General features: G+C 67.3%; 55 protein-coding genes and 1 pseudogene (2 of these 56 cut by a window edge). 23 read left to right on the forward strand and 33 right to left on the reverse strand.

What is annotated here, in order from left to right:
- The 6 genes from HBE63_RS12655 to HBE63_RS12680 all read right to left on the reverse strand — a co-directional run.
- On the reverse strand, positions 1-1,201 hold the 5' portion of the coding sequence (locus tag HBE63_RS12655) for a hemolysin family protein (protein WP_166905054.1). The gene continues 2 nt to the left of window position 1, outside the view; the window shows 1,201 of its 1,203 coding nt (coding positions 1-1,201); its start codon is at positions 1,199-1,201; the stop codon is cut by the window's left edge — 1 of its three bases falls inside, at position 1.
- A gap of 14 nt (positions 1,202-1,215) precedes the next feature.
- The gene (locus HBE63_RS12660) at positions 1,216-2,583 is read right to left on the reverse strand and encodes a hemolysin family protein (protein WP_166905055.1); all 1,368 of its coding nucleotides are present in this window, start codon (positions 2,581-2,583) and stop codon (positions 1,216-1,218) included.
- Between the two features lie 238 nt (positions 2,584-2,821).
- Positions 2,822-4,258 carry a GuaB1 family IMP dehydrogenase-related protein gene (locus HBE63_RS12665; protein ID WP_166905056.1) on the reverse strand — a complete coding sequence of 479 codons (1,437 nt, stop codon included), beginning with the start codon at positions 4,256-4,258 and terminating at the stop codon, positions 2,822-2,824.
- A 25-nt stretch (positions 4,259-4,283) separates the two neighbouring features.
- The gene (gene gndA, locus HBE63_RS12670; protein WP_166905057.1) at positions 4,284-5,738 is read right to left on the reverse strand and encodes an NADP-dependent phosphogluconate dehydrogenase; all 1,455 of its coding nucleotides are present in this window, start codon (positions 5,736-5,738) and stop codon (positions 4,284-4,286) included.
- A gap of 51 nt (positions 5,739-5,789) precedes the next feature.
- Positions 5,790-6,761 (reverse strand): M56 family metallopeptidase, encoded by a 972-nt coding sequence (locus HBE63_RS12675; protein WP_166905058.1) that lies wholly within the window; start codon positions 6,759-6,761, stop codon positions 5,790-5,792.
- A 14-nt stretch (positions 6,762-6,775) separates the two neighbouring features.
- A complete protein-coding gene (locus tag HBE63_RS12680) occupies positions 6,776-7,192 on the reverse strand; it encodes a BlaI/MecI/CopY family transcriptional regulator (RefSeq protein ID WP_166905059.1) in 417 nt (138 codons plus the stop codon).
- A gap of 224 nt (positions 7,193-7,416) precedes the next feature.
- Between HBE63_RS12680 and HBE63_RS12685 the strand changes: the two genes are divergently transcribed.
- The 8 genes from HBE63_RS12685 (at position 7,417) to HBE63_RS12720 (ending at position 13,161) form a co-directional block, all read left to right on the forward strand.
- Positions 7,417-8,187, forward strand: coding sequence for an iron reductase (locus HBE63_RS12685; protein WP_166905060.1), 771 nt, complete (start codon positions 7,417-7,419; stop codon positions 8,185-8,187).
- A 156-nt stretch (positions 8,188-8,343) separates the two neighbouring features.
- A complete protein-coding gene (locus tag HBE63_RS12690) occupies positions 8,344-8,745 on the forward strand; it encodes a PaaI family thioesterase (RefSeq protein ID WP_166905061.1) in 402 nt (133 codons plus the stop codon).
- A gap of 60 nt (positions 8,746-8,805) precedes the next feature.
- Entirely contained in the window at positions 8,806-9,108 is a 303-nt protein-coding gene (locus tag HBE63_RS12695; protein ID WP_166905062.1) for an urease subunit gamma, read from the forward strand.
- Between the two features lie 8 nt (positions 9,109-9,116).
- Positions 9,117-9,431, forward strand: coding sequence for an urease subunit beta (locus tag HBE63_RS12700; RefSeq protein ID WP_166909717.1), 315 nt, complete (start codon positions 9,117-9,119; stop codon positions 9,429-9,431).
- Positions 9,428-11,149 (forward strand): urease subunit alpha, encoded by a 1,722-nt coding sequence (locus HBE63_RS12705; protein ID WP_166905063.1) that lies wholly within the window; start codon positions 9,428-9,430, stop codon positions 11,147-11,149. Before HBE63_RS12700 ends, HBE63_RS12705 begins: the two co-directional genes overlap by 4 nt.
- 14 nt (positions 11,150-11,163) lie before the next feature.
- Positions 11,164-11,799 (forward strand): urease accessory protein UreF, encoded by a 636-nt coding sequence (locus tag HBE63_RS12710; protein ID WP_166905064.1) that lies wholly within the window; start codon positions 11,164-11,166, stop codon positions 11,797-11,799.
- A 28-nt stretch (positions 11,800-11,827) separates the two neighbouring features.
- Positions 11,828-12,514: an urease accessory protein UreG gene (gene ureG / locus HBE63_RS12715; protein ID WP_166905065.1), complete on the forward strand. Its 687-nt coding sequence runs from the start codon at positions 11,828-11,830 to the stop codon at positions 12,512-12,514.
- Positions 12,514-13,161 carry an urease accessory protein UreD gene (locus HBE63_RS12720; RefSeq protein ID WP_166905066.1) on the forward strand — a complete coding sequence of 216 codons (648 nt, stop codon included), beginning with the start codon at positions 12,514-12,516 and terminating at the stop codon, positions 13,159-13,161. The genes ureG and HBE63_RS12720 overlap by 1 nt, the downstream gene beginning before the upstream one ends.
- Here the strand turns inward: HBE63_RS12720 and HBE63_RS12725 are convergent.
- From HBE63_RS12725 to HBE63_RS12735, 3 genes are all read right to left on the reverse strand, one after another.
- On the reverse strand, positions 13,158-14,531 hold the full coding sequence (locus HBE63_RS12725; protein WP_166905067.1) for an NAD(P)/FAD-dependent oxidoreductase: 1,374 nt from the start codon (positions 14,529-14,531) through the stop codon (positions 13,158-13,160). The genes HBE63_RS12720 and HBE63_RS12725 overlap by 4 nt on opposite strands.
- Before the next feature lie 98 nt (positions 14,532-14,629).
- The gene (locus tag HBE63_RS12730; RefSeq protein ID WP_166905068.1) at positions 14,630-15,559 is read right to left on the reverse strand and encodes an LLM class F420-dependent oxidoreductase; all 930 of its coding nucleotides are present in this window, start codon (positions 15,557-15,559) and stop codon (positions 14,630-14,632) included.
- 18 nt (positions 15,560-15,577) lie between these two features.
- Entirely contained in the window at positions 15,578-16,252 is a 675-nt protein-coding gene (locus HBE63_RS12735) for an SDR family oxidoreductase (protein WP_166905069.1), read from the reverse strand.
- 178 nt (positions 16,253-16,430) lie between these two features.
- Here HBE63_RS12735 and HBE63_RS12740 point away from each other — a divergent pair, with 178 nt between their 5' ends.
- From HBE63_RS12740 to HBE63_RS12760, 5 genes are all read left to right on the forward strand, one after another.
- Positions 16,431-17,225 (forward strand): ABC transporter permease, encoded by a 795-nt coding sequence (locus HBE63_RS12740; protein ID WP_166905070.1) that lies wholly within the window; start codon positions 16,431-16,433, stop codon positions 17,223-17,225.
- Positions 17,222-18,310, forward strand: a complete 1,089-nt coding sequence (locus HBE63_RS12745; RefSeq protein ID WP_166905071.1) for a sulfate/molybdate ABC transporter ATP-binding protein — start codon at positions 17,222-17,224, stop codon at positions 18,308-18,310. The genes HBE63_RS12740 and HBE63_RS12745 overlap by 4 nt, the downstream gene beginning before the upstream one ends.
- Before the next feature lie 240 nt (positions 18,311-18,550).
- On the forward strand, positions 18,551-19,582 hold the full coding sequence (locus HBE63_RS12750) for an APA family fibronectin-binding glycoprotein (RefSeq protein WP_166905072.1): 1,032 nt from the start codon (positions 18,551-18,553) through the stop codon (positions 19,580-19,582).
- Positions 19,583-19,730: 148 nt separating this feature from the next.
- Positions 19,731-20,033 (forward strand): GlsB/YeaQ/YmgE family stress response membrane protein, encoded by a 303-nt coding sequence (locus HBE63_RS12755; RefSeq protein WP_166905073.1) that lies wholly within the window; start codon positions 19,731-19,733, stop codon positions 20,031-20,033.
- A gap of 13 nt (positions 20,034-20,046) precedes the next feature.
- A complete protein-coding gene (locus HBE63_RS12760) occupies positions 20,047-21,063 on the forward strand; it encodes a zinc-binding alcohol dehydrogenase family protein (protein ID WP_208301356.1) in 1,017 nt (338 codons plus the stop codon).
- A gap of 8 nt (positions 21,064-21,071) precedes the next feature.
- Here the strand turns inward: HBE63_RS12760 and HBE63_RS12765 are convergent, their stop codons facing one another.
- Positions 21,072-21,545 (reverse strand): hypothetical protein, encoded by a 474-nt coding sequence (locus tag HBE63_RS12765; protein ID WP_166905074.1) that lies wholly within the window; start codon positions 21,543-21,545, stop codon positions 21,072-21,074.
- A gap of 119 nt (positions 21,546-21,664) precedes the next feature.
- Between HBE63_RS12765 and HBE63_RS12770 the strand changes: the two genes are divergently transcribed.
- Positions 21,665-22,249: a CGNR zinc finger domain-containing protein gene (locus HBE63_RS12770; RefSeq protein WP_166905075.1), complete on the forward strand. Its 585-nt coding sequence runs from the start codon at positions 21,665-21,667 to the stop codon at positions 22,247-22,249.
- Positions 22,250-22,316: 67 nt separating this feature from the next.
- On the opposite strand, the gene HBE63_RS12775 is transcribed toward HBE63_RS12770, so the two are convergent.
- Complete coding sequence (locus tag HBE63_RS12775; RefSeq protein ID WP_166905076.1) at positions 22,317-23,081, reverse strand: CPBP family intramembrane glutamic endopeptidase; 765 nt, start codon at positions 23,079-23,081, stop codon at positions 22,317-22,319.
- A gap of 52 nt (positions 23,082-23,133) precedes the next feature.
- Positions 23,134-25,503 (reverse strand): phosphoketolase, encoded by a 2,370-nt coding sequence (locus HBE63_RS12780; protein WP_166905077.1) that lies wholly within the window; start codon positions 25,501-25,503, stop codon positions 23,134-23,136.
- Between the two features lie 113 nt (positions 25,504-25,616).
- Between HBE63_RS12780 and HBE63_RS12785 the strand changes: the two genes are divergently transcribed.
- Positions 25,617-27,104 (forward strand): acetyl-CoA acetyltransferase, encoded by a 1,488-nt coding sequence (locus HBE63_RS12785; RefSeq protein ID WP_166905078.1) that lies wholly within the window; start codon positions 25,617-25,619, stop codon positions 27,102-27,104.
- Here HBE63_RS12785 and HBE63_RS12790 read toward each other — a convergent pair.
- The 13 genes and pseudogenes from HBE63_RS12790 to lon all read right to left on the reverse strand — a co-directional run bounded on the left by HBE63_RS12790 (position 27,074) and on the right by lon (position 40,211).
- On the reverse strand, positions 27,074-30,238 hold the full coding sequence (locus HBE63_RS12790) for a helicase HerA domain-containing protein (protein ID WP_166905079.1): 3,165 nt from the start codon (positions 30,236-30,238) through the stop codon (positions 27,074-27,076). The two genes, HBE63_RS12785 and HBE63_RS12790, sit on opposite strands and share 31 nt — an antisense overlap.
- Positions 30,238-30,861, reverse strand: a complete 624-nt coding sequence (locus tag HBE63_RS12795) for a hypothetical protein (protein WP_166905080.1) — start codon at positions 30,859-30,861, stop codon at positions 30,238-30,240. Before HBE63_RS12795 ends, HBE63_RS12790 begins: the two co-directional genes overlap by 1 nt.
- A 152-nt stretch (positions 30,862-31,013) precedes the next feature.
- Positions 31,014-32,252 (reverse strand): NAD(P)/FAD-dependent oxidoreductase, encoded by a 1,239-nt coding sequence (locus HBE63_RS12800; RefSeq protein WP_166905081.1) that lies wholly within the window; start codon positions 32,250-32,252, stop codon positions 31,014-31,016.
- Between the two features lie 11 nt (positions 32,253-32,263).
- The gene (locus HBE63_RS12805) at positions 32,264-32,998 is read right to left on the reverse strand and encodes a DUF72 domain-containing protein (protein ID WP_166905082.1); all 735 of its coding nucleotides are present in this window, start codon (positions 32,996-32,998) and stop codon (positions 32,264-32,266) included.
- A 9-nt stretch (positions 32,999-33,007) separates the two neighbouring features.
- A complete protein-coding gene (locus HBE63_RS12810) occupies positions 33,008-33,580 on the reverse strand; it encodes a hypothetical protein (RefSeq protein ID WP_166905083.1) in 573 nt (190 codons plus the stop codon).
- A gap of 94 nt (positions 33,581-33,674) precedes the next feature.
- A complete protein-coding gene (locus HBE63_RS12815; RefSeq protein WP_166905084.1) occupies positions 33,675-33,926 on the reverse strand; it encodes a hypothetical protein in 252 nt (83 codons plus the stop codon).
- Positions 33,926-34,792 carry an oxygenase MpaB family protein gene (locus tag HBE63_RS12820; protein ID WP_208301357.1) on the reverse strand — a complete coding sequence of 289 codons (867 nt, stop codon included), beginning with the start codon at positions 34,790-34,792 and terminating at the stop codon, positions 33,926-33,928. The genes HBE63_RS12815 and HBE63_RS12820 overlap by 1 nt, the downstream gene beginning before the upstream one ends.
- Positions 34,793-34,806: 14 nt before the next feature.
- Positions 34,807-35,031 carry a hypothetical protein gene (locus HBE63_RS12825; RefSeq protein WP_166905085.1) on the reverse strand — a complete coding sequence of 75 codons (225 nt, stop codon included), beginning with the start codon at positions 35,029-35,031 and terminating at the stop codon, positions 34,807-34,809.
- 69 nt (positions 35,032-35,100) lie between these two features.
- Positions 35,101-35,433, reverse strand: a complete 333-nt coding sequence (locus HBE63_RS12830; protein WP_166905086.1) for a TfoX/Sxy family protein — start codon at positions 35,431-35,433, stop codon at positions 35,101-35,103.
- Position 35,434: 1 nt separating this feature from the next.
- Positions 35,435-35,824 carry a nitroreductase/quinone reductase family protein gene (locus HBE63_RS12835; protein ID WP_166905087.1) on the reverse strand — a complete coding sequence of 130 codons (390 nt, stop codon included), beginning with the start codon at positions 35,822-35,824 and terminating at the stop codon, positions 35,435-35,437.
- Positions 35,825-35,843: 19 nt separating this feature from the next.
- Complete coding sequence (cycA, locus tag HBE63_RS12840) at positions 35,844-37,274, reverse strand: D-serine/D-alanine/glycine transporter (protein ID WP_166905088.1); 1,431 nt, start codon at positions 37,272-37,274, stop codon at positions 35,844-35,846.
- 62 nt (positions 37,275-37,336) lie between these two features.
- Positions 37,337-37,678: pseudogene (locus HBE63_RS12845) on the reverse strand (glycerol acyltransferase); the annotation flags it as partial.
- 205 nt (positions 37,679-37,883) lie between these two features.
- A complete protein-coding gene (gene lon, locus HBE63_RS12850) occupies positions 37,884-40,211 on the reverse strand; it encodes an endopeptidase La (protein ID WP_166905089.1) in 2,328 nt (775 codons plus the stop codon).
- 243 nt (positions 40,212-40,454) lie between these two features.
- Here lon and HBE63_RS12855 point away from each other — a divergent pair, with 243 nt between their 5' ends.
- Positions 40,455-41,381 carry an NADP-dependent oxidoreductase gene (locus tag HBE63_RS12855; protein ID WP_166905090.1) on the forward strand — a complete coding sequence of 309 codons (927 nt, stop codon included), beginning with the start codon at positions 40,455-40,457 and terminating at the stop codon, positions 41,379-41,381.
- A gap of 32 nt (positions 41,382-41,413) precedes the next feature.
- On the forward strand, positions 41,414-41,614 hold the full coding sequence (locus HBE63_RS12860; RefSeq protein ID WP_166905091.1) for a hypothetical protein: 201 nt from the start codon (positions 41,414-41,416) through the stop codon (positions 41,612-41,614).
- On the opposite strand, the gene HBE63_RS12865 is transcribed toward HBE63_RS12860, so the two are convergent.
- Positions 41,601-43,148 carry a molybdopterin-dependent oxidoreductase gene (locus HBE63_RS12865; RefSeq protein ID WP_243858624.1) on the reverse strand — a complete coding sequence of 516 codons (1,548 nt, stop codon included), beginning with the start codon at positions 43,146-43,148 and terminating at the stop codon, positions 41,601-41,603. The two genes, HBE63_RS12860 and HBE63_RS12865, sit on opposite strands and share 14 nt — an antisense overlap.
- Before the next feature lie 77 nt (positions 43,149-43,225).
- Complete coding sequence (locus tag HBE63_RS12870; RefSeq protein ID WP_166905092.1) at positions 43,226-44,221, reverse strand: esterase family protein; 996 nt, start codon at positions 44,219-44,221, stop codon at positions 43,226-43,228.
- Between the two features lie 127 nt (positions 44,222-44,348).
- Here HBE63_RS12870 and HBE63_RS12875 point away from each other — a divergent pair, with 127 nt between their 5' ends.
- Positions 44,349-44,696, forward strand: a complete 348-nt coding sequence (locus HBE63_RS12875) for a DUF1810 family protein (RefSeq protein WP_166905093.1) — start codon at positions 44,349-44,351, stop codon at positions 44,694-44,696.
- Here the strand turns inward: HBE63_RS12875 and HBE63_RS12880 are convergent.
- From HBE63_RS12880 to HBE63_RS12890, 3 genes are read right to left on the reverse strand one after another with little or no spacing between them, the layout of a single operon-like run.
- Positions 44,680-45,987, reverse strand: a complete 1,308-nt coding sequence (locus HBE63_RS12880; RefSeq protein ID WP_166905094.1) for an alpha-amylase family glycosyl hydrolase — start codon at positions 45,985-45,987, stop codon at positions 44,680-44,682. The genes HBE63_RS12875 and HBE63_RS12880 overlap by 17 nt on opposite strands.
- Positions 45,980-46,459, reverse strand: a complete 480-nt coding sequence (locus HBE63_RS12885) for a nucleoside deaminase (RefSeq protein WP_166905095.1) — start codon at positions 46,457-46,459, stop codon at positions 45,980-45,982. Before HBE63_RS12885 ends, HBE63_RS12880 begins: the two co-directional genes overlap by 8 nt.
- A 36-nt stretch (positions 46,460-46,495) precedes the next feature.
- Positions 46,496-48,082 (reverse strand): hypothetical protein, encoded by a 1,587-nt coding sequence (locus HBE63_RS12890; protein WP_243858719.1) that lies wholly within the window; start codon positions 48,080-48,082, stop codon positions 46,496-46,498.
- A gap of 161 nt (positions 48,083-48,243) precedes the next feature.
- Between HBE63_RS12890 and HBE63_RS12895 the strand changes: the two genes are divergently transcribed.
- Positions 48,244-48,873, forward strand: a complete 630-nt coding sequence (locus tag HBE63_RS12895) for a PaaI family thioesterase (RefSeq protein ID WP_166905097.1) — start codon at positions 48,244-48,246, stop codon at positions 48,871-48,873.
- On the opposite strand, the gene HBE63_RS12900 is transcribed toward HBE63_RS12895, so the two are convergent.
- Positions 48,870-50,891 carry an FUSC family protein gene (locus HBE63_RS12900; protein WP_166905098.1) on the reverse strand — a complete coding sequence of 674 codons (2,022 nt, stop codon included), beginning with the start codon at positions 50,889-50,891 and terminating at the stop codon, positions 48,870-48,872. The two genes, HBE63_RS12895 and HBE63_RS12900, sit on opposite strands and share 4 nt — an antisense overlap.
- Before the next feature lie 85 nt (positions 50,892-50,976).
- Here HBE63_RS12900 and HBE63_RS12905 point away from each other — a divergent pair, with 85 nt between their 5' ends.
- Both HBE63_RS12905 and HBE63_RS12910 read left to right on the forward strand, forming a co-directional pair.
- A complete protein-coding gene (locus tag HBE63_RS12905) occupies positions 50,977-51,720 on the forward strand; it encodes an EthD domain-containing protein (RefSeq protein WP_166905099.1) in 744 nt (247 codons plus the stop codon).
- A gap of 37 nt (positions 51,721-51,757) precedes the next feature.
- Complete coding sequence (locus HBE63_RS12910; RefSeq protein ID WP_166905100.1) at positions 51,758-52,513, forward strand: enoyl-CoA hydratase/isomerase family protein; 756 nt, start codon at positions 51,758-51,760, stop codon at positions 52,511-52,513.
- Here HBE63_RS12910 and HBE63_RS12915 read toward each other — a convergent pair.
- Both HBE63_RS12915 and HBE63_RS12920 read right to left on the reverse strand, forming a co-directional pair.
- On the reverse strand, positions 52,510-52,725 hold the full coding sequence (locus HBE63_RS12915; protein ID WP_166905101.1) for a bacterioferritin-associated ferredoxin: 216 nt from the start codon (positions 52,723-52,725) through the stop codon (positions 52,510-52,512). The two genes, HBE63_RS12910 and HBE63_RS12915, sit on opposite strands and share 4 nt — an antisense overlap.
- Entirely contained in the window at positions 52,725-53,360 is a 636-nt protein-coding gene (locus HBE63_RS12920; RefSeq protein WP_166905102.1) for a fatty-acid--CoA ligase, read from the reverse strand. Before HBE63_RS12920 ends, HBE63_RS12915 begins: the two co-directional genes overlap by 1 nt.
- Positions 53,361-53,602: 242 nt before the next feature.
- Between HBE63_RS12920 and bfr the strand changes: the two genes are divergently transcribed.
- Entirely contained in the window at positions 53,603-54,082 is a 480-nt protein-coding gene (gene bfr, locus HBE63_RS12925) for a bacterioferritin (protein WP_166905103.1), read from the forward strand.
- Positions 54,083-54,228: 146 nt separating this feature from the next.
- Positions 54,229-56,215 carry the 5' portion of an MDR family MFS transporter gene (locus tag HBE63_RS12930; protein WP_166905104.1) on the forward strand. It continues 71 nt past the right edge of the window, so only the first 1,987 of its 2,058 coding nucleotides appear in the window; it begins with the start codon at positions 54,229-54,231; its stop codon lies off the right edge, out of view.

A 56,215-nucleotide genomic window follows, 5' to 3' on the forward strand; every position in this document is an offset into this window, starting at 1 on the left:
AGATGCGGTGCGTGCCGTCGCGTACCGTTCCGACCAGGTCCTCGACCAGGTCCTCCAGGGCGACCATCGCGGTGACGGTCCCCGACACCTCTCCGTCATGCCCGTCCGCACCGTCAGTGCGCTCCTGCTCCTCGCCGTGCCCATCCTCATCGTGCCCACGCTCTTCGCGCGAGCGCTCATCGTGCCCACGCTCTTCGCGCAAGCGCTCATCGTGCCCACGCTCTTCGCGCAAGCGCTCATCGACCACCAGCGCGAGGTGACTGTTGCTGCGTCGCATCCGGGACAGCGCGTCGGGCAACGGCAACGAGGCCGGCACCCGCGGCAGCGGCCGCACCATCGACACATCCAGCACCGCATCGGGGTCGCCGATCTTCGGCAGCACATCCTTGATGTGCAGGTATCCGATCACCGTCCCCGACGTATCGGTGACCGGGAAGCGCGAGTAGCCGGTCTCGGTGAGAGCCTGCTCGACCGCGCCCACAGTCGGCCCGCTGCCTTCGGCCGCAACGGGTATCGCGTGAATTTCGTTCAACGGCATCGCGACGTCGTTGACCGTGCGGCTGCGGTTTTGCAGGGCCCGCGTCAATCGACCGTGCTCCTCGGTGTCGAGCAGGCCTTCGGACACCGATTCGGCGATCATCTCCGACAGCTCGACGGTCGACACGGCCGAGGCCAGCTCGTCAACCGGTTCGACGCGGAAAGCGCGCAGGGTGGTGTTGGCGCACCAGTTGTAGAAGGCGATGAACGGCCGGGCTGCGCGGATGTACACCAGGTACGGCGGGACCAACAGCATCGCCGCTGTCTCGGGCCCCGCGATGGCGATGTTCTTCGGCACCATCTCGCCGAGCAGCACGTGCAGGGTCACCACGACGGCCAGGGCGATGAAGAACGAGACCGTGTGCAGAACGGCGTCGGACACGCCGATCAGCGCGAATGGTTTCTCCAGCAGATGGGCGACGGCGGGTTCGCCGACCCGGCCCAGCAGGATCGAGCAGATGGTGATGCCCAGCTGAGAGCCGGCCAGCATCAGCGACAGGTGTTCGCCGGCCCGGATGACGGTCACAGCGCTGCGCTTGCCCTGCTCGGCGAGCGCCTGTAGCCGGTCCCGGCGGGCCGAGATCAGCGCGAACTCCGCCGCCACGAAGAACGCGTTGGCGGCCAGCAGCAGCACAGTCAGCAGTACGCCGAGGATGTCACCCATGGCTGCTCTCCTCGTCACCCATGGCTGTTCTCCTCGTCGCCGAGGCTGATCAGCTCGAGCAGATCGATCCGGCGACCGTCCATCCGCACCACCGTGGCCAGCCATCGAGTGGGATTGTCCGGATCGCCGTCCGGGTCGAACGCGGTGAGCTCCACGGCTTCGCCGGTCTCCGGTATGTGGCCGAGCTCCTGCAGGACCAGCCCGCCGATGGTCTCGTATTCGCCCTCGGGAGCACGGAATCCGGTGCCGGTCGCCACCTCGTCGATGCGCAGGAGCCCGGATACCTGCCAGCCGGCCCCGGCCGGCACCACGTCGGGGGTGGCATCGTCATGCTCGTCACGTACGTCGCCGACGATCTCCTCGATCAGATCCTCGACCGTCACCATGCCCGCGGTGCCGCCGTACTCGTCGACCACGAGTGCGGTCTGCAACCCGTTGGCCCGAATCTGGGTCATCACGGCATCGCCGTCGAGGGTGGACGGCACGGTGGCCACCGGCAGCGCCAGCGCGGCCAGCCGGGTCCGGTCCCGGTCCTCGCGCGGTACCGAGAACACCTGCTTGATGTGGACGACGCCGATCGTCTCGTCGAGGTCGCCCTCGACGATGGGGAAGCGCGAATACCCGGTGCGGATCGCGGCGGACATCAGGTCGGTCACCGAATCGCCGGCGTCGAGTACCTCGATCTTGGAGCGCGGAGTCATCAGTTCCTCGGCGGTGCGCTCACCGAACTGCAGTGAGCGGTGCACCAGCAACGCGGTGGTGGGATCGAGCGACCCGCTGCGGGCCGAATTCCGAACCAGCGACGCCAACTCCTGGGCCGAGCGTGCCGAACGCAGTTCCTCGGCGGGCTCGACGCCGAGGCGGCGGACGATCCAGTTGGCGGTGCCGTTGGTCAGCCGGATGACCGGGGTGAACAGCAGCGAGAACAGCAGCTGGAACGGTGCCGCAGCGCGTGCCGTCGGGACCGGGCGGGCCACGGCCAGGTTCTTGGGCACGAGCTCGCCGAACACCATCGACAACGACGTCGCGATGAGGATCGCCAGGAACAGGGACAGGCCGCCGGCGAATCTGGCGGGCAGGCCGATGGCATCCAGGCCGGGGCGGATCAGTTCCCCGACCACGGGTTCGGCGAGGTAACCGGTGGCCAGCGTGGTGATCGAGATGCCTACCTGGGCGCCGGAGAGCTGGAACGACAGCGTGCGGTGCGCACGGCGGACCAGTTGGTCGCGGCGGTCGCCGGTGCGGGCATTGGCCTCGACCGTGCTGCGCTCCAGTGCGGTCAGCGAGAACTCGGCGGCCACGAACACCGCGGTGCCGAGGGTGAGTAGGACGATCGCCAGGATCGACAGCAACGAGAAAACCACGTCGGTTGAGCTGCCCATCAGATCGTCACCAGGAGTTCGCCGGGCCCGGGGCCCGGCCGACTAGGAGAGGGGTCGTCAGCTTCGGCGCTCAGAAGTGACTGGTGTTCCACCCGGGAGGCCGGTTCAGAACCGGAGGCCTCGGTGGGTGCCTGCGGCACGTGAACCCTTTCGTTCGATCTGACCGAGTGGACGCGAGGGCATATGCCATCGTCCGCTCGGTGTACTCAGAACCCCAATAGTATCGCGACCCGGCGGATTACCAGCCCGTCGGGAGCGGATGACCCTCGGCGAATCCGGCGGCCGATTGCACGCCCAGCACTACCTTCTCGTGCAGTTCAGTGATGTTGGTGGCCCCGACATAGGTGCAGGTGCTGCGCACCCCCGAGGTGATGTGGTCGAGCAGGTCCTCGACTCCACCGCGTCCCGGGTCCAGGTTCATCCGCGAGGACGAAATGCCCTCCTCGAACAGGGCCTTGCGGGCGCGGTCGAACGGGCTGTCCCCGGCGGTGCGGGCGGCCACCGCACGTTTGGAGGCCATGCCGTAGCTCTCCTTGTACGGCCGTTCCTGCCGGTCGTGCAGCAGGTCGCCGGGGGATTCATAGGTTCCGGCGAACCAGGAGCCGATCATCACGTTGGCGGCGCCGGCGGCCAGCGCCAGTGCCACGTCCCGCGGGTGCCGGACGCCGCCGTCCGCCCACACGTGGGCACCGAGTTCCTTTGCCGCAGCCGAACATTCGACGACTGCGGAGAACTGCGGACGCCCCACACCGGTCATCATCCGGGTGGTGCACATCGCGCCGGGGCCCACCCCGACCTTGACGATCGAGGCGCCGGCCTCGATGAGGTCGCGGGTGCCCTCGGCGGAGACCACGTTGCCCGCCGCCAGCGGCAGGCCGAGGTCCAGCGATGCCACCGACTTGATGGCGTCGAGCATCTTGAGTTGATGACCGTGCGCGGTGTCGATGACCAGCAGGTCCGCCCCGGCCTCCGCCAGTGCACGGGCCTTGGCGCCGACATCACCGTTGATCCCGACGGCCGCGGCGACGCGCAGTCGTCCGGCGGCGTCGACGGCCGGGGTGTAGATGCCGGCCCGCACCGCTGCGGTACGGGTCAGAACCCCGGCCAGGGAGCCGTCCGCCGCCGTGAGCACCGCGAGATCGTGCGGTGCGTGCTCGAGGAGGTCGAACACCTGTCGCGGGTCGGTGCCCACCGGTGCGGTGACGAAGTCCGTCACCGCGACATCACGGATCCGGGCGAACCGGTCCACACCGGCGCAGCTGGCCTCGGTGACCAGACCGATCGGGCGTCCCTCGAACACCACCACCGCCGCGCCGTGGGCACGCTTGTGCAGCAGCGCCGCGGCGTCGGACACCGAGTCCTCGGGGCCCAGCGTCACCGGCGTGTCCACCACGAGGTCGCGGCTCTTGACGAACTGAACGGTGTCGGCCACCACGGTGCTCGGCAGGTCCTGCGGCAGCACCACGATGCCGCCACGACGCGCGATGGTCTCGGCCATGCGCCGGCCCGCCACCGCCGTCATGTTCGCCACCACCACCGGGATGGTGGTGCCGGATCCGTCGTTGGTGGACAGATCGACGTCGAACCGCGATGCCACATCCGACCGGCCGGGGACGACGAAGACGTCGTTGTAGGTCAGGTCGTACGGCGGGATGTGCCCGTTCAAGAATCTCACTGCAACCTCACGCCACTGACCCTACTCAGGCAGGGACTTCGCTGCGGTCGCCGCTCCAGAGGGTGTGGAACTTCTGGCCGGGCTCGGCGTCGGTACGCCCGTAGGTGTGCGCGCCGAAGAAATCGCGCAGGCCCTGGGTCAGTGCCGCGGGCAGCCGCTCGGTGCGCAACGCGTCGTAGTACGACAGTGCCGACGCGAAGCCGGGGACCGGGATGCCCAGCGCGGTGGCGGTGACGACCACGCGACGCCAGCTGTCGATCGCCGCCTCGATGGCGTCGCGGAAGTACGGGTCGACGATGAGGGTCGGGAGGTCGGCGTTGTTGTCGAAGGCCTCTTTGATCCGGTTGAGGAACTTGGCCCGGATGATGCAGCCGCCCCGCCAGATGGTGGCCATGTCGCCGGGGGTGATGCCCCAGTTGTATTCGGCGCTGCCCGCCTGGATCTGGTTGAAGCCCTGGGCGTAGGCGATGATCTTCGAGGCGTACAGGGCCTGACGGATGTCCTCGGTGAACTGTGCTGCATCCGTGGGCTTTTCGCCGAGATCGCCGGAGGCCAGGCCGGTGGTGGCCTTGCGCTGGGGCACCGAACCGGACAGTGCGCGGGCGAACACGGCTTCGGCGATACCGGTCACCGGCACGCCGAGGTCCAGAGCGGACTTGACCGTCCAGCGTCCGGTGCCCTTCTGCTCGGCCTCGTCCACGATCACGTCGACCAGGGGCTTGCCCGTCTTGGCGTCCACCTGCTTGAGCACCTCTGCGGTGATCTCGACCAGGTAGCTGTCCAGGTCGCCGTTGTTCCACTCGGTGAACACGTCGGCGATCTGTGCCGCATCCAGGCCGAGGCCGTCGCGCAGTAACTGGTAGGCCTCGCCGATCAGCTGCATGTCGGAGTACTCGATGCCGTTGTGCACCATCTTCACGAAGTGTCCGGCGCCGTCCGGGCCGATGTGGGTGCAGCACGGCACGCCGTCGACGTGGGCCGAGATCTCTTCCAGCAGCGGGCCGAGAGACTTGTAGGACTCGGCGGGGCCACCGGGCATGATCGATGGGCCGTTGAGCGCGCCTTCCTCGCCGCCGGAGATGCCCGCGCCGACGAAGTGCAGGCCGCGTTCGCGGATCGCCTTCTCGCGGCGGATGGTGTCGGTGTAGAGGGCGTTGCCGCCGTCGATGATGATGTCGCCGGGCTCCATGGCGTCGGCCAGCTCGTTGATGACGGCATCGGTCGGATCGCCAGCCTTGACCATGATGATCACCCGGCGCGGTTTCTCCAGGGCGTCAAGGAATTCCGCGATCGTCTCGCTGCGCACGAACTTGCCCTCGGACCCGTGCTCGGCCAGCAGCGCATCGGTTTTGGCGATCGACCGGTTGTGCAGTGCGACGGTGTAGCCGTGGTGGGCGAAGTTACGAGCGAGGTTGGATCCCATCACGGCCAGGCCGGTGACTCCGATCTGCGCCGTGCCGGAAGTGCCGGTCTTGCTCATGCAGCAGCCTTTCGTTGTTTTGTTATGTCAGAACGCCTGTTGGACAGGGGTCTATCCCAGTCCGGCGAACAGGCGGTGAAGCTCGGTGAGCCAGGGGACGGCAACGGCGACGGTAGGCACCACCAGCACGGCCGCGGCGGCCAGATAGGCAGTGACCGCCATGGCCACGCTGTTGGGCCTGCCGCCGAGGCGTCGCACGCGGATCACGGTGGTCGGCCCACCCGCGGCCAGTGCGCCCGAGGGGGTGCGGCCACTCGCGCAGGCGACCAGCGCCCTGGCCAGGGGAGTGGGGCCTGCCGTCCGGACCGCGGCGTCGTCGGCCAGCAGTTCGATCAGCAGCCGGACCGCATCCAGCGCGTTGGCGCTGCGGACGAACCGCGGAAAGGCGGCATGGACGGCGGTGAACATCTCCAGGACCAGGTCATGGCGGGCGCGCAGGTGGGCCCTTTCATGGGTGAGGATTGCGGTGATCTCGTTGTCGGACAACGTGGTCAACGTTCCCTCGCTCACCACCACACGGCTGCGGACCCCGGGAAGGCAGTAGGCCAGGGGCTGCGCGACGTCGAGGATGCGCAGCCCGTCACCGGCGAGCGGGCGGTGCGCTGTACAGAGATGCGCCGGCACCGCGTCGCGGGACTTGCTGAGCAGGTCGACCATCATGCGGTGATGGGCGCGCCTGCGCCGGGTGGCTACCGCCACCTGGATCACGGCCAGACAGAGCCGCCCCCCGATGAACAGGGTGAGGGTGAAGACCACGACGAGCAGCAGCCACAGTGGCCAACCGAGGGCCTCGATCTCGCTGGTGATGGTCGCGGTCGGCCGCCCGTCGGGCCCCGGAACGAACAGCCGGCTCGCGATGGCGATACCGGCCGAGAAAGCCGAGAGCACGGCGGCCAGGGCGATTGACTGCCACAGCACGATTGCGGCACGCGGGGCGCGCAGGGGCCACACCGCACGTGCCAGCACTGCCGGTACCGGCCCGACCAGGGCCAGCGCGACGAGGGTGAAGGCCAGCGCGGACACGCCGTAAGTGTCTCTCAGTCAGTGCCCGAATTGCCAGCCGGTGGGGGCAGCTGGTGCTTGCTCTCCAGTTCGGCCAGGGCCCGGCGCAAGGCCTGAGCCTCGTCGGCGCCGACCCTTTCGACGAAATGGACCAGTGCGGCCTGGCGGCTGCCGGAGTCCGCGGCCTGGTCGAGGGCGTCGACCATCAAGCCGGCGACCAGCTCGTCGCGACCATTTGTGGGCGCGTAGCGGTGCGCGCGGTCATCGCGGTGCTGCACGACCAGGTTCTTCTTCGCCAGTCGCTGGAGCACCGTCATGATCGTGGTGTAGGCCAAGTCGCGGCGGGCGGCCAGCGCCTCATGGACTTGGCGCACTGTTTGGGGTTCGGGTGCGGACCACAAGTGGTCCATCACCTCGCGCTCAAGCTCCCCGAGACGCGTCATTTTGGCCATGTTCCGTTCACTCTCCTGAGCAGTAAAGCCAGCGTACTACGGGTTTACTACCGCGCGTCGTATGTATCCGGCGTGGATCTCCGGCCTGTCTTCTGCATCGGTTTAGGGCAAGGTCAGCGCCCTTTATCGGGCATCTTGTGAATCCAGTCACAGGGGGTAGCTCTCGTGCTTCACGTGACTATAGTAAGGCTAACCTAAGTCAAACTGGAGCCTTCGGAGGTGACATGACGGTCTTGATCGAAGATCCGCTGATCGCGGGTATGGCTATCGAGCGGACGCTGCCGCTGCACGAGTCGAGTCGGCGTCTACGTGAGCTGTACGCGGAGTGTCCGCGGGTCTACGGCGTGGCCGTGGTGGGCGACCTGTCGCGCCGGCGGTGGTGGCCTCTGACCGAGGCGCTGTCCGCCGATCGGTTGCAGGGGATGTTCGACGCCGCGATGGCCGAGACGGGCAATCGGGCCGCGGTGGCCCAGCAGCTGGCCGCCACGTTCACCCATGTGGTCATCGGTCGGGTGGTGCCGCTCCTGGTACTCGAAGGACGCGCCTGGGACACCGGTCTGGAGAACCTGTGGGTCCACGTCGACTCCGAGGGTGCGATCGACTGGGTCGGTGTCGTGGACCCGACCCTGCGCGGCCTGCCGGGGGATCCGTGCTTTTCCGGCCGGGCCGCCCGGCTGGCCAGTGCGTCCCGTGACGGGATCGTCGCGTTGCCCAGTGAGGCGGCGTTGACGACGTGGGTAGCCCATCGCAGCCATCGGGCGCTTGAGCCGTTGTTCGCCCGCTTGGTCGAGATCAGTGACGGCGCGATTTCGGCCGCGGCCATGTGGCACATGGTGGGCGCGGCTGTGGTCGGCGCGGCCACCCAGGTCCCGCTGCTGGCCGGGTCGAGTGAGGTCGTGAGCATGAGGCGCGGGCAGGCGGTGCTCGATGCCCTGGTCGGTTTCGGCCTGCCGGTCCGGGGCTGTGGCCGGGCGGGGAAGGTCTTGCTTAATTAGGATAGCCTTGCCTAGTATGTAGATACGAGGCTAACGGACCGTGCCGGAGTCCTGAGGGCTGCAGAGACCCCCGGTCCGCTCGAGGGCGGGTTCCGCGTTTGATACGCGGGACCCGCCCGCATCTTTGTGGCGATACGGCGTGTAGACACGAGGGCTGTGACCACTGAAACCCCTGAAGGCTTGGGCAAAGGCTTCGACACCGAACTGGGCCTGACCTACCTCGAGCTCACGCCCGACGGCGGCCGCGCGCAGCTGACGATTCACGACAAGCTGCTGCAGCCCTGGGGCATCGTGCACGGCGGCGTGTACTGCTCGATCGTCGAGAGCCTGGCCAGCGTGTCGGGCCACATCTGGCTGTCGGAGAACGGCGGCGGCACCGTGGTCGGGGTCAACAACAACACCGATTTCCTGCGCGCCATCGGATCCGGCACTGTCACAGCGGTTTCCACGCCGATCCACCGAGGTCGTCGGCAGCAGCTGTGGCTGATCACCATCACCGACGAGAACGACAAGCTCGTGGCCCGCGGTCAGGTGCGACTGCAGAACATCGCCGAGTAGCGCTTCGGGCGCGACGGCGAGCGCTGCCGATCCCCGCTCGTCATGGCAGGATCGCGCACTATGCGTTTGACCCCGCATGAGCAGGATCGTCTGCTCATCTCCTATGCCGCGGACCTGGCGCGGCGCAGACAAGCCCGCGGCTTGTTGCTCAACCATCCCGAGGCCGTGGCGGTGATCACCGATCACCTGCTGGAAGGCGCCCGCGACGGTCGGACGGTTGCGGAGTTGATGGTGAGCGGACGCGATGTGCTGACCCGCGCGCAGGTCATGGAGGGAGTGCCCGAGATGCTGCACGACGTCCAGGTCGAGGCCACTTTCCCGGACGGCACCAAGCTGGTCACCGTCCACAACCCGATCTCGTGAGCCGCGCTGTGATCCCCGGTGAGATCGTGTTCGGTGAGGGTGACATCGCGCTCAATTCCGGTGCGCCACGGCTGATTCTCGACATCGTCAACACCGGCGACCGGCCGGTGCAGGTAGGCAGTCATGTACACCTGCCACAAGCCAACGCCGCGTTGGACTTCGACCGCGCGGCCGCCCGAGGGCATCGCCTCGACATCCCGGCCGGTACCGCGGTTCGCTTCGAACCAGGTGTGGCCCAGCGCGTTTCACTGGTGCCGCTCGGCGGCGCCCGTGAGGTGTACGGAATCAGTCTCGACGCGCCCGGCAGATTGGATGCCCAATGACCGAGCTGACCCGTGCGCGCTACGCGGCGCTGTTCGGCCCGACCGCCGGTGACCGGATCCGGTTGGCCGACACCGACCTTTTCGTCGAGATCACCGAGGACCGCAGCGGCGGACCCCGGCACGCCGGTGACGAGGCGGTGTTCGGCGGTGGCAAGGTACTGCGCGAGTCGATGGGCCAGTCGAGGGCAACCCGCGCGGACGGCGCACCGGACACCGTCATCACCGGTGCGGTGATCATCGACCACTGGGGAATCATCAAGGCCGACATCGGGATCCGTGACGGACGCATCGTGGGGATCGGTAAGGCCGGCAATCCCGACATCATGACCGGGGTGCATCCTGCGCTGGTCGTCGGTCCCTCGACCGAGATCATCGGGGGCAACGGCCGCATCCTGACCGCGGGCGCGATCGACTGTCACGTCCACCTGATCTGTCCGCAGCTCATGGCGGAAGCACTCGGCGGCGGCATCACCACGATCGTGGCCGGCGGAACCGGTCCGGCCGAGGGCAGTAAGGCCACCACGGTCACCCCGGGCGCCTGGCACCTGGCCAGAATGCTGGAGTCGCTCGACTCCTGGCCGCTCAACGTCGCGCTGCTGGGCAAGGGCAACACCGTCAGCGCCGAGGCGATGTGGGAGCAGCTGCGCGGTGGCGCAGCGGGATTCAAGCTGCACGAGGACTGGGGCACCACGCCCGCGGCTATCGATGCCTGCCTGACGGTCGCCGAAGCCGCCGGGGTGCAAGCCAACATCCACACCGACACCCTCAATGAGGCCGGGTTCGTCGAGGACACGCTGGCCGCGATCAAGGGCCGCGGTATCCACGCGTATCACACCGAGGGCGCCGGTGGCGGGCACGCACCCGACATCATCACCGTCGCCTCGCACCCGAATGTGCTGCCCAGCTCCACCAATCCGACCCGGCCGCACACCGTCAACACCCTCGACGAGCACCTCGACATGCTCATGGTGTGCCATCACCTGAATCCGAGCGTGCCCGAGGACCTGGCATTCGCCGAGAGCCGGATCCGACCGTCGACGATCGCGGCAGAGGATCTGCTGCACGACATCGGGGCCATCTCGATGATCGGCAGCGACTCCCAGGCGATGGGCCGGATCGGCGAGGTGGTGTTGCGGACCTGGCAGACCGCTCACGTGATGAAGGGCAGGCGTGGCGCGCTGGAAGGCGACGGTGCGGCGGACAACAACCGCGTCCGCCGGTACGTCGCGAAATACACCATCTGCCCGGCCATCGCCCACGGTCTCGACGATGAGGTCGGTTCGGTCGAGGTCGGCAAGCTCGCCGATCTGGTGTTGTGGGAACCCGCATTCTTCGGGGTGCGCCCGCACGCGGTGCTCAAGGGCGGCATGATCACCTGGGCGGCGATGGGCGATGCCAACGCCTCGATCCCTACCCCGCAGCCGGTGCTCCCGCGGCCGATGTTCGGCGCGGCGCCCGCCGCGGCGGCCGCCACGTCGGTGCACTTCGTCGCGCCGCAGGCGATCGAGGACGGTCTGGCAGATCGTCTCGACATCCGCCGAAAGCTGGCTGCGGTCAAGAATGTTCGGCGGGTCGGGAAGGCCCAGATGCCACTCAATGATGCGATGCCGCACATCGAGGTCGATCCGGACACGTTCACCGTCCGGATCGACGGGCAGGTGTGGCAGGAACAGCCTGCGGTGGAACTGCCCATGGCGCAACGATATTTCCTGTTCTGATGTGTAGCTTCTAGATGACCAGCCTGGCAACACTTCTGACCCTGGCCGATTCGCGGCTGCCGACGGGCGGGCATGTGCACTCCGGCGGTGTCGAGGAGGCAGTGACCAGCGGCCTGCTCACCGACCTCACCACGTTGCGCGCCTATCTGGTCCGGCGCATCCGTACCAGCGGGGTGGTCGCTGCCTCGGTGGCGGTGGCAGTACACACCGGGGCCCTGGACCCCGAGGCTGCCGATGCCGAGACCGATGCCCGCACACCGGCTCCGGCGGCGCGTGACGCTTCCCGTGCCCAGGGCCGCGGACTGGTCCGGTTGGCCAGGCGGGTCTGGCCGTTGCAGTCGTGGCAGATGCTCGGTCCCCGGCCGCACCTGCCGGTTGCGGCCGGCGCGGTTGGCGCGGCGGCCGGGCTGGATCCGGATCAGACGGCACTGTCGGTGGTCTACACCACCATGACGGGTTCGGCCACTGCTGCGCAGCGGTTGCTCGCGTTGGACCCCGCTGATGTCGCGGCCCTGACCTTCGAGCTGTCCGGGTTGTGTGACGAGGTGACGGCCGAGGCGGTCACCGGGTTGGCCGACCTGTCCGATCCGCTGCTCGACGTCCTGGCGCAGCGTCACACCGAACGCGACCGGCCGCTGTTCGCCTCCTAGCTCTGTCACCGCACTCGAAAGGCCCACCATGCCACCGCATTTCCTCGACGGCGAACCGCACACCCACGTGGACCGGCCCAAGCGGGTACGTCAGCCCGGTGAGCCGCTGCGCATCGGTGTCGGCGGTCCGGTCGGGTCCGGCAAGACCGCCCTGGTGGCGGCGCTGTGCCGGCAGCTGCGCGAGGAGTTGTCGCTGGCGGTGTTGACCAACGACATCTACACCACCGAGGATGCCGACTTCCTGCGCCGGCACGCGGTGCTGCCCGACGAGCGGATCGCCGCGGTACAGACCGGGGGATGCCCGCACACTGCCATCCGTGACGACATCACCGCGAACCTGGATGCGATCGACGATCTGATCGAGGCCAACCCGGCACTGGATCTCATCCTCGTCGAATCCGGCGGCGACAACCTCACGGCGACGTTCTCGTCGGGGCTGGTGGATGTGCAGATCTTCGTCGTCGACGTGGCCGGGGGAGACAAAGTGCCGCGCAAGGGCGGCCCCGGTGTCACGTACTCGGACCTGCTGGTGGTCAACAAAACCGATCTCGCGCCGCTGGTGGGTGCCGATCTGGACGTGATGCGCCGCGATGCGGCGAAGGCCCGCGCACACCGGCCGACTGCGCTGGTTTCGCTGACCGACGATCCGACAGCGGGCCCGGTACTGGCGTGGGTGCGCGAACAGTTGACGGCCGCGCAGGCACCGCCGTCGTGATGCACTCCGCCGTCGTGATCGTGGCCTCGCCGGGGCGGTTGCCGCGGATCGAGGCGCGCGGCGGTCTGGCCGGACGATGCACCGAACCCGACACGGTGCACCTGGTCTCCACGGCTGCCACCCCGCTCGGCGGCGACACCATGACTTTCCGGGTGGTGGTGGAACCCGGTGCCCGGCTGCGGATTCGCGCCGCTGCGGCAACAATGGTGCTGCCCGGCGGGGCTACTCTGCAGTCGACGGCGCACTGGGAGCTGGAGATCGTGGGGCAGTTGGATCTCGATCCGCAGCCGACCGTCGTGGCCGGGGGTTCGTCGCATCGCAGTACCACGCGACTGCAGCTGGCCGAGTCCGCACGGGTGCGGATCCGGGAGCGGGTACAGATCGGCAGATCTGGTGAGCGGGAAGGTTTCTGGTCGTCAGCGATGCATGCCGACGTCGCTTCGGCGCCGTTGTTGCGTCACCGCATCGAACTCGGATGCGGGGCAGTGGCCGATGACGCATTGGCCGCCCCTCGCGCCTGCATCAGCGAATTGCGTTATCCGGCACCCATATTCGAGGCTCCCGGAACCGTGCTGGCGCTGGCCGCCGGTGGCAGCCTGGCCACCTGGCAAGGTGACCGGCTGCCGCCTGACGCCGCAGGGTCCTAGGATGCCGCCTTCTCGGTTTCCTGCACCGAGGCAGCGATCTCTTCGAGCTCCTCGATCCTGGTGCGGGCGTAGGCCTGCTGTTCGGTGATGGTGAGCTGACCGCGTTTGGTGCTCAAGAAGGTCACACCCCACGACAGCACCGTCACCAGACGGCTCTTGAACCCGACGATGTACACGAGGTGCAGCACCAGCCAGCACACCCAGGCGAAGAACCCGGAGAACTCGACCGGGCCGACCTTGGCCACCGCCGAGAACCGCGACACCGTCGCCATCGAGCCCTTGTCGAAGTACTCGAACGGGGCCCGGATCTTCGGGCTGGTCCCGGCGACCTCGCGCTTGATCAGCTTGGCGGCATAACGGCCACCCTGGATCGCCCCCTGGGCGACACCCGGCACACCCTCCATCGCGGCCATGTCGCCGACCACAAAGACGTTGGGATGACCCGGAAGCGTCAGGTCCGCCCCGACCTTGACCCGGCCGGCCCGGTCGAGCTCTACTCCGGACTGCTCCGCCAGATCCTTGCCGAGCGGGCTGGCCGAGACACCGGCCGACCAGACCTTGCACGCCGATTCGATACGCCGCAGCGTGCCGTCGGAGTCCTTGACCGTCAGGCCGTTGCGGTCGACGTCGGTCACCATGGCGCCGAGCTGAACCTCGACCCCCATCTTCTCCAGCCGTTCCTGGGCCCGCTTGCCCAGCTTCGGTCCCATGGGCGGCAGGACGGCCGGTGCCGCGTCGAGCAGGATCACCCGGGCCTCGGTGGGATCGATGTGACGGAAGCTGCCGCGCAGGGTCTGATCGGCCAATTCGGCGATCTGTCCGGCCATTTCGACGCCAGTGGGTCCGGCGCCCACGACGGTGAAGGTGAGTAGCTTGGCCCGGCGCACGGGGTCGCTGGAGCGCTCGGCCTGCTCGAACGCACCGAGGATGCGGCCACGGAGTTCCAGCGCATCGTCGATCGACTTCATGCCGGGAGCGAACTCGGCGAAATGGTCGTTGCCGAAGTAGGACTGTCCGGCGCCGGCGGCGATGATGAGGCTGTCGTACGGCGTGGAATAGGTGTGCCCGAGCAGCACCGAATCCACCGTCTGGTTCTCCAGATCGATGTGGGTGACGTCGCCCAACAACACCTGAGCGTTCTTCTGCTTGCGCAGGATGACGCGGGTGGCCGGGGCGATCTCTCCCTCGGAGATGATCCCGGTGGCCACCTGGTACAGCAGCGGCTGGAACAGGTGGTGCGTGGTGCGGGCGATTAGCTTGATGTCGACGTCGGCACGCTTGAGAGTCTTGGCGGCGTTGAGGCCGCCGAAACCGGATCCGATGATGACTACCTTATGCCGATCCGTTGCCGTAGCTCCGGGGTGGCTCATTGCTGCTCCTAGCGGACGTGTTTGCCACTTGTAATAACCGTTAGGTTAGTCGGCGCCATTCCTGCCTGTGCGGTGAGATGGGCAACCGAACCGAATGTTTACCCGGTTATCAGTGGTTTCAGTGCCTCGCCGACTGCCGTGATGTCGCCGGGACGGTAGCCGTGCAGCTGAGTCGGCAGGTTGAGGACCACGCCGCCGATGCCGGCATCGAGCACCTTCGTCTTGACCTGCTCGGCGATCTGCTCGGGACTGCCGGCGACGGTGCGCTGCCTGAACGCTTCGGGCACCGCGTCGACTGTCACGTTCTCGTCGACGAGCGAGGTGAGCAGCACGCTGGTTTCCAGCGTTGCGGGGTCGCGGTCGATCGCCTCGCACTGCTGTTGGGCCACCTCCACCTTTCGCCGCAACTCGTCGAAGCCGGCGATGACGTTGAGATGGTCGAAGTGCCGTGCCGCCAGCGGAATGGTCTTCTTCTCGCCGCTGCCGCCGATCATCAGCGGAATCCGGTCGCGGAACCGAGGGTTGGCCATCGCCTCGACTGCCCGGTAGTACTTGCCGGAGAATGTCGGGCGCTCGCCCGCGAGCATCGGCACGATGATTTGCAGCGCCTCAGCAAGTTTGTCGAAACGCTCGGTGAAGGTGCCGAATTCGTAGCCGAGCTGGTCGTGTTCGAGTTCGAACCAGCCGGTGCCGATGCCGAGGATCGCGCGGCCCTGGCTGATCACGTCGAGCGTGGTGATGGCCTTGGCCAACAGGGTCGGATTGCGGTAGGTGTTGCCGGTGACCAGGGTGCCCAGTTGCACGTTCTGGGTCGCGGTGGCCAGTGCGCCGAGCGCGGTGTAGGCCTCCAACATGGGCTGGTCGGGTGTACCGAGACCGGGCAGCTGATAGAAGTGGTCCATCACGAAGACCGTGTCGAAGCCGGCCGCCTCGGCCTCTTGCGCCTGGGCGATGACGGTGGGGAACAGCTCGGCGACGCTGGTGCCGTAGGAGAAGTTGGGGATTTGGAGTCCGAGTCGGATTGTCACTTCTCCGACCCTAGCGCGCTAACCCAGGGTTGCCATTGAACCGCGGCTGACGTGCATCGTCTGCCCGGTGATGTGGCGAGCTGCCGGCGTGCTCAAAAACACCGCGAGACGGGCGAACTCGTCGGCGACCGACGGCGGCGTGCTGCCGAGGCCGTCATAGCTCGGCTCGGCGGACAGGCCGGGGGCGACGGCGTTGACGGTGATTCCGCGGGTGCCGAAGTACGCTGCCTGGCCGGCGGTCCAGTCGCTGAGGGCCGCCTTGACGGCGGCTTCGATGCTGCCTTCACGCGGGCTCGCGGGCACCACGTTGACGATCGAACCGCCCGAGCGCAGCTGGTCGCCTACGATCTGCACGGTCAGCACGGCCGAGACCACGGTGGCATCCAGCACGCTGCGCCAGGCGGTGGCCTGATCGGCCAGCGTGAAGGTACGAGGGTCCTTGGTCTCGAACTGCGGGGCCGGGACGTTGACCAGGGTGTCGAGGTAGTGGGGGAACTGCGCGCGGGCGTTCTCGACACTGGCGGGATCGGTGTTGTCGAACACGATCGAGGCGATGTCGAGCTGCTTGGCCGTCAACTCCAGGTCTTCGCGGCGGGCGCCGGCGATGATCACGTTGTGGCCGGCATCGAGGAAACCTGCCGCAATCGCGCGGCCGAGTTCGGTGTCGCCGCCGGTGACCAGCACCTCCGCCATGATGTACCTCCGTGTACCTGGGGGTCGCCGCGCCGGACGGGGGCGACCAACGGCCAATGTTACTGGACAGTAGCTAGGTCGGGAAACTCGGCGCGCCAATTGCCGGCTCGCATAAGGTGGCCGAGATGATCCGACCCAGCGCTGCGACCTGCGTCGACGTGGTCGGCAAGGCTGTGCCGTGACGAATTCGCCACGGCTTCCACGCTGGATATATCTCCCCGCCGCGGTGGGCGCGATATTCGTCGTGCTGCCACTGGTGGCGATGGTGGCAAAGGTGGACTGGCCGCAGTTCGGGACACTGATCTCCAGCCCGTCGTCGACGGCGGCGTTGAAGCTCAGCCTGGAGACGTCGCTGGCCAGCACGGTGTTGTGTGTCCTGTTCGGTGTCCCGTTGGCGTTGGTGCTGGCCCGCACCGAAGGTTCCGCAACCCGAATCGTCCGGCCGTTGATCCTGTTGCCGCTGGTACTGCCGCCGGTGGTCGGTGGTATCGCGCTGCTCTACGCATTCGGGCGGTTGGGGTTGGTCGGTCGGTACCTGGAGGCCGCCGGGGTGCACATCGCGTTCACCACGGTCGCGGTGGTGCTGGCGCAGACCTTCGTCTCCCTGCCGTTCCTGGTCATTTCGCTGGAAGGCGCCGCGCGCACCGCCGGTGCGGATTTCGAGGTCGTGGCGGCGACGTTGGGTGCGTCGCCGGGAACCGTCTGGTGGCGGGTGACGCTGCCTCTGTTGGGGCCGGGCCTGGTCTCGGGAGCTGTCCTGGCCTTCGCGCGTTCCCTGGGCGAGTTCGGTGCCACGTTGACATTCGCGGGGTCACGCCAGGGAGTGACCCGCACCCTGCCGCTGGAGATCTACCTGCAGCGCGAGAGCGACGCCGATGCCGCCGTGGCGTTGTCGGTGCTGCTGGTGGCGGTGGCGGCGGTGGTGGTCATCGGGCTCGGCAGTCGCCGGCTGCGGGCGGGTGGTTGGACATGACGCTGCAGGTGCGAGTCGTCGTCGAAAACCGTGGTCTGGACCTGGAATTCGGGGTGGCGGCCGGGGAGGTGCTCGCGGTACTGGGCCCCAACGGTGCGGGTAAATCGACCACATTGCACTCGATCGCCGGACTGGTCGGCCTGGATGCCGGGAGTGTGCGGGTGGGGGGCCGGGCGCTGACCGATACGGCTACCGGTGTGGACGTACCGACGCATGCCCGCCGGGTCGGCCTGTTGCTGCAGGACTCTCTGCTGTTCCCGCACCTGAGCGTGCTGGCCAACGTGGCATTCGGTGCACGCAGTGGGCACCGGACAGGCCGCCGCGCTGCCTATGAGAACGCTCGCCGGTGGTTGGCCGAGGTCGACGCCACGGATCTGGCCGATCGGCGGCCCCGCAGGCTGTCGGGCGGTCAGGCGCAACGGGTGGCACTGGCCCGGGCGTTGGCCGCCGACCCCGAGGTGCTGCTGCTCGATGAACCGCTGGCGGGGTTGGACGTGGCGGTGGCGGCGTCGATGCGCAAGGTGTTACGCCGCGTGCTCGCCATTGGGGGCAGGTCCGCGGTGCTGATCACCCACGACCTGCTCGATGTCCTGACGCTGGCCGACCGGGTGATCGTGGTGGAGGGTGGACGTATAGTCGAAAGTGGTTCTGTCGCAGAAGTATTGGCCACGCCGAAGAGTCACTTCGCGGCGAGGTTCGCCGGCGTCAACCTGATCGGGGGCACGGCCGCCACCGACGGCGTGCTGAGCACCGCGTGGCACACGAACTGGTACGGCACGGCGGCGGCCACCGTGCAGCCCGGCGCGCCGGCCGTCGCCCTGTTCTCGCCGGCGTCGGTCTCGGTGTACCGGGATGACCCGCATGGCAGCCCGCGCAACACCGTCGCGGTGACGGTCGCCGAGCTCGACAGCCGGGGGCCCGGCATCCGGGTGCGGGCCGACGAGCAGCCCGACGGCGCACCTGGCCTGGCCGCTGACATCACCGCGGAGTCGGCCGCCGAGCTGCGGCTGGCCCCGGGCGACACGGTGTATTTCTCGGTGAAGGCGCAGGAGGTTGCCGTCCACCCGGCGGGACACCGGAAGTGACTCCGGGGTCCTTCACGTAACGCGGGCGTGCGCAGGCCCGAATCACCTGTTGAGGGACCGGCGCGGCGAGTGTCGGGAGTGGGTTGCCAGCTCCGGCGTGGCGCCCGGCACACCTGTGTGTCAGCAATCAGCCCTTAGTGCGCTTACCTGGCTATTTGCTGGGAACAGCAATCTCACTTTTAAGCACTCTACGAGCAACTCACACTTGCGTCACGGCCGTAACACGGTAGTTTCATCCCCATGGACGAGTCGGATGCGATGTCACATCGGCGCAGAGGTCTGTCGAAGAAACTGGCACTGGTTGCGGTGACCAGCGCGACCGCCGCGGCCGTCGCGCTGCCGGCGGTGGCGTATGCGGATCCCGTGCCGGCGCCCCCGGCGCCGGCGCCCGCCCCAGCGGTGCCCGGTGCGCCCGCCCCAGCTCCGGCTGCTCCCGCGCCGGCTCCCGGAGTACCCGCCCCAGCGCCGGCACCCGGAGCACCCGCGCCCGCTCCCGTCCCCGGAGCACCCGCCGATCCCAACGCTCCAGCCGCGCCCGCACCTGCACCTGCTCCTGCGGATCCGAACGCTCCGGCGCCCGCGCCGGCTGACCCGAACGCTCCCGTCCCGGCTCCCGCGCCGGAACCCGGACGGGTGGACAACGCCGCGGGCGGCTTCAGCTACGTCGTGCCCGGCGGATGGAAGGTCTCCGACGCGACCCAGTTGTCATACGGGCAGGCGTTGTTGACCAAGATCCCGCCGGAGGGCACGCCTGAGCCGCCGAACGACACCAGCGTGCTGCTCGGACGCTTGGATCTGAAGTTGTTCGCAGGCGCCGAGGCTGACAATGCCAAGGCGGCTGTCCGGCTGGCCTCCGACATGGGTGAATTCTTCATGCCCTTCCCCGGAACCCGGGTGGGTCAGGAGACCGTGCCGCTGGACGCCAACGGGCTTACCGGTGTCGCCTCGTACTACGAGGTGAAGTTCACCGACGCCAACAAGCCCAACGGTCAGATCTGGGCCGGAGTGGTCGGTGCACCGCCGCCTCCGGGGACCCCGCGCGGGCAGCGCGCTCCGGAACGCTGGTTCGTGGTCTGGCTGGGCTCGGCGACCCACCCGGTCGACAAGGCCGCCGCTGCGACATTGGCCAACTCGATCCGGCCGTGGACGCCGCCGGCGGCGGCCGCTCCTGACCCCAACGCGCCGCCACCGCCGGCCGACCCGGCCCATCCCGGTGTCGGGGTGCCGGTGCCGGTCACCAACGCTCCGCCGGAGATGCAGCCCCCGGCGTGACGCCGGGCCTGCGGGATCACAAGAGTCGGCTAGGCCGAACGCTGATCGTTCCCAATTGACCAACCGAATTGTTACTTTCGGGAGGTACATCTGGGGTGTGGCTCAGCGAGCCCGCTGGGCATAGCCAGTGACAGGCAGGAGACCTGCAATGGACCTAATGGCGGCTACCGAAATCCTGGCGCGTTCCTCCACTCTGACGAGTGTTGGCTGGATCGGTTACATCATCATCGGTGCGATCGCCGGTTGGATCGCCGGCAAGATCGTCAAGGGCGGTGGCTCCGGCATTCTGATGAACATCGTCATCGGCGTGGTCGGTGCGCTCATCGGCGGATTCCTGCTCAGCTTCTTCCTCAACACAGGAGGCGGCGGCTGGTGGTTCACCCTGTTCACCGCCGTCCTCGGATCGGTGATCCTGCTGTGGATTGTCGGAATGGTGCGCAAGGGCAGCTGATTCGGCGCCGGTGATGGACACGGGGACCATGACGGCCTGGCAGGTCGTCACCCCCGGTCCGGTGAGTTCGCGTCCGCTCCAACGGGTAACCGTGTCCACCCCGCAGCCCGGCCCTGACGAACTGCTCGTCAAGGTCCTGGCCTGCGGGGTGTGCCGTACCGATCTGCATGTGGCCGAAGGGGATCTGGCCGTGCACCGGCCGCAGGTGATCCCCGGGCACGAGGTCGTCGGTGAGGTTGTCGCGGTCGGTGCCGATACCGGTGGCGGGTTCGCCCCCGGCGATCGGGTCGGTGTGGCGTGGCTGCGGCACACCTGCGGGCAGTGTGTCTATTGCCTACGGGGGCGGGAGAACCTCTGCCCGTCCTCGCTGTATACCGGCTGGGATGCCGACGGCGGCTATGCCGAATTCACCACCGTGCCTGCAGCATTCGCGTTGCGATTGCCGACTGGATACTCCGATGTCGAGCTGGCGCCGCTGTTGTGCGCGGGCATCATCGGTTACCGCGCCCTGTTGCGCACCGACCTGCCGCCGGGTGGACGGCTGGGGCTCTACGGCTTCGGCGGAAGCGCTCATCTGACGGCGCAGGTGGCGTTGGCGCAGGGGGCTCGCGTGCATGTGATGACCCGAGGCGAGCGTGCCCGCGAACTGGCGGTGGCGCTGGGCGCGTCCTCGGTGCAGGGCAGTGCTGACACGCCACCCGAACCCTTGGATGCCGCAATCCTGTTCGCTCCCGTGGGGGAGCTGGTGCTGCCTGCGCTCGCGGCCCTGGACCGCGGCGGCGTCCTGGCGATCGCGGGAATCCACCTCAGCGATATCCCGCGCCTGAACTATCAACAGCATCTGTTCTTCGAACGCGAGATCCGCTCGGTCACCGCTAACACCCGTGCCGATGCCCGCGATTTCCTGGCGTTCGCCGGTGCGCACCGGATGGCGGTCAGCACTCCCGAGTACGGCCTGGACCGCGCGGATGAGGCGCTGGCCGATCTGGCCGCCGGACGCATTGCGGGCGCTGCGGTGCTGCGCGGATAGCGGCGGCCTCAGAGCGCGGCGAGCGCGGCGCTCAGTCGGCCGTCGAGATCTCCGTGACCGAATGCGTACAGAGGGCCGAGCCCGTCGTTGATCACCCGGTTCAGGCGGGCCATCCCGCGTGCTTCGACCGGCAGTGGGGAATGCAGTCGCAGGGTGATCGCGTCGATGGTCGCCTCGGCTGCGGCAATATTTTTGCGGTGCAACGGTATTCGTGATGACCAGGCGATGGAGTCATTGGCGCTGTCGTGTACACAGCGGCGCAGCGCCCGGGCGATGGCAACACGTTCGGAGATCGACGTGAGACGGGCGGCGCGGGCCGCGATGGCGCTGCCCGGGGGTGTCGGCGTGCCGACGGCCAGCATGGCGTCGAGGCGGCCGGATCGAATCCGTGCGGTCAGACGGGCTCGGATGGACGGGCGGCGGGGGACGGGTGCACGACGGGGTGTGAGCGCTGGTGTCGCAGAAATTCGGTTGTCGTTCATGGCGATACCTCGTAGTTTCCGTGGTGCCGAGTCCGGAGATCATGACTGTCTAAGACCGTACGCCGGTCATGAATGACTAGTCAAACCAATTAAGCAGTCACGGCGGTACTCTTGGTGTCATGACGACGAGGTGGGCGGGAGACACCGAGACCAAACCCGCGCCCGGGCCGCTGGCCCGGATTCAGGCGTTGGTCAACACAATCGAGCTGCCCGCCGGAACGGATCGCCTCGCCCATCCCGACGACGCGGCACCGTGGCTGGCCGCCCATGGGTTGCTCGCTGCCGGTGTCGGCCCGACGGAGGCCGAGCTGGACCTGGTGCGCAGGGTGCGCGAGGCGTTGCGTGCACTGCTGATCCACCACACCGGCGGCCCGGCGCCGAACGCCGATCACCTTGCGGTGCTGCAGGCGCTGACCGACATGTCCACCGCGAAAGTCGATCTGGCTCCGGACGGGCAGGTGCGGTTGTCAGCGGCAGGCACGAACGTGGGTGAGCGCCTGCTCGAGCTACTGCTGGTGATGCGCGACGCGCAGCGGGACGGTACCTGGGCCCGGCTGAAGGCATGTGCGAACGACGAATGTACGTGGGCGTTCTACGACCGGTCCCGCAACCACGGTGGCACCTGGTGCGACATGTCCAGCTGCGGGAACATGCTGAAGAACCGTGAGTTCCGGGCGCGTCGCCGTGCCGGAGGCGCGAATTAGGCCTCGTGCCGGAGGCGCGAATTAGGCCTCGTGCCGGAGGCGCGAATTAGGCCTCGTGCGCCGGAAGTTAAGTCGACAGGTGCCACACCAGGGCGGCTGCGAGTGCGCCGATCCCGTTGAGTGACCAGTGCAGGGCGATCGGCGCGATCAGGCTGCCGCTGCGCCGACGCAGCCAGGTGAACACGAAGCCGGCGGCGCCGGTGGCCAGCACCGCCATCACCACACCGATGACGGTGCCGAAGATCCCACTGCCGAACAGCCGGGTGAAGCCGACGTTCCCGCTCGTCAGCCCGAATGAACTCGCGATGTGCCACAGACCGAACAACAAGGAGCCGCCCGCCGCGACACCGCGGAAACCCCAGGCCCGGTCCAGGGCCCCGTGCAGAACGCCGCGGAACGCCAATTCCTCGGGAATCACGGTCTGCAGAGGGATGATGACCATCGACGCGATCAGCGCGCCGGAGATCGTCGCATAGTGATCGTTCATGAACATCGGCCGCGTCCACGGCAGCATCGCGCCGATCGCGATCACCGAGACCACCAGGGCGACGGCACCCAGCGCGTACCCGGCACCCGAGCGCCAGTGCTCACGGCCCAGCCCGAGTTCCGTCCACCCCAGCCCGCGGGCCCGGACCAGGATCAACAAGCCGATCGCAGCCGCCGGGACGGTGGCGATACTCGCCCAGGGCGTCGTGAAATGGGCGATCAGGTTGGTCAGCGTCAAGATGACGACGACGATCCCGATGTCGGCATAGATGCGGAAATGGTGCAACGCAGAGAGCTGGGCCATCAGCGGATGTGGGTGCGCGGCCACGGCGCTCTGCTCAGACATAACTTGCCAATCGTACCGGCGTGGCGCAATTACCCAGGTCACACCGGGTTGATCAATCCGCGGCCCAAGTCCAGCCGGAGATCGCCGGGTCATCCTCGCCGTGCTCGCGGGTGTAGCTGCGGGCGGCCAGTCTGGCGTCGACCATCTCCTGGCGCAGTCCGGCAGCCCTGACCGCCAGGCCGTCGACCCGGTCGATCACGTCCATGACGAGGTGGAACCGGTCGAGGTCGTTGAGCATCACCATGTCGAACGGCGTCGTCGTCGTACCTCGCTCCTTGAACCCACGTACGTGGAGTTGATCGTGGTTGGTGTGGCGGTAGGTCAGGCGGTGAATCAGCCACGGGTAGCCGTGATAGGCGAAGATGATCGGCTTGTCCGTGGTGAAGATCGAATCGAACTCGCGATCGGACAATCCGTGTGGATGTTCGGACTCGGGTTGCAGCCGCATGATGTCGACAACGTTGACCACCCGGACCAACAGGTCGGGAAGCTTGCGGCGCAGGATGTCGGCGGCGGCCAGGGTCTCCAGGGTCGGGATGTCGCCGGCGCAGGCCAGCACCACATCTGGTTCTCCGGTCGTATTGCTCGCCCATTCCCAGATCCCCAAACCGCGGGTGCAGTGCGCGACGGCCTCGTCCATCGTCAGGTACGTCAGGGCCGGCTGCTTGCCCGCCACGATGACGTTCACGTACTGGCGGCTGCGTAGGCAGTGGTCGGCCACCGAGAGCAGGGTGTTGGCATCCGGCGGCAGGTAAACCCGTACGACCTCGGGACGTTTGTTCGCGACGTGGTCGATAAAACCCGGATCCTGGTGCGACGCACCGTTGTGGTCCTGGCGCCACACATGGGAGGTCAGCAGATAGTTCAGGGACGCTATCGGCCGGCGCCACGGCAGGCGCGAACTGCTGAACAGCCACTTGGCGTGCTGGTTGAGCATCGAGTCGACGATGTGGACGAAGGCCTCGTAGCAGTTGAACAGCCCGTGCCGCCCGGTGAGGAGGTAGCCCTCCAGCCAGCCTTGGCACAGGTGTTCGGACAGCACTTCCATCACCCGGCCGTCGGGGGCCAGGTTCTCGTCGACGGGCAGTGTCTCGGCCTGCCATGCCTTGTCGGTCTTCTCGAACACCGCGGCCAGGCGGTTGGAGGCGGTTTCGTCGGGACCCATCAGCCGGAAACGGTCCGAATTGCCGGCGATGACATCACGCAGGAATGTGCCGAGCACTCGGGTGGCTTCCGCGGTGGCTGTCGCCGGGTTCTCCACGGTGACCGCGTAGTCGGTGAAGTCCGGCAGGTCGAGGTCACGGAGCAGCAGTCCACCATTGGCATGCGGGTTGGCGCTCATCCGCCGGGTGCCCGAGGGTGCGAGGTCCCGTAGATCGGGGCGCAGCGCGCCGGTGTCGTCGAACAGTTCCTCGGGCCGGTAGCTGCGCAGCCACGTCTCGAGCTGGGTCAGGTGCGACGGGTTGGTCCGGGTCTCGGAAAGTGGTACCTGGTGGGAGCGCCAGGTGCCCTCGACCAGTTTGCCGTCCACTTCGTGCGGGCCGGTCCAGCCCTTGGGGGTGCGCAGGATGATCATCGGCCACAGCGGACGGCCCGGCTCGCCGTCGAGGCGGGCCGCGCGTTGGATCGCCGCGATCTGGTCGAACGCCTCGTCCATGGCCGCGGCCAACTGTTGGTGCACGTTGTCCGGGTCGTCACCGGCGACGGTGATGGGCCGATAGCCGTAGCCGTACATGAGTGATTCGAGTTCTTCGGCCGGAATGCGGGACAGCACTGTGGGATTGGCGATCTTGTACCCGTTGAGGTGCAGGATCGGCAGCACCGCGCCGTCGACGACCGGGTTGAGGAACTTGTTCGAATGCCAGCTGGCGGCCAGCGGGCCCGTTTCGGCCTCGCCGTCGCCGACCACGCAGGCCACTACCAGGTCCGGATTGTCGAATGCGGCGCCGTAGGCGTGCACCAGCGCGTATCCGAGTTCGCCACCCTCATGGATGGAGCCGGGTGTCTCGGCGGCCACGTGACTGGGAATCCCACCGGGAAACGAGAACTGGCGGAACAGTTTCCGCAGACCGTCGGTGTCCTGCCCGATCGCGGAGTAGACCTCGCTGTAGGTACCTTCCAGGTAGGCGTTGGCCACCAGACCCGGACCGCCGTGGCCGGGCCCGGTGACGTAGATGATGTCCGCGTCGCGCTCGCGGATGATCCGGTTGAGATGGGCGTACAGCAGGTTCAAGCCCGGGGTGGTGCCCCAGTGGCCCAGCAGTCGTGGCTTGACGTGCTCGGCGGCCAGAGGCTCATCGAGCAGCGGATTGTCCAGTAGATAGATCTGGCCGACCGACAGGTAGTTCGCCGCCCGCCAGTAAGCGTTGAGCTGCTCGAGTTCTGTGTCGGTCAGTACCGATGATCCAGTCGCGTCGCTCATATCCTCATAGTGGTGGGTGTCGGTGAATCGTGCCTGCGATCCGGGTACCCGAATTCGTACCGGTCAACCAACGCCACGCGGGGCCATCCATCGCGTCGGCTAGGTTCGTGGACATGACCGTCCCCAGGACACTCGACCCACGCACCCCGGTACTGATCGGCTACGGCCAGGTCAACCAGCGGCAGGAGAATCCGGACGTCGAGCCGGTCGATCTGATGGTCGCGGCCGCCCGGGAAGCCGCCGATCCCCGGGTGCTGGAGGTTGTCGACTCGGTACGGATCGTGAATCTGCTGTCCTGGCACTACCGGGATCCGGGTTTGCTGTTGGCCCAACGCATCCGGGCCGACAAGGCGGCGACCCGCTATACGGGGGTGGGCGGCAACGTCCCGCAGTCGCTGGTGAACGAGGCCTGCCTGGATCTGCAGGGCGGACGGGCCGAGGTGGTGCTGATCGCGGGCGCTGAGACCTGGCGAACCCGCAGCCGGCTGCGCGCGGCCGGCGTCAAACCGGACTGGACGCGCCAGGACGAATCGGTGCCGGAGGCGCAGGGTGCGCATGACGGCGTGCCGATGGTCGGTGAGGCCGAGATCCGGATCAACCTGGACCGCCCGGCCCACGTGTATCCGATGTTCGAGCAGGCGCTGCGCATCGCGGCCGGCGAGTCCAGCGATGAGCACCGCAGACGGATCGGTGAGTTGTGGTCACAGTTCAGTGCCGTCGCGGCGGGTAACCCGCACGCCTGGAGCTCCGACGCGGTGCCTGCCGAGCAGATCTGGCAGCCGGGCCCGGACAACCGGATGATCAGCTGGCCCTACACCAAGTTGATGAACTCGAACAACATGGTCAACCAGGGAGCGGTGCTGATCCTGACCACCGTCGAAAAAGCCACCTACCTCCAGATCCCGGCCGACCGTTGGGTTTTCCCGTACGCGGGGACGGATTCGCACGACACCTACGCGATCGGCGAGCGCGCCGAGTTCTACCGGTCACCGGCCATCCGGATCGCCGGGCGCCGGGTCTTGGAGCTGGCCGGACTGGGCGTCGACGAGGTCGATTTCGTCGACGTGTACTCCTGCTTCCCGTCGGCGGTGCAGGTGGCGGCGGCCGAAATCGGTCTGCCACTGGCCGACCCGGCCCGGCCGCTGACGGTGACCGGCGGGCTGACCTTCGCCGGAGGGCCGTGGAACAACTACGTGTCGCATTCGATCGCCACCATGGCCGAGCGGTTGGTGGCCAATCCGGGGACCCGCGGGCTGATCACCGCCAACGGCGGTTACCTCACCAAACACAGTTTCGGCGTGTACGGCACCGAGCCGCCGGCCCATGAATTCCGTTGGCAGGACGTGCAATCCGAGGTCGACGCGCAGCCCACCCGTCAACTGCAAGTGGACTTCACCGGCACCGGGACCGTGGAATCCTGGACCACCCCGGTCGGCCGCGACGGCACCGCGGAGCGGGCGTTCCTGGCCGTGCGTACTCCTGCCGACGGACGCACGCTGGCGCGCATCGTGGACGAGTCTCAGGCGGCGGCGACCATGTCCCAGGACATCGCCGGGGCCAAGGTGCAGGTTCACGCCGACGGCAGCGCGACCCTGCTCTGAGCGGCGAGCGCCAGCACTTCGTCAGTGGTCGGGGGGCTGGGCGGATGGTGTGACAGGCACCAGGGCGTCTGGATCTTGTGAAAGGCGTTGCCTTCCAGCGCCAGATAGAACTGACCCGACCGCAGCTTGCTGATGTCGGGTACGTGGCCGCCCTTCACCCGGGCCATCTCCCGCGCCACCGCGATCTGAGCGGGGGAGTTCAGCAGACCGTAGAACTGCGTGGTGGCATTGCCCGGAATGTGGTTGTGCAGACCGCGTGGAGACTGTGTGGCGAACACCAATCCGAGCCCGTACTTTCGCGCCTGCGAGGACAGTGCCAGGGTGCTGTGCGTCGAGGCGGTCGTGTGGCTGGACGGCGCGAAGTTCTGCGCCTCGTCCATCACCAGCAGCCCACCCAGGGGCCGATCCCCGGCCGGGTTGCGCTTGATCCAGGCGAACAGCGCCATCTGTAACTGGTTGACGAACCCTTCGCGTTGTTGATCGCTGGTCAGACCGACCATGCTGATCACCGACACCCGCGCCCGGTATCCCGGGGACGGGGTCAGCAGCACTCCTGGGTCGGCGGCCGTCCCGGTGCCACCGAACAACGGATCGTTGACGGTCGCCGCGCGCAGGTTCTGGGCCAGCTCGGCAGCCAGCTTCTGCGCCCCGCCCAACGCGCTGACGTCGGCGGGCAGATTGTCGAGCAGGTCGATGAAGCCGCCAAGGGACACGGAGGGGCTCGCGCCGTAGAACCGCAGCGCCTCGCGCAAGACTGCGCGGGACCGCTCGGCCTTGGCGGTGTTGCCGGCGATCAGGGCACGGGATTCCAGTGCGGCGACGGCGGATTCGACGGCGTCGGAGAACTCGTCGTCGTCATCGATGACACTGGCGAAATCGGGGAGCGGCTGGAAGGACAACGGGCGCCCCGTCGATCGGCGCGGCGTCCACACCACCACTTCGGCGTTGTCGAAATAGGCGTCGGCGCGTTCGTCGTCGGCCGGGCTCCATCCCGGCGGATTGTCGGGCCAGCGCGCACCGAGGCGGGACAGGTCGTTGTTCGGGTCGAGCACGATCGACGAGACGCCCCGCAGCGCGCACTCCTCGACCAGGCGCCGGATCAGCACCGTCTTGCCCGACCCGGAGCCGGCGAAGATCGCGGTGTGTTTGCGCAGTGCGGCCAGATCGACCGAGACCGGGCGCCCGCCAAGGCTGTCCAGTCCCAACGTGACCGCGGTGGGCGAGTGTTCGATGACCGGTGCGGGCGGTTGCACACGTATTGGCCCGGTCGGGACCTCGGTGTCCACGTACGGCTGGGCCGGTGGCGGGGGATCACCCGCGATGTCCCCGAGAGCGGTACGCAGCCAGCCGATCCCGTGGGCGGGACGGCGTCGGCGCAGCCACTCGGGCAGGTCGGGGTGGTTGTCGTCGATGAGGTCGCGCAGCGCTGTCATCGTGCGCACGTCGTCCTCGCTCATCGGCAGCACCCGGCCACCGGCCGCCTCGAACTCGGCGATCATCACGGCGGTTTTGGCGCCCTTGGGCCACGCGGTGTTGCGCAGTAGGAACAGCTGGCGCCGGTCTGGGTTGAAACCCGTTGCCTCCCACGCTTTTCGGAGCCGGTTCTGTACCGCGACGGCGTTGCCGGACGAGATGGCGCGGAATGCCCAGTGCCGTTCGTCGTCGGTGGCGGCATCGAGGGTCTGACGGAGCCGACCGTGCAGCACCACCCGCTGACCCGGGGGCGGATCGGGGCGGAACGCCTGTCCGGACTCGCCGAGTTCGGTGATCCACGCATCCAGGGCCGCCGACAGCAGGCCAGGCATGGTGGTGTCCTCGCCATCGGGGTCGAGCGCGGCGACCGTCACCGCGCGGCGCCGGTAGTCGGCGAAGCGCCGGTCCAGTTCGCCGGTGTCACCCGGCGCGGTATCTCCCGCGGCGGCTTCCTGGGTGTCTCCCACCTCGCCGGTCAGTTGGGTGAGCTCTTCGATCATGTCGCGTTCGAGGCAGCGGCGGACATGGGTGTCGACGCGCTTGAGCAGCTGACGCGGCGTGTACTGGGTGGCCTCGTCGAACGCCGAAGGCAGGATCGGCCAGCTCGCGTACGGCGCGGTGAATCCGATGGCCGAGTAGCTGGCGGTGAACCGGCGTTCCAGGATGGCGCGGCCGACGTCGGGCGTCGGCAGGCCCTGCAGCAGCGCGGTGGTGCGGAATCTGTCCTGCACGGTGGCGGTGGCGCGGTCCTGGATCGCCTCCCAGGCCGCGGGAAGGCAAGCCACCACGCCCACGGTGCGGCGCATGGTCTGGCGGATCGACATGAGCCCGTGCGCGATGTGCTCGAGGTCGCGGTTGCCCGCGGAGCGGGCAGTTCCACTGGAGTCCGCGGAGGCCCCTGCGGTATCGGTGCGATCCGCCGACTGGGCCAGCAGCGTGTCGATCTGGTCGAGGGCCAGGACCGCCGGCCCGGCCAGGGCGATCAGGCGCGAGATGTCTCGGACCGATTCCTGTGCGGTGAGTGTCGGCGCGGGCAGGCCCCAGGATTCTCGTTCACCGCTGCCGGTCAGGAATGCCTCGCCGACGTCCTGCAGCTCGAGATCGCCGGAGCCCAACAGGACGAGCGCGCGAAGGGTGTGGTGCGCGCGTTTGACAGTGTGGCGGTGGACCTTGTGCAGCGAGTTGACGAAATCATTGAGGATCTCGGGGGTCAGGTCGTCGTCGCCGATCACTGCGCGGCGATTGGCCCGGGAGATGTGGGCCACCGAGGACAGCTCCCACAGGAGGTCTTTGAGTTGGGTCTCGCGCTCGCTGCCAGGCCGGCCCAGGCTTTCCAGGATGCCCGCGCGGGCGGACTGCCAGAAGCTCGCCGCATCGAGCAGTTCGACCAGGAAGAAGTAACCGCCGCCGGTTTGCACCTGTTCGCGGACCTGACCGAGGAGGTGGGTCTTGCCGGACCCGGCGGGGCCCCGCACCACCACACCCAGCGGGCTGGAGTCGGTTTCCCGTTCGGCATCGCCGAAGGCGGCCATCACATCGGCCATCGGCCGGTCGTGCATCCCGCGCACGTGCAGCGCGCCCTGTGAATGCCACAGATCGTCGGCGGTCGGCGCCCAGGTCAGGCGAAGCGCGCTGAGCGCTTCGCGGTGCTGTAACTCCATCAGGACTCGATCGCGATCAGATGCTTGTTCTGGTTGCCTATCTCCACCGCGGCGTCGCGGTCGGCGGGGGTGAGCACCTTCTGGTTCTCCTCGGGGATCAGGCTGACGCCGGGTTGCTGGTAGAGGCTGATCAGTGCGGCGTCGACGGTGGGACGGGGCAGACCAGGGACGGCCTGGCGCAGCCGCAGCAGACTGACCCAGCTGCCGGGCCGGGTGGTCAGCCCGGCGTAGGCGGTGCGCAACTGGACTTCGGGGGCTTGGTCGGACGGCACATCGGCAGGTAGAAACACGTCGGCGGGAACCAGGTCGGCGTGTTCGAAGTACCGGTGCAGCGCACCCAGCAGGGTGTACAACGCCTTGCCCTGCCCGGTGGACCGGGGCGGGGCGTCCGCACCGAACAGGGACCGGCACAGCGCCCATCCTGCGTCGGTGAGTTCGTGGACGAGTGGCCGGGTGCCGGTGGTCTCGATCAGGCCCAACCGGTTGAGTCGGTCGCGCTTCGGTTTGTCGAGTTTGGGCCCGAGCCGCTCCAGCTCGGCGTTGGGCAGCGGGCGGGACTCGGCCATCAATACCAGCAGGACTGCCTGCTCGGTGCCGGTCAGCTCCTCGGACGCGACATTCACCGGATGCTCACCTTCCTGCCATCGTGGATATTGCACGCGGGCCGGGGTGATACCTGCACGTGTCTCATGCACGTTAGCGTGTACCCCGGACCGCGCGAGAATGTTGTTGTGCTGCACGGTATTCGCCCGCCGGGCAGGCGTGGCGCCCGCAGCTACCGGGTGGGCAACGGCTGCGACGGGTCGGCGATGCGATCTGGATCCACCGGGGCGCCCGATCGGATCAGCGCCTTGACGTCGTCAAGGACGTCCCACACGTTGACATTCATCCCCGCCAGTACGCGGTTGTCGGCGTCGAGCCAGAAGGCCACGAACTCGCGCCCAGCAACGTCGCCGCGGAAAACCACCCGCTGATATTCGGGGGCGTGGCCCACATATTCCATTCCGAGGTCGTACTGATCGGTGAAGAAATAGGGCAGTTCTGAGTATTCCCGGGCGGATTCCGGGCCCGAGCCCAACATGCCCGCGACCGCCACCGCGGGCTGCTTGAGCGCGTTGGCCCAGTGCTCGGTGCGGATCCGGACCCCGAACAGCGGATGCTGCGCGGCCGCGATGTCGCCCACCGCGTAGATGTCGGGATCGCTGCTGCGCAGCGACGCGTCGACGAGCACTCCGCCGTCGGCGATGGCCAGCCCGGCCTGTTCGGCGAGCCCGATGTTCGGTGCCGCGCCGACGGCGATCAGTACCGCGTCCGCGGCGACGGTCGAGCCGTCCCCGAGCCGTAGTCCGGTGGCGGTGCCGTTGTCGGTGGTGACCTCCTTCACCGACTGGTCCAGTCGCAGATCGACGCCGTGCTCGCGGTGCAGATGCGCGAACACCTCACCCACCTCGGCGCCCAGGGCGGCCAGCAGCGGAAGGTGTGCCGACTCGACGACCCTGACGTTCACATCGCGGTCGCGCGCACCGGCGGCGACTTCCAGTCCGATCCATCCGGCTCCCACGATGGCCAGTGTCGAACCGGGGGTCAACGTCGCGCTCAGGGCCTCGGCGTCGTCGATAGTGCGCAGATAGTACACACCAGCGGCGTCCGATCCTGGGATCGGTGGCCGACGTGACGAGGACCCGGTGGCCAGCAGCAGCTTGTCGTAGCCGACGGTGGTGCCGTCTGGCAGCGAGAGCGTGTGCTCGGCGGCGTTGACGGCACTGACTTCGGTTCCCAGTCTCAGGTCGATGTTGTGGTCGCGGTACCAGGACGCCGGATCGGTGGTGAAGTCGCCGAGTTTCTTCTTGCCCGCCAGATATTCCTTGGACAGCGGCGGCCGCTCGTAGGGCAGGTGGTCCTCGGCGGAGAACAGCACGACATGGCCGTCAAAGTCGTTGTCCCGCAGTGCTTCAGCGGCCTTGGCTCCGGCCAGGCCACCGCCGACGATCGCGATTGTGGACGACGTTGTCATGTCGATCCAGCCTACTCGCCCGCGACCAACAGCCTCAGCTTTCGGGCGTTGCGCACTGCGTGACCACCGAGATCGTTGTTGAAGTACACGACGACGCGGTGGTTGTCGCGGTCCCACCGGCGGACGCGCTGTGCCCACCGGTGCAGCTCGTCGTCGGAGTACGAACCGGCATACATGCGGTTGTGGTCGTCGCCCGGGCCGTGCATGCGGACGTAGACCAGGTCGCTGGTGGTCACCGGACGACAGGTCAACCCGGGACCGCTCATCACGACGTAGGCGGCGCCGAAGCGTTCCAACAGCCGGAACACGGAGGGCTTGTGCCACGACGGGTGTCGCAGTTCCATCGCCACCCGGACCTCGCGGGGGAGTTGCAACAGGAAATCGGCCAGTAGTGTGTCGTCGCGCTCGAGGGCGGGGTGAAGCTGGACCAGCAGGGCTTCGTTGTGGGGGCCCATCAGTTGCCAGTACTGCTCGAACCGTGGGGTCCAGGGCTCCGGTGATCGCAGCCGCCGGTAGTGGGTCAACCCGCGGTGCGCCTTGACCGACATGGTGAAACCTTCGGGCATCTGGTCGCGCCACCCGGTGAACGTCGTATCGGTGGGCCAGCGGTAGAAGCTGCCGTTGAGTTCCACGGTGTCGAACTCACCGACGTAGTGGGCCAGCCTCGCATTCGCCCGGGTACCCCGCGGATAGAGCACCCCGGTCCAGTGGTCGTACGACCAGCCCGAGGTGCCGATCCTGATCATCTGCCATCGCTAGGGGACGTCGGTGTAGTGCAGGGTGTAGCCCTCGGCGGAGAACGTGAAACCTCGGCCCGTCACCTCCCGCACGCAGGACACCCCGGACTGCTCCTGGACGTTGCAGCGGAAACCCGCCACCGCGAGCACCTTGCCGAACGGCAGCACGACTGCGGCCGATTGCGTGAAATCCGGCTGCGCGAGGTTGGCGAAATGCGCGTCGGCATCCCGGTCGAGAACCAGCGCATTCGGTGCTGCGCTCCCGCCAGTGGCATCGGGCACGGTCTCGGGGGCGCCCGTCACGCTCATCGTCGAGGCGCCACCCGCCGGTTGGCACCCGGCGCGGTCGCGAGGCAGGATCGCGCACTGCCAGCGCCCACTCGGGGTGCTGAAGTAGTAACCCTTGCGACCGTTGACCTCGATGGCGTATTCGGCGGCGTTGACCAGGTTCGCGGTCCCGAACTGCGGCGGCGGTGCGGTGCTGCTCGTGGGCGGGGGTGCGGCGGCATCGTCGGTGTTGACGACGGTTCCCGACGCGCATCCGGTGAGCGCAGCGGCGGCGGCGGCAACTACGACGAGGCAAGCCTTCACGACGCAAGACCCTAGCCAACTGTCGCGGCGGCGGGAACGGTAGCGTCGACTTACCGTGACTCCCGACGTGCGCCCGGCCGCGCGGCTGCTGCGCTCACGTCGCAACGCACACATCGGCGCCCAGTAGCAGGACCGGCCACAGCAGCGTCACCTGGCCGAAGGCCACCAGATCGGCGCCGGCCGGAAACTTGGTCAGCAGGCTCGACTCGATCAACTGCACCTGTTCGGGATGGAAGAACGTCCAGACCAGTCCGATTACCAGGTAGGGCAGGGCCAGCCACATCAAGGTCTCGAGCATCTGCTCGACGCTGACCCGGTGGCCCAGGATCCGCTGGATCCGGTTCATCAGATCAGCGCCTTGTCGGCCGCCGTCCGCCGGCGCACGTCGGCAAGCAGCAGATAACTGCCGCCCTGGCGGATGAACACCGGCAGGAACCGGTTGCCGAATACCACGGCCAGGAACAGCCATTCGAACAATCGCTGCCGGCCCCGGCCCCAACCGAAGCCGACGGCTTCTCGGAACACCGGCGCCAGAAATCCGGTGGTCAGGAATTTCAGCAGCGGCCGGAACGGTATTCGCAGCAGCGGGTTGATCATCCGCAGGTCCACCAGATCGTGCAGATACCGCCTGACGACGTCGTCCATCTGGACCCGCCTGCACTCGGTGTCCCAATAGGTGTCGAAATCGGACCGCGTCGGCGGCCACTGCTGCTCGCTGACCTGAAGAGTGGTGCCCAGCGTGGCGGCGGATTGATAGAACTGCTCGGCCTGCGCGTCGGTCATCTGGCCCCGCAGCAGTTGATAGACATCTTCGAGCCCGACGAACAGGCAGGCGGCCACCCACATCTGCAGGTCGCGGTCGAAGGCGTTGTACTGCACGGGACTTGCCGGGCCGGACCGGACCTGCCGGTGTGCCACGTCGACCGCATCGCGGAACGCCGCCCGGTCCTCGGAATTGCCGAGGATCGCGACCGCCAGATAGCTCAAGGTGGTGCGGGCGCGTTTCCATGGATGCTTGAGCAGATTGCCGGAATCCACGGTGCTCTCCACAACGCCGTAGCCGACGCCGGGTGCGGACAGCTGCATGATCACGTTGGCTGCGCCCGCGGCGAAGCCCCAGAGGTCCATCGCATCGGCGATGGTGACGTCGTCGTCGGACCAGCGCGCGGTGCGCCGAGTGATCGAGATCCGGTTGGCGGGGATGGAATTCATGTGGAGTCTCCCCGTCAGTTCATGCACACGTTGGTGAACAGCAGGACCGGCCAGGACACGATGGAGCCCAGGAAGGACACCACGGCGTCGGCACCGTGCATTCCGGCCAGGTGGCTGGTGTGGGTGAGCGACCAGATCAGGCCGATGAGCAGATAGGGGACCGCGAGGATGATGGCGGTTCCGATCCACTCGGCGATGGTCATCTGGAAGCCGAGAATCTTGCGTACTGCGGTCAACATGTGAAGTGCGCCCCCGTCGTTGTCAGACGGCTTCTATGTTAATGGTGATTCTCACCGGCGTCCCGGAAACTATTTGGGCGGCAGGCTCTTGGCGTAGTCGATACCGCGGGCGACCCACGTTTGGAGCTGGCGTCTGGTCTTGATGCCCGGGCCCGCGATCCGCAGCCATCCCCGCATCTCCCGGCCACCCATGACCATCGGCTCGACATGGGCACGCTGCAGCAGTGTGTCGCTGTCGGCCCGCGCGACCCGCACCATCAGGCCGCCCTCGCGGCTGGCCGCGACGGCCATGTTGCCGTTGATCAGGAACGCCAACCCACCGAACATGCGCTTCTCGTCGAGACCGCTCTCGGTTGCCGTCAATTCGCGGATACGGTCGGCCAGATCGGCGTCGAAGGCCATGTCAGTCGAGGTCGATGCGGAGGGTGAGCAGATCGCTGCCCATGGCGCGGACCACCGCGCTGTTGAGCGTCGGCAGCTCTGTCAGTCTTGCGACCGGGTCGTCGTCGGGCAGCAGGTGCGCCGTCCCCGTCCGCCAATGCCCGTTGATCCGGAGCCGCACAGCGGGATTGGCCTTGATGTTGAGCACGTAATGGGACCGGTCGCCGTGCTCGGAGACCATCCAGAACTGATCGCCGATCACCCGGCCGCCCACGGCGGTGTGCCGCGGTTGGCCGGATTTGCGGCCGACGGTCTCCAGCATGGTGACGGGCAGCTGGCGCCCGACCGGGTTGACGATGCGGCGTTGGGCGCCGTGGACGATGCGTCGCTTCAGATCACGAAGATCCACCATGACGCAACCCTAGCGACCGTCAGTCAGAATCCTTCGACTCGAGATCGGCGTGGAAGGCGGCTTCGCGGGCCAGATGTCCGGGGCGACGCCGCAGCACCAACCAGGCGATACCCAGAACCAGGAACCACGCCGGCGTCACCAGTTCGGCCTGCAGGGTGTCTGCCTTCTGGGTGAACGCCCACAGCAGGAAGGCGAAGAAGGCCAGGACGACGTAACACATCACGACACCGCCGGGCATCTTGAACTTCGACGCCTCGTGCAGTTCCGGCCGGCGTTTGCGGTACACGAGGTAGCTGACCAGGATGATCGTCCAGACGAAGATGAAGCACAGCGACGAGATGGTGGTGACCAAGGTGAACGCCGCGACGATCGAGTCGCCGGCAGCAACCATGACCACGCCGGTCAGCAGGAACACCCCCGACAGGAACAACGCGTTGGCGGGCACGCGCCGGGAGGTGAGCCGGCCGAACAGGGTGGGTGCGTCACCTTCGGTGGCCAGGCCGTAGACCATCCGGGAGGTCGAATAGATGCCGGAGTTGGCTGACGACGTCGCCGAGGTGAGCACCACGAAGTTGACCACCGACGCGGCGATTCCCAGGCCCGCGAGGCTGAACATGGCCACGAACGGGCTGAGGCTGGGGTCGATCTCGCGCCACGGTGTGACCGCGATGATGATGGTCAGAGCGGCGACATAGAAGAGCATGACGCGCACGGGGATCGAGTTGATCGCCTTGGGCAGGTTGCGTTCCGGGTCCTTGGCCTCGGCGGCGGTGGTGCCCACCAACTCGATTCCAACGAATGCGAAAGTCGCGATCTGGAACCCGGCCACGAATCCCATTGGGCCGGTGGGGAAGAAGCCGCCGTCGTTCCACAGGTTGGCGAAGGATGCTTCGGCGCCCGTGGGTGCCTTGAAGTGGGTGAAGATCATCACGAGGCCGATGACGATCAACGTCACGATCGCGACGATCTTGATCAAGGCGAACCAGAACTCGGTCTCACCGAAGGCCCGCACGGTCGGCAGGTTCAGTCCGATGAGCACCACGACCGTGGCCAGTGCCGGTATCCACAGCGGCAGGTCCGGCCACCAGAAGGACACGTACCCAGCGATCACCACGACGTCGGCGACACCGGTGACGATCCAGCAGAACCAGTATGTCCAGCCGGTGAAGAACCCCGCCCACGGGCCGAGCAGGTCTGCGGCGAAATCCGCGAACGACTTGTAATGCAGGTTGGACAGCAGCAATTCGCCCATGGCCCGCATGACGAAGAACAGCATGAAGCCGATGATCATGTAGACGAAGAGCACCGACGGGCCGGCCAGCGAAATGGTCTTGCCGGAACCCATGAACAGGCCCGTTCCGATCGCTCCGCCGATCGCGATCAGCTGGATGTGCCGGTTCGACAGCTGACGGGAAAGGTGCCGTTCGTCCGTGGATGTATCTGACGTCACACCGTGAAGGATTGCAGGCGGGGAGATGACGGCTGCAGCCAGCCCGGCAATTTCCTCGGCTGCTAACCCAATATCGGGAACCGGCGATGTGAGGCGAGCCGGTTCAGGGCCGTCTGCATGACTTCTCGGATATGCGAGTCGACGACGCCGACATCGGGATCGGCGCCGAACCGTGCGGTGATGTCGATCGGAGGCAGGACCTCGGTGACGACTTTGGTCGGCAGGGGCAGGTTGGGCGGCACGATCGGGACCCCGGCGGCGAGCGCGGTGCGGACGTATCCGGTTCGCCCGTTGAAGTCGATGGTGTTCGCCTCGGCGGTGGGGCGGTAGGCGTCGTAATCCCCGCCGGGAAACACCAGTACGACCGCGCCGGAATGCAGGGCCGCCGCGGCGTTCTCACCACTTCGCGATCGGACCCGCCAACGACTTCACCTGCTGTGTGACGACAGCGTCCCATTGGTCGAGCTCGGTTTCGTCCATGGGCGCTCCCGTCGTTGGGTCGGACAAGGGGTACCCAGGCTGCTGTCCGTCGTATCGCCCTCACACCAAGACGTCCGCCGTGATGACTTCGGGCGTCACCACGGCGGACGTCTGTCGGCGCAGCGGTTGTTACGCGGCGGCCGTCGCCGCCTCTCGGGCCGGCTCCAGCGCCGCCACGAGGATGTCGGCCACGTCGGTCATGGGCCGAACGTCGAGCACCGCCAGCACTTCAGTGGGCACGTCGTCCAGATCGGGTTCGTTGCGCGCCGGGATGAACACCGTCCTCAGGCCCGCACGTTGCGCCGCCAGCAGCTTCTGCTTGACGCCGCCGATCGGCAGTACCCGGCCGTTCAGCGTGACCTCACCGGTCATACCGACATCGCCGCGCACCTGTCGACCGGTGGCCATGGACACCAGTGCGGTCACCATGGTGACGCCGGCCGAAGGACCGTCCTTCGGAACCGCACCCGCGGGGACGTGCACGTGGATCTGGCGGTCCAGTGCCAACGGGTCGACGCCCAACTGCTCGGCGTGGGCCCGCACGTAGGACAGCGCGATCTGCGCCGATTCCTTCATGACGTCGCCCAGCTGACCCGTCAGCTTCAGGCTCGGTTCGCCGTCGTTCCCGTTGGCCTCGATGTAGAGCACATCGCCGCCCAGGCCCGTGACGGCCAGGCCGGTCGCCACACCCGGCACCGCGGTGCGCTCGTCGGACTCGGGGGTGAACCGTGGACGACCCAGGTACTCGACGAGATCGGGCTCGTCGATCGTGATCGGTGCACCGGCACCGGCCAGCTTCGTCGTGACCTTGCGCAGCGCCTTGGCCAGCAACCGCTCGAACTGCCGAACGCCTGGCTCGCGGGTGTAGTCCGCAGCGATCTTGCGCAACGCCGCGTCCGTCACCGCCACCTCGGAATCGGTCAGCGCCGCACGCTCGGCCTGCCGGGGCAGCAGGAAGTCCCGGGCGATGGCGACCTTGTCGTCCTCGGTGTAACCGTCGATCTGCACCAGTTCCATCCGGTCCAGCAGAGCGGACGGGATGTTCTCGATGACGTTGGCCGTCGCCAGGAACACCACGTCGGACAGGTCCAGGTCGAGATCCAGGTAATGGTCGCGGAACGTGTGGTTCTGCGCGGGATCCAGCACCTCCAGCAGTGCGGCCGCCGGATCGCCCCGGTAGTCCGAGCCCACCTTGTCGATCTCGTCCAGCAGCACAACGGGATTCATCGAACCTGCTTCGCCGATGGCCCGCACGACGCGACCCGGCAGTGCGCCGACGTAGGTACGCCGGTGGCCACGGATCTCGGCCTCGTCACGCACACCGCCCAGGGCGACGCGCACGAACTTGCGACCCAATGCGCGGGCCACGGACTCGCCCAGCGAGGTCTTGCCGACCCCGGGCGGACCGGCCAACACCATCACGGCACCCGAACCGCGACCGCCCACGACGGCCATGCCGCGCTGGGCGCGGCGGGCCCGGACGGCCAGGTATTCGACGATGCGGTCCTTGACGTCGTCCAGTCCGTGGTGGTCGGCGTCCAGAATTTCGCGAGCGCCCTTGAGGTCGGTCGAGTCCTCGGTCCGCACGTTCCACGGCAGGTCGAGCACGGTGTCCAGCCAGGTCCGGATCCAGCCGGCTTCGGGGCTCTGGTCGCTGGAGCGTTCCAGCTTGCCGACCTCACGCAGGGCGGCTTCGCGGACCTTGTCCGGCAAGTCGGCGGCCTCGACCCGCGCCCGGTAATCATCGGACCCCTCCGGTTCGCCCTCGCCGAGTTCCTTGCGGATGGCGGCCAGTTGCTGGCGCAGCAGGAATTCCTTCTGCTGCTTGTCCATCCCGGCTCGGACGTCATCGGCGATCTTGTCGTTGACCTCGACCTCGGCCAGGTGCTCGCCGGTCCACTGGATGAGGTTGCTCAGGCGCGTCGCTGTGTCCTCGGTCTCCAGGAGCTGACGCCTCTGCACGTCGGTCAGGTACGAGGCGTAGCCGGCTGTGTCGGCCAGGGCGGACGGGTCGGTGATCTTGTTGACCACGTCGACGATCTGCCAGGCTTCGCGCCGCTGCAGCATGGCCAGCAGCAGCTTTTTGTATTCGGCTGCCAGGGCCTTGGTTTCCTCGGTCGTGGAATCTGCGGTGTCGGCGGCTTCTTCCACCTCGACCCACAGGGCCGCGCCCGGTCCGGTGGTTCCGGAACCGATGTGCGCGCGGCGTTCACCCCGGACGACGGCGGCTTCCGCGCCGCCGGGCATGCGCCCGACTTGCACGATCGATGCGATCACCCCGTGGGTGGGATAGCGATCGTCCAGGCGAGGCGCGATCAGCAGCTTGCCGGATTCGCTGGCCTGAGCGGCATCGACCGCCGTGCGGGCGGCATCGTCGAGTTCGACGGGCACCACCATTCCGGGCAGCACGATCGGCTCGCTCAAGAACAGGACGGGCACTGCGATTGGTTCAGGCATCAAAACCTCCAAAGTTCAGTCTGATGCGCTCAACCTTGCTGGGGTCAGGTTTGTTCCCGGTGCATCCGGTGTTGGAGTTCGCCGTAAGTGAACGACAGTTAGGCGGCGCGTTTGTTGATCACGATGTGGATTTCGCGGGTGAGTATCCGCAGGCCGCCGGATAGCGGCGGCGCCAAGTCTCGCTGCTGGAATGTTTTCGGGGCCGGCGCGGTCGTAGGAGGTGCGGATGAAGGAGAAACGATCATGAGCAAGGCAGTGCAATTCGATGAATACGGCGAGATCGACGTCCTGCAGGTCCGTGACGTGCCGCGGCCGGTTCCGGCCGCAGGCGAGGTACTCGTGGAAGTGCGTGCCGCGGGCATCAACCCCGGCGAGGCGATGATCCGTCGTGGCGCGCTGCACGACCGGTTCCCCGCCACCTTTCCCTCAGGGCAGGGCAGCGACCTCGCGGGCGTGGTGGCTGAGCTCGGACCGGGAGTGAGTGGGTTCGACGTCGGTGACGAGGTGCTCGGATTCACCGACGAGCGCGCCAGCCATGCCGAATACGTGACCGCGCCCGCTGCCCAGCTGGCCCTCAAACCGCCCGCCTTGCCGTGGGAGGTCGCCGGATCGCTGTATGTGGTGGGTGCCACCGCCTACGCGGCGGTGCGCGCCGTGCGGCTACAACCCGGGGACACCGTGGCGATCGCGGGGGCTGCCGGTGGTGTCGGCGCCATCGCGGTGCAGCTTGCCAGGCGCGCCGGTGCCACCGTTCTCGGTGTCGCCGGATCCGCGAACGATGAGTGGCTGACAGCGCACGGCGCCATACCGGTCAATTACGGCGACGATCTGGCCGCCCGGCTCCGCGCAGCATCCCCGTCGGGTCGCGTCGACGCCTTCCTCGATTTCTTCGGCGGCGGCTACGTGAAGCTGGCCGTCGACGAGTTGGGCGTCGCTCCCGAACGCGTCGACACCATCATCGATTTCCCGGCCATCGAGGAATTCGGTGTGCAGGGTGCCGGCAATGCCGAGGGGGCGGACATCGCGATCATCACAGAGTTGGCGGAGCTCGCGGCCAACGGGGAACTTGACGTGCCAATTGCCGGAGTGTTCGCCCTCGACGATGTCCGGGCGGCGTACACCGCGCTGGAAAAGCGCCACACCAGAGGGAAATTGGTGCTGCGACCGTGACGGAAGACGTCTGCGCGACGTAGCATCCAACCATGAACAGGGGATACGTCGTGACGTTCGCGGTCGGTGGGATCGTGGCGCTGTTCGGCCTCATCTGGGCGCTGCAGGGATTCGGTGTGTTGCAGGGCAGTCCGATGAGCAACACCGTCACCTGGTCGGTCATCGGCCCGATCACCGCGGTGGTCGGCGTCGTGATCGCGGCATTCAGCTGGCGCAGACTCAGGCGACGGTGAAGTTCACCGAATGCCAACCGGTGGCGCCGTCGGGCACGGTAGGGGCCTCGTCTGACGTCTGTACCGCTCCGGTGTTGTCGGTGGCCCGCACCGCGATGGTGTGGTTGCCCGGGCCGGCCGCCTGCCAGGGCAAGCTCCACAGCCGCCACGTCTGGTCGGAATAAGCGGCGCCGAGCTGCGCGGGTTGCCATGGGCCGTCGTCGATTCGGACCTCGACGCCCCTTACGCCGCGATTCTGCGCCCAGGCCACACCACCGAACGTGGTCGGGCCCGCCGCCACCCGCTGACCTCGCTTCGGTACGTCGATGCGCGACTCGGTCTTGATCGGGCCCCGCGCGGCCCAGCCCTGTCTGGTCCAGTACGCCTCGGCCCGGTCGAAGCGGGTCAATTCCAGGTCGGTGACCCACTTGGTGGCCGACACGTAGCCGTAGAGTCCGGCCACCACCAACCTGGCCGGGTAGCCGTGCTCAACGGGAAGCGGCTGCCCGTTGAGGCCGATGGCCAGCATCGCGTCGCGGCCATCGTTGAGGGCGTCGACCGGGGTGCCCACGGTGAATCCGTCCACTGAGGTCGACAACAACATGTCCGCACCCGGGTCCACGGCCGCCGCGCGTAGCAGGTCGGTAAGTCGATACCCGGTCCACAACCCATTCGAGATCAGGTCGCCACCAACCGGATTCGATACACAGGTCAGCGTTACGACCTTCTCGACGGCTTCGAACTGGGCCAGATCGTCGAAACTGTAGGTGATCTCGCGGCCCACCATGCCGTGAATGCGCAGCCGCCAGGTGTCACGACTCAGCTGCGGAACGCTGAGCGCGGTGTCCACCCGGTAGAAGTCAGCGCCGTCGGTGATGAAACTCGGCAACGCAACGTTTTTCGGCTGGGCTTCGGACGGTATCGGGGGAGCCGGCACGCGCGGTCGAGGTATCACGGACGTGTCGCGTTCCGCCGCGACCGAACTGGTCACCCGGCCGACAACGACACCGAGAAGTCCGGTTGCCGCCCCGAAACCGAGCAGGCCGGCGGTGGTCAACCACATCCGCCTGGTGGTGTCGACCCGCTCGGCATCGTCATCCGGGGTGGTCCAGAGACGCTGTACGAACAGGCGCAGTACTGCCACCCCACATGCGGTGCCCACCACCGTGGGAACGACGTCGAGCGTTGTTGCGCCGGGCCGCGAGAGCACGGCCGCGCAAGCGATCAGTCCGGCGGCGACGAAGATCGCGCTGCCGGTCGGGCGGTGCCGGGTTTCATATGTCGCGGCGAGGGCGGCGGTGGTGGCGATCACCACCAGCACGACGACGGCGAGGAACAGCTTGTCCAGGCTGCCCAGGGCTTGAATCACCCATTCCTTGACCGGACCTGGTGTCAGGTCCACGATCGCCGATCCGACAGCGTTGCGCGGATCGGCCGGTGCCCCAAACGGAATGCTGAGGAGTTGAGCGATGCCGAGAGAGACCGCGGCGGCAGCAATCCCGCCGAGCATCCGTGCGTTCGGCGAAGAACTCGACGAGGACGAGGACTGAGCCATCGTCACCAACGTACCCCGCGCACAAGGCAGGGAGCCTGCCGTTGGGGTGACGACAGGCTCCCCGGGTGGGTGGATCTCTAGGTGGTGGCTTGTGCGCCGAGCACCCGCTGGATGTCGGGCTTCATCTGCTGCAACTGCTGTCCCCAGTAGCCCCAGGCGTGGGTGCCGTTCGCCGGGAAGTTGAACACCCCGTTGGTGCCGCCGGCGGCGATGTAGTTGTCGCGGAAGGTGACGTTGGTGCGCAGCGTCAGCCCTTCGAGGAACTGGGCCGCCATCAGGTTGCCGCCGTTGGTCCCGGTGTCGAGGTCCGACGGGGTACCGGTGCCGCAGTAGATCCAGATGCGGGTGTTGTTGGCGACCAACTGGTTGATGTTGACCATCGGGTCATTGCGCTTCCAGGCCGGGTCGGTCGACGGGCCCCACATGCTCTCGGCGTTGTATCCGCCGGCGTCGTTCATCGCCAGACCGATCAGCATCGGCCACCAGCCCTCGGACGGGTTCAGGAAGCCCGAAAGCGTTCCGGCATAGATGAACTGCTGCGGGTGATGGATCGCGTAGGTCAGCGCCGCGCTGCCCGCCATCGAGATTCCGACGACGGCGTTGCCGGTCTGCGACACGCCGCGGTTGGCCGCCAGCCAGGTCGGCAGTTCGCTCGTCAGGAAAGTCTCCCACTTGTAGGTGTAGTCCTGACCGTTGCCCTTCGACGGCTGGTACCAGTCGGTGTAGAAGCTGGACTGTCCGCCGACCGGCATGACCACCGACAGGCCGGAATCGTTGTACCACTCGAAAGCGGGGGTGTTGATATCCCAGCCGTTGAAGTCGTCCTGGGCGCGCAGGCCGTCAAGCAGGTAGACCGCGTGCGGTCCGCCGCCCTGGAACTGGACGCGGATGTCACGGTTCATCGACGGCGAGAACACGTCGAGGTATTCGACCGGCAGACCAGGCCGGGAGAATGCGCCAGCGGTCGCCGAACCTCCTGCGAAACCGATCAGCGCGGGCAGGGTAGCGGCTGCCATTGCCGCAGCTGCCAGTCGGCGCGTCCACGCTCCGCGAATCTTGTTGAGGAACTTCATAACGGCAACCAACCGTCCTTTCTGCACGTGTTCCAAGCAGTTTGCCGCTTGCCTCGGTAGTCAAACATGTGCCACATCAGTCACACGCGTAACAACACCGCTCGCGCTTATCGCGGTTGGCTAACGATTGGAACTCGGCGCCGAGACCGGAGTTGCCGGTGTGGTGGGCCTCGGTCGTACCTCGACGGCCGACCATTACGGCATCGGGTCCTTGCAGGAGGCCGGCGCCTACCTGGCCCACGACGTTCTGGGGCCACGGCTGTGGGAGTGTGTTCGGCTGGTTGCGCAGGTCGACGGGCGGTCGGCCGAGCAGATCCTCGGCTGGCCGGACTGCCTCAAGGTCCGCTCGTCCATGACGCTGTTCGCCGCGGCCGCCTACCCCTCCGAGCGAGCCGACTTCCAGACTGTGCTGGACAAGTTCTATGACGGTCTCGGGGATCCGCTGACCCTCGAAATACTCAGTGCGGCTGAATGATCAGCCATCCGTGCGGAGGAATCTCGGTGTGGTTGATGTCGTCCTGCGGTGGGGCGCCCGAACCCGCGATCACCCGGCCCGACGGCACCCCGAGGTCCGGTAGCGACAAGGGCAGCGGTGCGTCGTCGATGTTGAGTGCGACGATCAGGGACTCGGCGCCGGCGCCGGTCCGGTATACGTAGCCGGTGTTGGTCAGCAGTAGGGGCGCAGTCCGCGCCGTGTGCAGCCACGGATGGCGCCGGCGTAATCCGATCAGGTGCCGGTGCAGTCGCAGTGCATCCGAATCATCTGGTGCAGTGGTGAATTCCGGCCGCACGGCATCGTCGCCACCGCGGCGCTCCTCCTTGATCCCGCGGTAGCCCGACTCGTCGCCGGCGTAGATGCTCGGGGTTCCGCCCGTCGTCAGCAGCAGTACCAGCGCGTGCTCGAGGTGCGCGGCATTCTGCAACTGACTGGCGATCCGGGTCACGTCATGGTTGCCCACGAAGGTCAGCGGTACGAACGTGCCGAGAAAGTCGTTGTGCCGCTTCAGCGCCCAGTCCAGTTCGTGGAAGTTGCCGTCGTTGAGGCTGCTCCAGATCGCCTTCCACAACTCGTACTGGGTCGCCGAGTCGAAAGTGGCGGCGCGGACCGTCGCGGAATAGTCGCCGTGGATGACCTCCCCGACGAACCAGGCGTCGGGGAACTCTCGGCGCACCGACGGCAACACCTGCGCCCAGAAACGGTCGGGCACCGCGTAGGCGGCGTCGAGTCGCCAACCGTCCGCGCCGCGGCTCAACCAGTGCCGCAGCACGGTGCCGGTGTAGTCCACCACCTCGGGCTCATCGTGGTTGAGCGCGATCAGCTCACCGTGCCCTTCGAATGTGTCGAACCGAGAGGCGTTGCCGCTGCGCCGAAACCAGCGGGACGCAGGATGATCGGGGCCACCGTCGACGACCTGTCGGTACCGGTCGAAGTCGGTGCCCACATGGTTGAACACCCCGTCGAGCAGGATGCGCAGCCCGCGCTGTCGGGCCTCGGCCACCAGGTGATCGAAGTCGTTTTCGTCACCCAGGCGGGGGTCGATGCGGAAGTGGTCGGTGGTGTCGTAGCCGTGGGTTCGTGACGCGAAGATCGGCCCGAGCGCGATGCCGGACGCGCCCAGTTGTACAGCGTGATCCAGCCATCCGACGATCCGGCGCAGCCGATGTTCGTCGGCTGACGGCGCCTGGTCCGCAGGAAACGCACCGACAAAGCCCAGTGGATAGACCTGCCACCAGATGGCATGCGCGATCCACGCCGGCTCAGGCACGAAACTTCGCCGCGTACAGGTCTTTCATGGTCTCGGCCAGTTCGGTCGCCGGCCCGTCCACCTCGAGGCCGGGCGCCACGGTGGTGATCGGCAGTGCGGCGACCGGAGCGGCCGGCACACCCCATTCGGACAGCCAGCCCACCAGCTGCTCCGACGAGGTGGCGTAGACGATCCGGCCCAGCCCGACCCAGGCGTGCGCGGCAGAGCACATCGGGCAGTGCTCACCGGAGGTGTACACCGTGGCGTGGGCGCGATCCTGGGGGCTCAGGTGCTCGACGGCCCAACGGGCGATGGCGAATTCTGGATGCTGGGTGGCATCGCCGTCCTTGACCCTGTTGCGGTCGGCGAACACCGTGGTTCCGGTGTGATCGACGAGGATCGATCCGAAGGGCTCGTCACCGTCGTCCAGCGCTTCGCGGGCCAACTCGACACATCTGCGCAACCGACCGAGGTCGTTCTCGCTGATAGCCACGCGGGTGAGTTTACGCCCGGGGCGATGCCGGACGGATCAGTCGCGGCCACAGCAGGCGTTCGTCACCTGCAGGCGGCACGCGCAGGAGGCCTGCACCGCGATGTCGGCGCGGGCCTGGGCCAACTCCAGTTGCTGCCCGATGATCACAGCCTCGGCGTCGCGGCCCAGCCGACGGAGGCACTCGTGATAGCCGTGCAGGCTCCACACGTTGTTCGGATGGTGGCTGGACCGGCTGAGTGTCGGATCCAGGCCCAGGTCGGCCGCGTAGACACGGGCGGCCTCGTCGACGTGGCCCTGTTCGAGCAGCAGTGCGCCGTAGGCGTGTCTGGTCGGTTGCATCCACCCCCACGGTTCGTCATACGGCAGGGCGTCGTCGAGTGCGATGGCCCGGCGAAGGTAGGTGAAGGCGGTAGTGTAATCGCCCTCCCGGTAGGCGATTTCACCGTGCAGCATCTGTTCGGCGATGGCCAGGATGTCCAGGCTGGTGTTGTTGAACAGGTAGCGCGTGTCGGGGATGTTGCGGTAGGCCGCAAGGAAGCCCTCCAGCTCGGTGCGGGCCAGCTGCACCTGTCCTTTGGCCGCGTATGCGACGCCCCGGCCGTAGTGGATGGTCGCGGTGGTGGTGCAGTACAGCTCGGGATCGGCGGGCAGCGGTTCGGCGATCAGGTCGTCCCACCGGCCGAACCGCACCAGCACATGCACCCGCAACGGGACAAAGGCTTCCAACCAGTCCGCCATCGGTGGTGAGGCGACCGAGAGCAACTCAGGGGTGAGTTGGGCGGCCAGTTCCTCGGCCGCGTCCAGCGCGATCTGCGGACTGCCCTCGAACATCGCCGAATACACCACGAAATGCAGGTCGTGCGCGCGGTAGAGCGAATAGAAGTTCAGAGCGCCCTCGCGTGCGACGAACTTTCTGTCAGCCCGTACCGCGGCGAGATTGGCGGCCACCGAGTTGCGGTAGTCGCCGCACAGCACGTCGATGTGGCTGGCCATGTGTTGCAGGTGCCCGGCGTCGGGCACCAGCCCGCGCAACAGATCCGCGGCGGGTAGGGCGGCCTGCGGCGTCGTCGACATCTCCATCGCGTGGATGTACAGGTGCAATACTCCGGGGTGTTGCCGTCCGGCGGCGGTGGCCAGCGCTCCGTCGAGGATCCGTTTCGCTTCCACCACAAGAGATCCCGGGGCCGGCTCACCGGTGCGGCCGTCCCACAGTGCCCACGCGGTCACGTTGAGGAGGGCATCGGCAGCCAGTGTCTGGACATCGATGTCCTCGGGATGGGCCGCGGCCAGCGTCGCCATCGCATCGGCATAGGCGGCGTGCCCGGCGGTCAGGGCCTCGGCGTCGTCGGGGTCGGCCGTCGGAAATCGCTTGTGCAGGGCGGAGATCAGGTCGCGCTCGAGCGCGGATGCCCGGCCCGTCGCAGCCCGCCCCAATTCGGCCCGGGCCCGGGCCAGCGAGGTGCTCAGGTCGGCCGGATCGAAGGCGTCCCAGGCTTTGTTGTAGTTGGGGCCGACCGCGTAGGCGATGCCCCACCGGGCGAGGGCGAAGTCCGGGTCGAGATGCAGGGCACGCTCGAAGCACCGGATGGCCTCTTCGTGGTTGAAGGCATACGACCAGACCATGCCGCGGTCGAACCAGACCTGGGCCGCGGGCGAGGTCGTGTCCGTCGGCCGGTGATAGGACCCGAGCCGGTAATACGGTTCGGTCTGGGCGGGATCCGTCACGGTGCCGACGCTACCCGGGTGGCTCGACACCGGCGCGTCGAACGTGTTCTAGTGCTGGGATGCCGGGTTACACCCATGTGGAGGGTCTCAGTTCCGCGGACGTGCAGCGTCTGCGGTCGGTGTGGGCGCCGCTGGCAGGTTCGGTGCGCGCGCTCATCGATGCCTCCATCCGTTCGGAGGTGGACGCCGAGGAGGTCGCGGCAGTACGGGCCCAGATCGACGACGCGACCGCGCGGTTGCGGGCCAAACAGATCGACGGCCCGTTCGGCGTGCGCTTCACGTCCGACGGTGACCGGATGCCGTGGGGCAACCCGGCAATCGGCATCCGCAATCCGATCGCACCGCCCCTGGTGATGGTGAAGGACCCCGACGGCGGGGTGCGAACCGATTTTCACCTGGGCGCGCCCTACGAGGGGCCGCCCGGGCACGTCCATGGCGGCATGGTCGCGATGGTGCTCGATCACGTGCTGGGGGAGGTGGCTGCCAGCGATTCGGATCGCCCGCGGTTCACCGGCACCCTGACCATCCGTTATCTGCGGGCCACCCCGCTGGGCGATCTGCACGCCGAGGGGCAGATCACCCGCACGGACGGGATCAAAGCCTTTGCCTCCGGCCATGTTTCCGACGCCCAAGGAATTACCGCCGAGGCCGAAGGGGTGTTCATCCTGCCGAAATGGGCGCGGGGCTAGCGCGAATCACCTGCGGGTTCCACCCGATCGATCGCGATGTCCTGCAGGCTGCGGGTGATCGTGGTCAGTTCGCCGATCAGAATGCGCGCCGCGCCGTTGTCGGCCGACAGCGTCGATGCCACGTTGTGCACCCGCCGCAGCGCGGTCGACAGCTCGGCAGTGTCCAGGCTCCACGGCACCGCGGGGCTCGGTGGTGCGCCGCGCAGGGCCTCCACGTAGTCGTCCACCGCAGCGATGAACTCGCCGTGCAGGGCCGACGAGGGGTGCGTCGGCAAGCTGTTCTCCAGCGTGGTGCAGGCGCTGGTCACCGAATTCAGCGCGGTGCGGTAGGTCCGCAGCCAGCGCCGCAGGACCGGGGGTTCCAGGCTGGTGGCGCCCCACGCCGCCTCGAATGCCGCGCGGGCCCGGAAGGCCCGTTGCCAGGCCGCCGACAGGATCTCGGCCGGGTGGTCGATTTCGTGCACGAATGCCTTGATCACCAGTGCGGCGTAGTCGATCTCGGTCATCAGCAGTTCCCCGGCGCGCTGGCGCAGCCGGATGAGGGCGTGGTCGGGCAGTGCCACGTGGGCCATCACGGCCAGGGTGCCGCCGATCAGCACGGCGAACAGTCGGTCGGCGTTGCCCGACCAGGGGGCGGACGCGCTCACCCCGACCGCGAACATGACGATCGCGCCCACTGCCGCGCCGACCGCGAGATAGCCGAACTGCGCCACGCCATAGGCCAGTCCCACGAACACCAGCGCGCAGATCGCCGAACCGATCGGGCCGGGTTGCCACACCAACGTGAGGATCGAGGCGACGATGATGCCGACGCCGAGGCCGGCCATGCGTCCGGCGCACCGCGTGTAGGTGTGCGCCGTTTCCGGCCGCAGCACCACCACGGCGGTCAAGGGCATCCAGTAGCCGTGCTCCAGCCCGCCGTAGCGGGCTGCTGCCGCCGCCAGCGCTGCCGTCACCGACAGCCGGATGGCGTGGCGCAGGATCGGTGAGGTCCAGGTCAGGTGCGAGCGGACCACGGAGGGCGCCGAGGCCAGCGAGCCGATCAGGTCGGGCCGGTGCAACTGGCCGAACCTCAGCACCGCGGCCTCGCGCAGCTGTTCGCAGAAGCGTTGTGCCAGTGCCGCTTCGGGGCCTGTCACGGCGGCACCGGCGGTGTGAACACGCACCAGCGCGTGTTCGGCGTCGCGGCGGGCGGTGTGACCGTGGTCGGCGATCGCGTCGAGCAGCACGGCCGCGGCGGTCAGCAGTTGGGGTAGTCCCGTGTCACCCTGGTTCGTGTCGTCGGTCGCGTTGTCACGGTCTGCGGTGGAGCGCAAGGAGGCCAAGGTGCCGGCGAGGCGCTCCGGGAGGCGATATCCGCCGTGGTAGGCACGTGGTCGCTGACTCACCTGACTGTCGGCGAACACCTCGCGCAGCCACGTGAGCGGAGCGTCGTCGACGGTCGCTGTGCAGTCGGCGGCGACGTTGCGGGCGTCACCGGCCAACGACTGGTAGGCCCGGGTGAGTCCGTCGCGCTGGGCGCGCCAGCGCCGCGGTGGCCACACGGCGATCAGCGTCGCCTGGACCACTCCGGCGACGATGACCAGGGTGGGTGCCAGCAGTGACTGGCCCAGCGTCGGTGCGACCGGTGGTGCCAGTACCAGCAGCGCGCTGGCCGCCGAGGCCACCAGGCCGGCGTTGGCACCCAGAGACCACTGCATGCCCGCGGCGAAGCACCACAGGGCGACCACCGCGATGAAGACGGGGCTGTGCCCTCCGGCGAGGGTGCCGAGCAGCACCGCGATGGCCAGTTCCACGGAGCCGGTGACCACCAGCGGCACCCGGCCGCCGGGGCTGCGCTGCAGCGCGATCGCACTGGCGATCACGCCACCGCCGAGTGTCCACATTGCTGTCGCGCCCGAACCCCACGCCAGGGCGACCGCAGTCACCGCCAGAACGCCGATCAGGCTTCGGACCACCGCGCCGGCGTCAGGTGTGTTGAGCCGGAGTGCGTCGGCTGCCTGCCCACCTGTGTGCACCTCACCATTCTCACTCGCAACGGGCCGCCGGTGGCACAACTGCCCACGCGTGGCGCGGATCGGTGCGCAGGTAGGTTCTCCCTTCGTGGAGAAAGTCATCGTTCTGCTACGCGACCCGCAATCGGATCAGCAGTGGTGCCAGGGGCTGCGCACGCGCGTCGCCGACGAACTGCTGGCGCTGGGGCTGCCCGGCCTGACGGTCAATGTCCGTGACGACGCGGTGCGGGAGTCGTTGATGACGCTGACGACGCTGGACCCTCCGGTGGTTGCGGTGGTCAGTCTGTGGGTCCAGCAGTATTACGGCGAGCAGGTTTCGCAGGCACTGGAAGTGCTTGCCGCCGAATGCGATTCGCTCGCAGCCTATCTGGTGACCGAATCGGTCCCGATGCGCCCGCCGGCGACCGGGGTGGGCGAGCGGACCGATGGTCTGGCCAATATCGCGCTGCTGCGCCGGCCCGTCGGCCTCGATGAGGCCACCTGGCTGCACCGCTGGCACCGCGACCACACCTCGGTGGCCATCGAAACCCAGGACACCTTCGGCTACACCCAGAACACCGTGGTGCGTGCGCTCACCGAGGACGCCCCGGCGATCGACGGCATCGTGGAGGAATTGTTCCGCCAGGAGGCGGTGTCGGACCTGCACGCGTTCTTCGGTGCGGCCGACGACGACGATCTGGCCGATCGCATGGGCAAGATGGTGGCCAGTACGGACGCCTTCGGCGCCAGCGCCAACATCGACACGGTGCCGACCAGTCGATACGTCTACTCCAGCCCGTTCGCCGGCCCGCTGGTGTACCCGGGCGACGAGAGTGGAACGTGTTCTAGTTAGGCTGCAGCGGTCACGGCGCGAACTCGAGGAGTGAGAGATGACCCTGCTGATCGAGGACAACAACCGGGTTCGCACGCTGACCCTCAACCGCCCCGACGCGCTCAACGCGTTCAACGAGGCGCTGTACGACGAGACGACGGTCGCCCTGCGTGCGGCCGCTGAGGATCCCGACGTCGCAGTGGTGCTGCTGACGGGTGCCGGCCGGGCGTTCAGTGCAGGCAACGACCTTGTCGAGATGCAGGCCCGCATCACCAACCCGGTTTTCACCCCGGGGGAGCACGGGTTCTACGGGATGCTCGAAGTGCTCGCGGACTTTCCGAAGCCGTTGATCTGTGCCGTCAATGGTGTCGGCGTGGGCATCGGCGCCACCATCCTCGGATATGCCGACCTCACGTTCATGTCGTCCTCGGCCCGGTTGAAGTGTCCGTTCACCAGCCTTGGGGTGGCACCAGAGGCGGCCTCCTCGTATCTGATGCCACGGATGCTCGGCAGGCAGGACGCCGCTTGGCTGCTGATGTCCTCGGAGTGGGTGAGCGCGGCCGAGGCCCGCGAGATGGGTCTGGTGTGGAAGGTCTGCGAGCCCGACGAGCTGCTGACCGAGGCCAGGGGATACGCAGAAATCCTTGCGGCCAAGCCGATTTCCAGCCTGATCGCCGTGAAGCAAGCCATGATGGCACCGATCCGCGACCAGATCTCTGCAGCCGTGGAGCGGGAGAAGGCGTTGTTCGTCGAACTGGTGGGCGCGGCGGCCAACGTCGACGCGCTGGCTCAGTTCGCCGATCGCAAGCGTTAGCGGGTGGCCCGCGACGGGCAACCGTTGAACTGGCTGGGGCACCCCTCGGCCGCCTGATGGGCGGCGATGATGGCGCGAATGGTGCGCCGGCAGCGTCCGCAGTCTGCGCCGGCTCCACACGCGTCGGCCACTTCTTTGGATGTGGTGGCGCCGGACTCCACGATCTCGTTGACGACTTGACTGGTCGCTCCGGTACAGAGGCAGACGAACATCAGTCGTCCTGCTCGTCGACGTTCATGATGTAGGCCAACTTGCCCACGAACAGGCTGGGGTAGGCACCGAAGCCGGCCGTGGTCATCCACTCGGCGGCCGCGTCGGGGTGGTCGATCCACTGCCGGGCGCTGATCTCGTCGGAGACCTCCTGCAGGATCATCACTTCCTGGCCGTCGTCGAGCGCCTGATAGACCCAGATCTTGCGGATGCCGCCCTGCTCGAAGCGCTCAAGACCGTCGTGCACCTTGCGCATCAAGGTGGGAACGTCGTCGACGGTGGCCACCGCTCCCACGATCACCCCGGCCACGTGCGTCTCCGGGGACGGCTCGGTCAGATCGATTTTCTCCACCACTTCGCCGCCAAATATCGGCGGGATATCTTCGACGCCGGAAATATCGAACCACTCGAAAATTGCGGGCGAACGCAGTACGTCGCGGATGGATCGGGCGTGCCGAATGCCGATCGTCACCAATACCCGGCCCGGTTCCCAAATTGATTTGTAAAGCACCACATGGTGGGCGCCGATCGACAACAGTCCGGAACGGTGTTTCCGCATCCATTTCCACATTTGGTCGACGTCGTCGACGCGGAAATCGCAGGACAGGATGAGCGAGTGTAAATCGTACTCACTCATTTGTTGCCGACCTTTCTTTCGGGGTGGGATCGCAGATTAGCGCAGTCTAACCTTAGTTAGGACAGCCAGTCCACTCTTCGTGGCCACGCCTCGGTGCGGGTGGCCCGGAAGGTGCGGCATTGCCCCATAAACACGCCGAATTGCGGGAGAATCATTGCGCCACACCGTGCTTACTGCACTAGATTGGAAGTGCACGGCAAACGGCAATACTTGACCAGCCCTCAAGGTGCTTAGGAGTGACGATGCAAGGCGATCCGGATGTTCTGAAATTGCTCAACGAGCAATTGACGAGCGAACTCACTGCAATTAACCAATATTTCCTGCACTCGAAAATGCAGGATAATTGGGGATTTACCGAACTAGCTGAACACACCCGTTCCGAGTCTTTCGAAGAGATGCGGCACGCGGAGACCATCACCGACCGAATTCTGCTCTTGGACGGGCTGCCCAACTATCAGCGGCTGTTTTCGCTACGTGTGGGTCAGACGCTTCGTGAACAGTTCGAAGCCGATCTGGCCATCGAGTACGAGGTGGTCGCTCGACTGCGCCCCGGGATAATCATGTGCCGCCAAAAAGAGGATGCGACGTCGGCGCGGATCCTGGAGACGATCCTGGGTGACGAGGAGTCTCACATCGACTACCTGGAGACTCAGCTCGAGCTCATGGAGAAGTTGGGTGACGCGCTCTATGCCGCGCAGTGCGTCTCCCGGCCGCCCCAATAAGCTCCGGTAGCTCGGCCCGTTTCAGCCGCAGCCGCCCTGGGTAGCCGGTCGTCGCCGGTTGCCCGGGGCGGCTTCGTTTGTGCTGTAACTTTCATAGCTTGCCTAACGATACAGCTGCTGAACCGGCAGGTTAGCGAAAGGAAGTCATGACGAGCCCGACAACAACCGACGAGCAGCCATCCGGCGGCGCACTGCTGAGTGTGCGCAGACGCAACCTGGTGTTCGTCGCAGTCCTGCTCGGAATGCTGCTGGCCTCGCTCAATCAGACCATCGTCGCCACGGCTCTTCCCACGGTCGTGGCGGATCTCGGCGGAGCCGGTCACCAGGCGTGGGTGGTGACCAGCTATCTCCTGGCCTCCACCGTCGTCACCGCCGTGGTGGGGAAGGTCGGTGACATCTTCGGCCGGAAAGTGGTGTACCAGACGGCCGTTCTGTGTTTCCTGGTCGGTTCGGTGCTCAGCGGTCTGTCTGGATCGATGGCGATGTTGGTGGCCGCGCGGGCGCTACAGGGGATCGGCGGCGGCGCGATCATGGTGACCTCGTCCGCGCTCATCGCTGAAGTCGTCCCGTTGCGGGACCGGGGCCGCTACCAGGGCGCGCTCGGGGCCGTATTCGGTGTCACGACCGTGGCGGGTCCGCTCCTCGGCGGATTCGTCACCGATCACCTCGGCTGGCGGTGGGCATTCTGGATCAGCATCCCCGTCGGCGTCGTCGTCCTCCTGGTCTCGGCCGCAACGATCCCGGCGCTGGCGGCTCGTGTCTCACGCCCGGTGATCGATTACGCGGGAATCGTCTGGGTGGGCCTCGGGGCGTCCGGCCTCACGCTGGCCACCAGCCTCGGCGGAGAGCTGGCATGGACCTCACCGACCATTGTCGGACTGGTCGTCGGTTCCCTGCTGGCCCTGGTGCTGTTCGTCCGGGCGGAACTCAGGGCAGCTGAACCAATTCTGCCGATGCGCCTGTTCCGAAATCCGGTGTTCTCCATGTGTTGTGTGCTGTCGCTGGTCGTCGGCTTCGCCATGCTCGGTGCGCTCACCTTCATGCCCACCTTCATGCAGTTCGTCGACGGTGTATCGCCATCGGAATCCGGGCTGCGCACCATGCCGATGGTCATCGGGCTGCTGATCACCTCGACCGTCAGCGGCAGCCTGGTGGGCCGAACGGGTCGCTACAAGATCTACCCGATCGCCGGCACGGCGATCATGCTCGTCGGCTTCGTGCTGCTGTCCCGGATGAATGCCGCGACACCGATCCCGCTGCAATCGCTGTACCTGCTCATCCTGGGCGCCGGTATCGGCATGTGCATGCAGGTGCTCGTCCTCATCGTGCAGAACACCTCCGACTTCAGCGATCTGGGCGTGGCGACTTCCGGCGTGACGTTCTTCCGGACCATCGGCAGTTCGTTCGGTGCCGCCATCTTCGGCTCGCTGTTTGTCGGATTCCTGTCGGATCGACTCCCCGGTGCGCTGGCGGCCAGCGGTGCTCCACCCGTGGCGGGCGCCTCGCCCAAGGCGCTGCACGAACTGCCGCCCGAGGTGGCCGCCCCGATCGTCAACGCCTATGCGGATGCGCTGGACCTGGTGTTCCTGTGTGCCGCGCCGGTGGCGCTCATCGGCCTGATCGTCGCGCTGTTCCTCAAAGAAGTGCCGTTGCTCGAGGCCGAGGCGACCATGGCCGCGGACCTCGGCGAAGGCTTCGGTATGCCGAGCTCCGAGTCGGCCGACCAGGTGCTGGAGACGGTGGTTAGCCGCCTGATGCGCAGTTCACCCGAGATCCGGCTGCGGAGCGTTGCCGGACGGCCCGGGTGCGAGCTCGATGTGGCGGGGCTGTGGGCGCTGCTCAAGATCTACCGGCACAGCCAGATATTCGGCTCGGCTCGTTTATCTGAAATCGCCGACCGGCTCGTCGTGCCCTTCGAGGTACTTGAGCCGACCTTCGACCGGTTGGTGCAGGACGGCTATGTGTTACGGACCGGAGACAGCCTGTGGCTGACCTCGAGCGGGCTGGAGCAGGTCGACGGCGTCTCCGCTGCGCTGGTCGGACGGATCGTCGACAAGCTGGCCGAATCGTCGACGTTCGAGGGCCGCCCGGACCGCGCCCAGGTGGAGGCTGCACTGGAGCGCATCGCCCACC

Source organism: Mycobacterium sp. DL440 (genome assembly GCF_011745145.1).
GTDB lineage: Bacteria > Actinomycetota > Actinomycetes > Mycobacteriales > Mycobacteriaceae > Mycobacterium.

What these genes read in the sequence shown, in the direction of transcription:
- HBE63_RS12660 (WP_166905055.1), bottom strand. Translation starts at nt 2,583, where the DNA reads ATGGGCAGCTCAACCGACGTGGTTTTCTCGTTGCTGTCGATCCTGGCG.
- gndA (WP_166905057.1), bottom strand. Translation starts at nt 5,738, where the DNA reads ATGAGCAAGACCGGCACTTCCGGCACGGCGCAGATCGGAGTCACCGGC.
- HBE63_RS12680 (WP_166905059.1), bottom strand. Translation starts at nt 7,192, where the DNA reads ATGGCCAAAATGACGCGTCTCGGGGAGCTTGAGCGCGAGGTGATGGAC.
- HBE63_RS12685 (WP_166905060.1), top strand. Translation starts at nt 7,417, where the DNA reads ATGACGGTCTTGATCGAAGATCCGCTGATCGCGGGTATGGCTATCGAG.
- HBE63_RS12695 (WP_166905062.1), top strand. Translation starts at nt 8,806, where the DNA reads ATGCGTTTGACCCCGCATGAGCAGGATCGTCTGCTCATCTCCTATGCC.
- HBE63_RS12705 (WP_166905063.1), top strand. Translation starts at nt 9,428, where the DNA reads ATGACCGAGCTGACCCGTGCGCGCTACGCGGCGCTGTTCGGCCCGACC.
- HBE63_RS12710 (WP_166905064.1), top strand. Translation starts at nt 11,164, where the DNA reads ATGACCAGCCTGGCAACACTTCTGACCCTGGCCGATTCGCGGCTGCCG.
- ureG (WP_166905065.1), top strand. Translation starts at nt 11,828, where the DNA reads ATGCCACCGCATTTCCTCGACGGCGAACCGCACACCCACGTGGACCGG.
- HBE63_RS12720 (WP_166905066.1), top strand. Translation starts at nt 12,514, where the DNA reads ATGCACTCCGCCGTCGTGATCGTGGCCTCGCCGGGGCGGTTGCCGCGG.
- HBE63_RS12725 (WP_166905067.1), bottom strand. Translation starts at nt 14,531, where the DNA reads ATGAGCCACCCCGGAGCTACGGCAACGGATCGGCATAAGGTAGTCATC.
- HBE63_RS12735 (WP_166905069.1), bottom strand. Translation starts at nt 16,252, where the DNA reads ATGGCGGAGGTGCTGGTCACCGGCGGCGACACCGAACTCGGCCGCGCG.
- HBE63_RS12745 (WP_166905071.1), top strand. Translation starts at nt 17,222, where the DNA reads ATGACGCTGCAGGTGCGAGTCGTCGTCGAAAACCGTGGTCTGGACCTG.
- HBE63_RS12750 (WP_166905072.1), top strand. Translation starts at nt 18,551, where the DNA reads ATGGACGAGTCGGATGCGATGTCACATCGGCGCAGAGGTCTGTCGAAG.
- HBE63_RS12755 (WP_166905073.1), top strand. Translation starts at nt 19,731, where the DNA reads ATGGACCTAATGGCGGCTACCGAAATCCTGGCGCGTTCCTCCACTCTG.
- HBE63_RS12760 (WP_208301356.1), top strand. Translation starts at nt 20,047, where the DNA reads ATGGACACGGGGACCATGACGGCCTGGCAGGTCGTCACCCCCGGTCCG.
- HBE63_RS12765 (WP_166905074.1), bottom strand. Translation starts at nt 21,545, where the DNA reads ATGAACGACAACCGAATTTCTGCGACACCAGCGCTCACACCCCGTCGT.
- HBE63_RS12770 (WP_166905075.1), top strand. Translation starts at nt 21,665, where the DNA reads ATGACGACGAGGTGGGCGGGAGACACCGAGACCAAACCCGCGCCCGGG.
- HBE63_RS12775 (WP_166905076.1), bottom strand. Translation starts at nt 23,081, where the DNA reads ATGTCTGAGCAGAGCGCCGTGGCCGCGCACCCACATCCGCTGATGGCC.
- HBE63_RS12780 (WP_166905077.1), bottom strand. Translation starts at nt 25,503, where the DNA reads ATGAGCGACGCGACTGGATCATCGGTACTGACCGACACAGAACTCGAG.
- HBE63_RS12785 (WP_166905078.1), top strand. Translation starts at nt 25,617, where the DNA reads ATGACCGTCCCCAGGACACTCGACCCACGCACCCCGGTACTGATCGGC.
- HBE63_RS12790 (WP_166905079.1), bottom strand. Translation starts at nt 30,238, where the DNA reads ATGGAGTTACAGCACCGCGAAGCGCTCAGCGCGCTTCGCCTGACCTGG.
- HBE63_RS12800 (WP_166905081.1), bottom strand. Translation starts at nt 32,252, where the DNA reads ATGACAACGTCGTCCACAATCGCGATCGTCGGCGGTGGCCTGGCCGGA.
- HBE63_RS12805 (WP_166905082.1), bottom strand. Translation starts at nt 32,998, where the DNA reads ATGATCAGGATCGGCACCTCGGGCTGGTCGTACGACCACTGGACCGGG.
- HBE63_RS12815 (WP_166905084.1), bottom strand. Translation starts at nt 33,926, where the DNA reads ATGAACCGGATCCAGCGGATCCTGGGCCACCGGGTCAGCGTCGAGCAG.
- HBE63_RS12820 (WP_208301357.1), bottom strand. Translation starts at nt 34,792, where the DNA reads ATGAATTCCATCCCCGCCAACCGGATCTCGATCACTCGGCGCACCGCG.
- HBE63_RS12825 (WP_166905085.1), bottom strand. Translation starts at nt 35,031, where the DNA reads ATGTTGACCGCAGTACGCAAGATTCTCGGCTTCCAGATGACCATCGCC.
- HBE63_RS12830 (WP_166905086.1), bottom strand. Translation starts at nt 35,433, where the DNA reads ATGGCCTTCGACGCCGATCTGGCCGACCGTATCCGCGAATTGACGGCA.
- HBE63_RS12835 (WP_166905087.1), bottom strand. Translation starts at nt 35,824, where the DNA reads ATGGTGGATCTTCGTGATCTGAAGCGACGCATCGTCCACGGCGCCCAA.
- lon (WP_166905089.1), bottom strand. Translation starts at nt 40,211, where the DNA reads ATGCCTGAACCAATCGCAGTGCCCGTCCTGTTCTTGAGCGAGCCGATC.
- HBE63_RS12855 (WP_166905090.1), top strand. Translation starts at nt 40,455, where the DNA reads ATGAGCAAGGCAGTGCAATTCGATGAATACGGCGAGATCGACGTCCTG.
- HBE63_RS12860 (WP_166905091.1), top strand. Translation starts at nt 41,414, where the DNA reads ATGAACAGGGGATACGTCGTGACGTTCGCGGTCGGTGGGATCGTGGCG.
- HBE63_RS12865 (WP_243858624.1), bottom strand. Translation starts at nt 43,148, where the DNA reads ATGGCTCAGTCCTCGTCCTCGTCGAGTTCTTCGCCGAACGCACGGATG.
- HBE63_RS12870 (WP_166905092.1), bottom strand. Translation starts at nt 44,221, where the DNA reads ATGAAGTTCCTCAACAAGATTCGCGGAGCGTGGACGCGCCGACTGGCA.
- HBE63_RS12890 (WP_243858719.1), bottom strand. Translation starts at nt 48,082, where the DNA reads ATGGTCTGGTCGTATGCCTTCAACCACGAAGAGGCCATCCGGTGCTTC.
- HBE63_RS12895 (WP_166905097.1), top strand. Translation starts at nt 48,244, where the DNA reads ATGCCGGGTTACACCCATGTGGAGGGTCTCAGTTCCGCGGACGTGCAG.
- HBE63_RS12910 (WP_166905100.1), top strand. Translation starts at nt 51,758, where the DNA reads ATGACCCTGCTGATCGAGGACAACAACCGGGTTCGCACGCTGACCCTC.
- HBE63_RS12915 (WP_166905101.1), bottom strand. Translation starts at nt 52,725, where the DNA reads ATGTTCGTCTGCCTCTGTACCGGAGCGACCAGTCAAGTCGTCAACGAG.
- HBE63_RS12920 (WP_166905102.1), bottom strand. Translation starts at nt 53,360, where the DNA reads ATGAGTGAGTACGATTTACACTCGCTCATCCTGTCCTGCGATTTCCGC.
- bfr (WP_166905103.1), top strand. Translation starts at nt 53,603, where the DNA reads ATGCAAGGCGATCCGGATGTTCTGAAATTGCTCAACGAGCAATTGACG.